The organism is Roseomonas sp. SRI_022 (assembly GCF_057586215.1).
Map to the genome: position 1 here is coordinate 1 of NZ_JBYCZL010000025.1, position 55132 is coordinate 55132.

Annotated in this window: 53 protein-coding genes (1 of these 53 cut by a window edge); 27 read left to right on the plus strand and 26 right to left on the minus strand. The window is 70.6% G+C overall.

Annotated elements, in window-relative coordinates; genetic code table 11:
- From infB to AC2YHJ_RS21280, 3 genes are all read left to right on the plus strand, one after another.
- The coding region (infB, locus tag AC2YHJ_RS21270; protein ID WP_487398178.1) for a translation initiation factor IF-2 at nucleotides 1–2073 on the plus strand (2073 nt) is incomplete at its 5' end.
- Between the two features lie 178 nt (nucleotides 2074–2251).
- Nucleotides 2252–2668, plus strand: a complete 417-nt coding sequence (gene rbfA, locus AC2YHJ_RS21275) for a 30S ribosome-binding factor RbfA (RefSeq protein ID WP_487398179.1) — start codon at nucleotides 2252–2254, stop codon at nucleotides 2666–2668.
- Nucleotides 2665–3045, plus strand: coding sequence for an acyl-CoA thioesterase (locus tag AC2YHJ_RS21280; protein WP_487398180.1), 381 nt, complete (start codon nucleotides 2665–2667; stop codon nucleotides 3043–3045). The genes rbfA and AC2YHJ_RS21280 overlap by 4 nt, the downstream gene beginning before the upstream one ends.
- A 1-nt stretch (nucleotide 3046) precedes the next feature.
- On the opposite strand, the gene AC2YHJ_RS21285 is transcribed toward AC2YHJ_RS21280, so the two are convergent.
- Nucleotides 3047–3280 carry a hypothetical protein gene (locus AC2YHJ_RS21285; protein WP_487398181.1) on the minus strand — a complete coding sequence of 78 codons (234 nt, stop codon included), beginning with the start codon at nucleotides 3278–3280 and terminating at the stop codon, nucleotides 3047–3049.
- Nucleotides 3281–3342: 62 nt separating this feature from the next.
- Here AC2YHJ_RS21285 and truB point away from each other — a divergent pair, with 62 nt between their 5' ends.
- The 8 genes from truB to AC2YHJ_RS21325 all read left to right on the plus strand — a co-directional run bounded on the left by truB (nucleotide 3343) and on the right by AC2YHJ_RS21325 (nucleotide 10546).
- Entirely contained in the window at nucleotides 3343–4299 is a 957-nt protein-coding gene (gene truB, locus AC2YHJ_RS21290) for a tRNA pseudouridine(55) synthase TruB (RefSeq protein WP_487398182.1), read from the plus strand.
- Between the two features lie 96 nt (nucleotides 4300–4395).
- Complete coding sequence (gene rpsO / locus AC2YHJ_RS21295; RefSeq protein ID WP_487398183.1) at nucleotides 4396–4665, plus strand: 30S ribosomal protein S15; 270 nt, start codon at nucleotides 4396–4398, stop codon at nucleotides 4663–4665.
- A gap of 217 nt (nucleotides 4666–4882) precedes the next feature.
- Nucleotides 4883–5935, plus strand: a complete 1053-nt coding sequence (locus tag AC2YHJ_RS21300) for a dihydrodipicolinate synthase family protein (RefSeq protein ID WP_487398184.1) — start codon at nucleotides 4883–4885, stop codon at nucleotides 5933–5935.
- 13 nt (nucleotides 5936–5948) lie between these two features.
- Nucleotides 5949–7103: a Gfo/Idh/MocA family protein gene (locus AC2YHJ_RS21305; RefSeq protein WP_487398185.1), complete on the plus strand. Its 1155-nt coding sequence runs from the start codon at nucleotides 5949–5951 to the stop codon at nucleotides 7101–7103.
- Nucleotides 7104–7108: 5 nt separating this feature from the next.
- Complete coding sequence (locus tag AC2YHJ_RS21310; RefSeq protein WP_487398186.1) at nucleotides 7109–8266, plus strand: dihydrodipicolinate synthase family protein; 1158 nt, start codon at nucleotides 7109–7111, stop codon at nucleotides 8264–8266.
- Nucleotides 8267–8426: 160 nt separating this feature from the next.
- On the plus strand, nucleotides 8427–9239 hold the full coding sequence (locus tag AC2YHJ_RS21315) for a sugar phosphate isomerase/epimerase family protein (RefSeq protein ID WP_487398187.1): 813 nt from the start codon (nucleotides 8427–8429) through the stop codon (nucleotides 9237–9239).
- Nucleotides 9240–9271: 32 nt separating this feature from the next.
- Complete coding sequence (locus tag AC2YHJ_RS21320; RefSeq protein WP_487398188.1) at nucleotides 9272–10243, plus strand: Bug family tripartite tricarboxylate transporter substrate binding protein; 972 nt, start codon at nucleotides 9272–9274, stop codon at nucleotides 10241–10243.
- An 84-nt stretch (nucleotides 10244–10327) separates the two neighbouring features.
- Nucleotides 10328–10546 (plus strand): DUF4170 domain-containing protein, encoded by a 219-nt coding sequence (locus AC2YHJ_RS21325; protein ID WP_487398189.1) that lies wholly within the window; start codon nucleotides 10328–10330, stop codon nucleotides 10544–10546.
- A gap of 7 nt (nucleotides 10547–10553) precedes the next feature.
- Here AC2YHJ_RS21325 and AC2YHJ_RS21330 read toward each other — a convergent pair whose 3' ends face one another.
- The 4 genes from AC2YHJ_RS21330 to hslV form a co-directional block, all read right to left on the minus strand.
- Nucleotides 10554–11402, minus strand: coding sequence for an EcsC family protein (locus tag AC2YHJ_RS21330; protein ID WP_487398190.1), 849 nt, complete (start codon nucleotides 11400–11402; stop codon nucleotides 10554–10556).
- 101 nt (nucleotides 11403–11503) lie between these two features.
- A complete protein-coding gene (locus AC2YHJ_RS21335) occupies nucleotides 11504–12289 on the minus strand; it encodes an FTR1 family protein (RefSeq protein ID WP_487398191.1) in 786 nt (261 codons plus the stop codon).
- An 89-nt stretch (nucleotides 12290–12378) separates the two neighbouring features.
- Entirely contained in the window at nucleotides 12379–13704 is a 1326-nt protein-coding gene (hslU, locus tag AC2YHJ_RS21340; protein WP_487398192.1) for an ATP-dependent protease ATPase subunit HslU, read from the minus strand.
- Nucleotides 13705–13917: 213 nt separating this feature from the next.
- The gene (gene hslV / locus AC2YHJ_RS21345; RefSeq protein WP_487398193.1) at nucleotides 13918–14478 is read right to left on the minus strand and encodes an ATP-dependent protease subunit HslV; all 561 of its coding nucleotides are present in this window, start codon (nucleotides 14476–14478) and stop codon (nucleotides 13918–13920) included.
- Nucleotides 14479–14614: 136 nt separating this feature from the next.
- On the opposite strand from hslV, the gene AC2YHJ_RS21350 reads away from it, so the two are divergent.
- Genes AC2YHJ_RS21350 through AC2YHJ_RS21375 form a run of 6 tightly spaced genes read left to right on the plus strand, consistent with a single transcriptional unit; the run spans nucleotide 14615 to nucleotide 19156 of the window.
- The gene (locus AC2YHJ_RS21350; protein ID WP_487398194.1) at nucleotides 14615–15046 is read left to right on the plus strand and encodes a PilZ domain-containing protein; all 432 of its coding nucleotides are present in this window, start codon (nucleotides 14615–14617) and stop codon (nucleotides 15044–15046) included.
- Nucleotides 15047–15106: 60 nt separating this feature from the next.
- On the plus strand, nucleotides 15107–15721 hold the full coding sequence (gene hisB, locus AC2YHJ_RS21355) for an imidazoleglycerol-phosphate dehydratase HisB (protein ID WP_487398195.1): 615 nt from the start codon (nucleotides 15107–15109) through the stop codon (nucleotides 15719–15721).
- A gap of 2 nt (nucleotides 15722–15723) precedes the next feature.
- Complete coding sequence (locus tag AC2YHJ_RS21360) at nucleotides 15724–16098, plus strand: DUF2628 domain-containing protein (protein WP_487398196.1); 375 nt, start codon at nucleotides 15724–15726, stop codon at nucleotides 16096–16098.
- Between the two features lie 13 nt (nucleotides 16099–16111).
- Nucleotides 16112–16768: an imidazole glycerol phosphate synthase subunit HisH gene (gene hisH / locus AC2YHJ_RS21365; protein WP_487398197.1), complete on the plus strand. Its 657-nt coding sequence runs from the start codon at nucleotides 16112–16114 to the stop codon at nucleotides 16766–16768.
- Between the two features lie 32 nt (nucleotides 16769–16800).
- Nucleotides 16801–17355, plus strand: coding sequence for an N-acetyltransferase family protein (locus AC2YHJ_RS21370; RefSeq protein WP_487398251.1), 555 nt, complete (start codon nucleotides 16801–16803; stop codon nucleotides 17353–17355).
- A gap of 40 nt (nucleotides 17356–17395) precedes the next feature.
- Complete coding sequence (locus AC2YHJ_RS21375; protein ID WP_487398198.1) at nucleotides 17396–19156, plus strand: DUF8201 family protein; 1761 nt, start codon at nucleotides 17396–17398, stop codon at nucleotides 19154–19156.
- 6 nt (nucleotides 19157–19162) lie between these two features.
- Here AC2YHJ_RS21375 and AC2YHJ_RS21380 read toward each other — a convergent pair whose 3' ends face one another.
- Complete coding sequence (locus AC2YHJ_RS21380; RefSeq protein WP_487398199.1) at nucleotides 19163–20146, minus strand: Bug family tripartite tricarboxylate transporter substrate binding protein; 984 nt, start codon at nucleotides 20144–20146, stop codon at nucleotides 19163–19165.
- 171 nt (nucleotides 20147–20317) lie between these two features.
- Between AC2YHJ_RS21380 and secB the strand changes: the two genes are divergently transcribed.
- Genes secB through AC2YHJ_RS21395 form a run of 3 tightly spaced genes read left to right on the plus strand, consistent with a single transcriptional unit; the run spans nucleotide 20318 to nucleotide 22608 of the window.
- Complete coding sequence (secB, locus tag AC2YHJ_RS21385; RefSeq protein WP_487398200.1) at nucleotides 20318–20833, plus strand: protein-export chaperone SecB; 516 nt, start codon at nucleotides 20318–20320, stop codon at nucleotides 20831–20833.
- Nucleotides 20834–20884: 51 nt separating this feature from the next.
- The gene (gene hemH, locus AC2YHJ_RS21390) at nucleotides 20885–21967 is read left to right on the plus strand and encodes a ferrochelatase (protein ID WP_487398201.1); all 1083 of its coding nucleotides are present in this window, start codon (nucleotides 20885–20887) and stop codon (nucleotides 21965–21967) included.
- Complete coding sequence (locus AC2YHJ_RS21395; protein WP_487398202.1) at nucleotides 21964–22608, plus strand: HAD family hydrolase; 645 nt, start codon at nucleotides 21964–21966, stop codon at nucleotides 22606–22608. Before hemH ends, AC2YHJ_RS21395 begins: the two co-directional genes overlap by 4 nt.
- 62 nt (nucleotides 22609–22670) lie before the next feature.
- Here AC2YHJ_RS21395 and addB read toward each other — a convergent pair whose 3' ends face one another.
- The 4 genes from addB to tsaE all read right to left on the minus strand — a co-directional run bounded on the left by addB (nucleotide 22671) and on the right by tsaE (nucleotide 28024).
- A complete protein-coding gene (gene addB, locus AC2YHJ_RS21400) occupies nucleotides 22671–25718 on the minus strand; it encodes a double-strand break repair protein AddB (RefSeq protein WP_487398203.1) in 3048 nt (1015 codons plus the stop codon).
- Nucleotides 25719–25854: 136 nt separating this feature from the next.
- Nucleotides 25855–26583 (minus strand): nucleotidyltransferase family protein, encoded by a 729-nt coding sequence (locus AC2YHJ_RS21405; RefSeq protein WP_487398204.1) that lies wholly within the window; start codon nucleotides 26581–26583, stop codon nucleotides 25855–25857.
- Nucleotides 26580–27569 carry an aminoglycoside phosphotransferase family protein gene (locus AC2YHJ_RS21410; protein WP_487398205.1) on the minus strand — a complete coding sequence of 330 codons (990 nt, stop codon included), beginning with the start codon at nucleotides 27567–27569 and terminating at the stop codon, nucleotides 26580–26582. Before AC2YHJ_RS21410 ends, AC2YHJ_RS21405 begins: the two co-directional genes overlap by 4 nt.
- A complete protein-coding gene (gene tsaE, locus AC2YHJ_RS21415; RefSeq protein WP_487398206.1) occupies nucleotides 27566–28024 on the minus strand; it encodes a tRNA (adenosine(37)-N6)-threonylcarbamoyltransferase complex ATPase subunit type 1 TsaE in 459 nt (152 codons plus the stop codon). The genes AC2YHJ_RS21410 and tsaE overlap by 4 nt, the downstream gene beginning before the upstream one ends.
- A gap of 81 nt (nucleotides 28025–28105) precedes the next feature.
- Here tsaE and AC2YHJ_RS21420 point away from each other — a divergent pair, with 81 nt between their 5' ends.
- Nucleotides 28106–29122 (plus strand): NAD(P)/FAD-dependent oxidoreductase, encoded by a 1017-nt coding sequence (locus AC2YHJ_RS21420; protein WP_487398207.1) that lies wholly within the window; start codon nucleotides 28106–28108, stop codon nucleotides 29120–29122.
- 76 nt (nucleotides 29123–29198) lie between these two features.
- A complete protein-coding gene (locus tag AC2YHJ_RS21425; RefSeq protein WP_487398208.1) occupies nucleotides 29199–29672 on the plus strand; it encodes a VOC family protein in 474 nt (157 codons plus the stop codon).
- Between the two features lie 153 nt (nucleotides 29673–29825).
- On the opposite strand, the gene AC2YHJ_RS21430 is transcribed toward AC2YHJ_RS21425, so the two are convergent.
- From AC2YHJ_RS21430 to mutS, 4 genes are all read right to left on the minus strand, one after another.
- Nucleotides 29826–30302 carry an SRPBCC family protein gene (locus AC2YHJ_RS21430; RefSeq protein ID WP_487398209.1) on the minus strand — a complete coding sequence of 159 codons (477 nt, stop codon included), beginning with the start codon at nucleotides 30300–30302 and terminating at the stop codon, nucleotides 29826–29828.
- Nucleotides 30299–30625 (minus strand): ArsR/SmtB family transcription factor, encoded by a 327-nt coding sequence (locus AC2YHJ_RS21435; RefSeq protein WP_487398210.1) that lies wholly within the window; start codon nucleotides 30623–30625, stop codon nucleotides 30299–30301. Before AC2YHJ_RS21435 ends, AC2YHJ_RS21430 begins: the two co-directional genes overlap by 4 nt.
- Before the next feature lie 310 nt (nucleotides 30626–30935).
- Nucleotides 30936–33755 (minus strand): [protein-PII] uridylyltransferase, encoded by a 2820-nt coding sequence (locus tag AC2YHJ_RS21440; RefSeq protein WP_487398252.1) that lies wholly within the window; start codon nucleotides 33753–33755, stop codon nucleotides 30936–30938.
- 15 nt (nucleotides 33756–33770) lie between these two features.
- Nucleotides 33771–36449, minus strand: coding sequence for a DNA mismatch repair protein MutS (gene mutS / locus AC2YHJ_RS21445; protein WP_487398211.1), 2679 nt, complete (start codon nucleotides 36447–36449; stop codon nucleotides 33771–33773).
- 43 nt (nucleotides 36450–36492) lie between these two features.
- Between mutS and AC2YHJ_RS21450 the strand changes: the two genes are divergently transcribed.
- Together AC2YHJ_RS21450 and AC2YHJ_RS21455 are read left to right on the plus strand one after the other, a co-directional pair.
- A complete protein-coding gene (locus tag AC2YHJ_RS21450) occupies nucleotides 36493–36897 on the plus strand; it encodes a VOC family protein (RefSeq protein ID WP_487398212.1) in 405 nt (134 codons plus the stop codon).
- Nucleotides 36898–37044: 147 nt separating this feature from the next.
- On the plus strand, nucleotides 37045–38622 hold the full coding sequence (locus tag AC2YHJ_RS21455) for an ABC transporter substrate-binding protein (protein WP_487398213.1): 1578 nt from the start codon (nucleotides 37045–37047) through the stop codon (nucleotides 38620–38622).
- Between the two features lie 143 nt (nucleotides 38623–38765).
- Here the strand turns inward: AC2YHJ_RS21455 and AC2YHJ_RS21460 are convergent, their stop codons facing one another.
- The 6 genes from AC2YHJ_RS21460 to AC2YHJ_RS21485 form a co-directional block, all read right to left on the minus strand.
- Entirely contained in the window at nucleotides 38766–41327 is a 2562-nt protein-coding gene (locus tag AC2YHJ_RS21460) for a TIGR02302 family protein (RefSeq protein ID WP_487398214.1), read from the minus strand.
- A gap of 106 nt (nucleotides 41328–41433) precedes the next feature.
- Entirely contained in the window at nucleotides 41434–42774 is a 1341-nt protein-coding gene (gene lysA / locus AC2YHJ_RS21465) for a diaminopimelate decarboxylase (protein ID WP_487398215.1), read from the minus strand.
- 247 nt (nucleotides 42775–43021) lie between these two features.
- Complete coding sequence (locus AC2YHJ_RS21470) at nucleotides 43022–43354, minus strand: FKBP-type peptidyl-prolyl cis-trans isomerase (RefSeq protein WP_487398216.1); 333 nt, start codon at nucleotides 43352–43354, stop codon at nucleotides 43022–43024.
- A gap of 77 nt (nucleotides 43355–43431) precedes the next feature.
- A complete protein-coding gene (locus AC2YHJ_RS21475; RefSeq protein WP_487398217.1) occupies nucleotides 43432–43827 on the minus strand; it encodes a DUF1801 domain-containing protein in 396 nt (131 codons plus the stop codon).
- Between the two features lie 11 nt (nucleotides 43828–43838).
- Nucleotides 43839–44255: a DUF1801 domain-containing protein gene (locus tag AC2YHJ_RS21480; protein ID WP_487398218.1), complete on the minus strand. Its 417-nt coding sequence runs from the start codon at nucleotides 44253–44255 to the stop codon at nucleotides 43839–43841.
- A gap of 42 nt (nucleotides 44256–44297) precedes the next feature.
- Entirely contained in the window at nucleotides 44298–44945 is a 648-nt protein-coding gene (locus AC2YHJ_RS21485; protein ID WP_487398219.1) for a GntR family transcriptional regulator, read from the minus strand.
- A 43-nt stretch (nucleotides 44946–44988) separates the two neighbouring features.
- On the opposite strand from AC2YHJ_RS21485, the gene AC2YHJ_RS21490 reads away from it, so the two are divergent.
- Both AC2YHJ_RS21490 and AC2YHJ_RS21495 read left to right on the plus strand, forming a co-directional pair.
- On the plus strand, nucleotides 44989–46023 hold the full coding sequence (locus AC2YHJ_RS21490) for a mannonate dehydratase (RefSeq protein ID WP_487398220.1): 1035 nt from the start codon (nucleotides 44989–44991) through the stop codon (nucleotides 46021–46023).
- Nucleotides 46020–46997 (plus strand): Bug family tripartite tricarboxylate transporter substrate binding protein, encoded by a 978-nt coding sequence (locus tag AC2YHJ_RS21495; RefSeq protein WP_487398221.1) that lies wholly within the window; start codon nucleotides 46020–46022, stop codon nucleotides 46995–46997. Before AC2YHJ_RS21490 ends, AC2YHJ_RS21495 begins: the two co-directional genes overlap by 4 nt.
- 13 nt (nucleotides 46998–47010) lie before the next feature.
- Here AC2YHJ_RS21495 and AC2YHJ_RS21500 read toward each other — a convergent pair whose 3' ends face one another.
- Both AC2YHJ_RS21500 and AC2YHJ_RS21505 read right to left on the minus strand, forming a co-directional pair.
- Entirely contained in the window at nucleotides 47011–47799 is a 789-nt protein-coding gene (locus AC2YHJ_RS21500) for a hypothetical protein (RefSeq protein ID WP_487398222.1), read from the minus strand.
- Between the two features lie 115 nt (nucleotides 47800–47914).
- On the minus strand, nucleotides 47915–49741 hold the full coding sequence (locus AC2YHJ_RS21505; RefSeq protein WP_487398223.1) for a hypothetical protein: 1827 nt from the start codon (nucleotides 49739–49741) through the stop codon (nucleotides 47915–47917).
- Nucleotides 49742–49863: 122 nt separating this feature from the next.
- Here AC2YHJ_RS21505 and AC2YHJ_RS21510 point away from each other — a divergent pair, with 122 nt between their 5' ends.
- Nucleotides 49864–50718, plus strand: coding sequence for an NHL repeat-containing protein (locus tag AC2YHJ_RS21510; RefSeq protein WP_487398224.1), 855 nt, complete (start codon nucleotides 49864–49866; stop codon nucleotides 50716–50718).
- Between the two features lie 37 nt (nucleotides 50719–50755).
- Here the strand turns inward: AC2YHJ_RS21510 and AC2YHJ_RS21515 are convergent, their stop codons facing one another.
- The 4 genes from AC2YHJ_RS21515 to addA all read right to left on the minus strand — a co-directional run.
- A complete protein-coding gene (locus AC2YHJ_RS21515; RefSeq protein WP_487398225.1) occupies nucleotides 50756–51142 on the minus strand; it encodes a DUF6841 family protein in 387 nt (128 codons plus the stop codon).
- Nucleotides 51139–51738, minus strand: a complete 600-nt coding sequence (locus AC2YHJ_RS21520; RefSeq protein ID WP_487398226.1) for a hypothetical protein — start codon at nucleotides 51736–51738, stop codon at nucleotides 51139–51141. Before AC2YHJ_RS21520 ends, AC2YHJ_RS21515 begins: the two co-directional genes overlap by 4 nt.
- Before the next feature lie 5 nt (nucleotides 51739–51743).
- Complete coding sequence (locus AC2YHJ_RS21525; RefSeq protein ID WP_487398227.1) at nucleotides 51744–52703, minus strand: Bug family tripartite tricarboxylate transporter substrate binding protein; 960 nt, start codon at nucleotides 52701–52703, stop codon at nucleotides 51744–51746.
- Between the two features lie 61 nt (nucleotides 52704–52764).
- On the minus strand, nucleotides 52765–55132 hold the 3' portion of the coding sequence (gene addA, locus AC2YHJ_RS21530) for a double-strand break repair helicase AddA (protein WP_487398253.1). The gene runs 1130 nt beyond the window's last position; 2368 of the gene's 3498 nt are visible here — the last part of the coding sequence; its start codon lies beyond the right edge, outside the window; the stop codon is at nucleotides 52765–52767.

Sequence of the window (55132 nt, forward strand, 5' to 3'; positions counted from 1 at the left end):
AAGCCGGACGGCGACAGCCCGGCCGCGCGCCTGACGCTGAAGGCCCGCTCGTCCTCCGAGGAAGATGACGAGCGTCGTCCCGTGGTGCGCCGCCCGGGCGGCCCGCCGGGCGCGCCGGGTCGTCGCCCGATGCCGGTGCCGGTCAAGAAGGCCGCGCCGACCACGGATCGCCGCCGCGAAGGCCGCATCGACGTGCAGGCCGCGATCGAGGGTGAGGATGAGCGCAGCCGCTCCATCGCCTCGCTGCGTCGTGCCCGCGACCGCGAGCGGCGGCAGCAGGAACTTGCCCGTCTGCGGTCCGGCGCCGAGCGCGTCGTGCGTGACGTGGTGGTGCCGGAAGCCATCACCGTGCAGGAACTGGCGAACCGCATGGCCGCGCGTGGCGGCGAGGTGGTGAAGGCCCTGTTCCGCATGGGCGTCATGGCGACGCTGACGCAGTCCATCGACGCCGACACCGCGGAACTCGTGGTCCAGGAATTCGGCCACCGCGTGAAGCGCGTGAGCGAATCCGACGTCGAGATCGGCCTGGAAGGCGCGGAGGACACCGATACCGAGCTGGCGCCGCGCCCGCCGGTGGTGACCATCATGGGCCATGTCGACCACGGCAAGACCTCGCTGCTCGATGCGCTGCGCAAGACCGACGTGGTTGCGCACGAGGCCGGCGGTATCACCCAGCACATCGGCGCCTATCAGATCACGGTGCCGGACGGGTCGAAGGTCACCTTCATCGACACGCCGGGCCATGAGGCGTTTACCGCCATGCGCGCGCGCGGCGCATCCGTGACCGACATGGTCGTGCTGGTGGTTGCGGCCGATGACGGCGTGATGCCCCAGACGGTCGAGGCGATCCGCCATGCCCGTGCCGCGGGCGTGCCGATCATCGTGGCCGTCAACAAGATCGACAAGCCCGGCGTGAAGCCCGAGCGCGTGAAGCAGGAACTCCTGCAGCACGAGATCGTGGTGGAATCCCTCGGCGGCGAGACGCAGGAGATCGAGGTCTCGGCGACGCAGAAGATCAACCTCGACAAGCTGCTCGAGGCGATCTCCCTGCAGGCCGAGGTGTTGGACCTCAAGGCGAACCCGAACCGCGCGGCGGAAGGCACGGTGATCGAATCCAAGCTCGATCGCGGCCGTGGCCCCGTGGCGACCGTGCTGGTCCAGAAAGGCACGCTGAAGCAGGGCGACATCGTCGTCGCTGGCGCCGAATGGGGCCGGGTGCGCGCGATGCTCGACGACAAGGGGCGCCAGCTGAAGGAAGCCGGCCCGTCCCTGCCGGTCGAGATCCTGGGCCTGTCGGGCGTGCCTTCCGCCGGCGAGAACTTCATCGCCGTCGAGAATGAGGCGCGCGCCCGCGAGGTTTCCGAGTTCCGCCAGCGCAAGCTGCGCGACAAGGCGGCGGCTGCTGCCGGCGCCGGCCGCGGCAACCTGACCGACATGCTGGCGCGCATCCAGGCGGGCGAGCAGAAGGAAGTCGCCGTCGTCGTGAAGGCGGACGTGCAGGGTTCCGCCGAGGCGATCGGCGTAACGCTGGGCAAGCTCGGCAACGACGAAGTGAAGGTCCGCGTGCTGCATTCGGCGGTGGGCCAGATCACCGAATCCGACATCCAGCTCGCCAAGGCCTCCGACGCCGTGATCGTCGCCTTCAACGTCCGCGCGACGTCGCAGGCGCGCGACCTGGCGGCGAAGGAAGGCGTGGATATCCGCTACTACTCGATCATCTACGAAGTCGCCGACGACATCGAGAAGCTCTACAAGGGCAAGCTCGCGCCGGTGCAGCGCGAGAAGTTCCTGGGCTACGCGCAGATCCTGCAGGTCTTCGAGGTCAAGAAGATCGGCAAGGTGGCGGGCTGCCGCATCACCGAAGGCGTGGTCAAGCGCGGCGCCGGCGTGCGCCTGCTGCGCGACGGCGTGGTGATCCACCAGGGCGAATTGTCCACGCTGAAGCGCTTCAAGGACGATGTCCGCGAGGTGGGCAATGGCCTGGAGTGCGGCATGTCCTTCGCGAACTACGACGACATCCGCGTCAGCGACCAGATCGAGTGCTATGAGGTGGAGACGGTTGCTGCCGCCTGACGGGCAGCAGCAACCTTAGGTTTTTTGCCCTCAAACGCCGAGCGCGCGCATCCGCGCGCTTGGCTTTCGCGCCGTGCACTGTCGCATTGGCGACGAATGGCGGTCTGGCGCGGTCGCGCTGTGCGCTCCGGGCGCACCTTCGGTGCGCCGAAAGTGCAGGGAGGCAAGGTAGGTTCCCATGAGCAAGCCAAATCACCGCGGCCGCGATGACGGCCCGTCCCAGCGGCAGCTTCGCGTCGCTGAGGAAATTCGCCACTCGCTGTCTGCCGTCTTCGCACGGGAGGAATTCCGCGACCCCGACCTGCATGGCCTGCACGTCACGGTCACCGAGGTCCGCGCCTCCCCCGACCTGAAGCACGTCACGGCCTTCGTTTCCGCGCTGGGCAAGGACCTGACGAAGGAACAACTGGCCGGGCTGAAGCGCGTCTCCCCCTTCCTGCGGCGGGAGGTCGCGCATGCTGTGCGGCTCAAATACGCTCCCGACCTACATTTCCAGCCCGACACCGCGCTCGGCTATGCGATGCACATCAATGAGGTGATGCACCGCCCCGAAGTGCAGCGCGACCTGGAGCCGAACGAGGACGGCGAGGCATGAGCGCTGCCCCGCCGGCTGAGGCGCCGCAAGTCCGTGTCATCGCCATGCCGGCCGATGCCAACCCCGCTGGGGATATCTTCGGCGGCTGGCTGATGGCGCATATGGACCAGGCCGGCGCGTCCGTCGCGCTGCGACGCGCGCGCGGCCGCGTCGCGACCGTGGCGGTGGAGGCGATGACCTTTCACCTGCCGGTGCGCGTGGGCGATGAGGTCAGCCTCTATGGTCGGCTGCTCGGCGTCGGGCGCAGTTCCATCCGCGTGCATGTCGAGGCCTGGCGTCGCGACCGCACCGCAGAGGACGATGCCCGCGTGACGGAGGCGACCTTCACCTTCGTCGCACTCGACGAGGCCGGCCGCCCGCGCCCGGTGCCCGCCTGAGTCAGGAGGCGCAGCTGAACACCTCGAGCACCAGCAGGATGCCCAGCAGCACATTCGGCACCATGAAGCCGAATGCCGCGACAGGGCTTGCCACCAGCGCGCCGGCCAGCGCCGAGCCCCAGCTTTCCCCCGCGACCCCGCCGATCGCCGCACCCGATGCCAGCACGATGGCGGCGATCAGGATGCGGGCCCAGAGCGGCACCTCGCGGTCTTCTTCCTCGCCGTCCTCGGACATTGGCGGCCTGGCTTTCTGAAACGGCGCCGCAACGCGCCCCTCATCATTCCCCGGATCATCGCATGGCCCATCACCGCCACCGCAAGCCGAAAGGCCGCCCGATCGACGGCTGGCTGATCATCGACAAGCCGACAGCGATCGGCAGCACGGATGTCGTCGCGATCTGCAAGCGCGGCTTCCAGGCGCAGAAATGCGGGCATGGTGGCACGCTCGACCCGCTGGCGACCGGCGTGCTGCCCATCGCCTTCGGCGCGGCGACCAAGACCGTGCCCTACGTCATGGACGGGACGAAGCAGTACCGCTTCACGCTGCGGATCGGCGAGGGCCGGGATTCCGACGATGCCGACGGCAAGGTGACGGAGACCTCCGACGCGCGGCCGACCGACGACCAGATCCGCGCGGCGCTGCCGGCCTTCATCGGCGACATCATGCAGGTCCCGCCGATCTATTCCGCGATCAAGGTCTCGGGCGAACGCGCCTATGATCTGGCTCGCGCTGGGGAGGCGGTGGAGCTCGCCCCGCGGCCCGCGCGCGTCGATCGCTTCGAACTGATCGAGCGGCCGGATGCCGACACCGCCATCTTCTTCGTGGAATCCGGCAAGGGCGTGTACATGCGCTCCCTCGCGCGAGACATCGCGAAGGCCTGCGGCACGGTGGGGCATATCGCAGCCCTGCGCCGCATGCGGGTCGGACCCTTTCTTGAAAAGGATGCTGTTCCGCTGGACAGGATCGCCGTTTCCGGCGATACCCCGCCCCCTTCCCCGGAGCTTCTGCTTCCGGTGACGACCGCGCTGGCCGACATCCCGGCGCTGGCCCTCACCGAGGCCGAGGTCGCCCGCCTGTCCTTTGGCCAGCCCATACCGCTGGTCGAATTGATGGGCCGGGTACCGCGCGAGGCCAACCCCGATGGGGGCTTGGCCAGGGCGATGGCGGGGGAGCGCCTGATGGGTCTCGCCCGCTTCGAGGAAGGCTTGCTGAAGCCGGAGCGGTGGCTGGGCCAGGGCGAGGCTGCCCGATAGCCGAAGCGCCGAAGGGCGCGGAGGTCCTGATCGGCCGGCCGACGTCAACAAGCCAGCCGACGGCGTTCGCGCCCGGCCAACACGAAGGATAACCCGATGTCGATCACTGCCGAACGCCGCCAGGCGGTCATCAAGGATTATGCGACCGGCCCCAATGACACGGGCAGCCCGGAAGTTCAGGTCGCCATCCTGTCCGAGCGCATTTCGAACCTGACCGAGCACCTCAAGACCCATGCGAAGGATTTCCATTCGCGTCGTGGCCTGCTCGTGCTGGTCGGCCAGCGCCGCGGCCTACTCGACTACCTGAAGCGCAAGAGCCAGAAGCGCTACGAGACGCTGATCGGCCGGTTGAACCTGCGGCGTTAGTTTTGAGCGCCGGGTGCGGCCCATTTGGGCCGCCCGTCGGCGCGCCGTGCCTCGGCGTTGCGCTGAAGATCCCGGCGCGACGCCTTGTCGGGCTAAGAATTTGGAACGCCCCGCGCAGCGATGCGCGGGGCGTTCTGCGTTTCAGGAGCTTGCTTGACCCATGTCCTGGCCTCGCTTAAGTAACCATTCGGTTACTGTTGCGCCGGGGGGAACAGAATTGGGTCTGAAGCGAGAGGACTGGCCCGCGGGCGTGGCCGAACGGCTTGCTGCGGGCTGCGCGATCCCGGCGCATCCGTTGGCGCTGACGGCCGGGCGCGCCCTGGATCCGCGCCGACAGAAGGCGCTGTCGCGCTACTACCTCGATGCCGGGTCCGGCGGCCTCGCCGTCGGTGTGCACACCACGCAATTCGCGATCCGCGAGCGCGGCATGTACGAAACCGTGCTGCGCATCGCCGCCGAGGCCGCCGCCGAGCGGAGCGACACCCCGATCCTGGTGGGTGGCGCGATCGGCCGTACCGCGCAGGCCGTGAAGGAAGCGCAGGTCGCGCGCGGGCTGGGCTATCACGCGGTGTTGTTGTCGCTGGCCGCCTGGAAGGGCGCCTCGGAAGACGAGATCATCGCCCATTGCAAGGCGGTCGCGGCCGAGATGCCGCTGTTCGGCTTCTACCTTCAACCCGCCGTGGGTGGCGTCCCCCTGCCGGCCTCCTTCTGGAAGCGCTTCGCAGCGATCGAGAATGTCGTCGCCATCAAGATGGCCCCCTTCAACCGCTACGCGACGCTCGATGTGCTGCGTGGCGTGCTGGAAGCTGGCGCGCAGGACCGCATCGCACTCTACACGGGCAATGACGACCACATCGTCGCCGATCTGCTGACGCCCTTCACCCTGGTGCATCAGGGGCGCCCGACGACGCTGCGGATCGTCGGCGGCCTGCTGGGCCATTGGTCGGTGTGGAACCGCGCGGCGGTCGAGTTCCAGGCGCGCTGCGCCGCGGTGACGGGCCCAATCCCGGCCGATCTGCTGGCGCTCGATGCCGCCGTCACCGAGATGAACGCTGCCGTCTTCGACGTGGCGCACGACTTCCACGGCGTCATCGCCGGCTGCCATGAGGTGCTGCGCCGCCAGGGGTTGCTCGAAGGCATCTGGTGCCTCGACGACCATGAATCGCTCTCGCCCGGACAGGCGGAGCTGCTGACCGCGGTCGCCGAACGCTATCCGCACCTGACGGATGACGCCTTCGTCGCGGCCAATCTCCATCGCTGGCTTTCGTAAGGGATCACGACACATGGCGGAACGCCGCATCGGCCTCATCATGAACGGCGTCACCGGCCGGATGGGGATGAACCAGCACCTGATCCGGTCCATCGCGGCGATCCGCGCCGATGGCGGCGTGAAGCTCGCGAATGGCGACACGATCATGCCGGATCCGGTGATCGTCGGGCGCAACAGGGCGAAGCTGGAAGCGCTGGCCAAGGCGCACGGCATCAGCCGCGTCAGCACCGACCTCGATGCCTGCCTGGCCGACCCGAAGGATGAGATCTTCTTCGACGCCGCGACGACGCAGATGCGTGCGGGCCTGCTGCGCAAGGCGATTGCGGCCGGCAAGCACATCTATTGCGAGAAGCCGACCGCCGACAACCTGGCCGATGCGCTGGATGTGGCGAAGCTGGCGAAGGCCGCCGGCATCAAGAACGGTGTGGTGCAGGACAAGCTATTCCTGCCCGGCCTGCGCAAGCTGAAGATGGTGATCGACAGTGGCTTCCTCGGGCGTATCTGCTCGGTGAAGGGCGAATTCGGCTACTGGGTGTTCGAGGGCGACCTGCAGCCCGCGCAGCGCCCGTCCTGGAACTACAAGAAGGCCGAGGGCGGTGGCATCATCCTCGATATGCTCTGCCACTGGCGCTATGTGCTGGACAATCTGTTCGGCAATGTGGAGGCGGTGTCGTGCCTCGGCGCCGTGCACATCCCCGAGCGCATCGGCGAGGACGGCAAGCCGTATAAGGCGGATGCCGACGATGCCGCCTATGCGACCTTCCAGCTGGAAGGCGGCGTGGTTGCGCACATCAATTCGTCCTGGGTCACGCGCGTGCGGCGCGATGACCTCGTGACCTTCCAGGTGGATGGCACGCATGGGTCCGCCATCTGCGGCCTGCACAAGTGCTGGACGCAGTCGCGCGTCGCAACGCCGAAGCCGGTGTGGAACCCCGACCAGCCACAGACGATCGACTTCTTCGCTGGTTGGCAGGAAGTGCCGACGACGCAGGATTTCCCCAACGGTTTCCGCGTGCAGTGGGAGGAATTCCTCAAGCACGTCGCGGGCGAGCGGCCCGACTATCCGTGGAACCTGCTGGCTGGCGCCAAGGGCGTGCAGCTCGCGGAAGCGGGGCTGAAGTCCTGGGCCGAACGCCGCTGGATCGACATGCCGAAGCTGGAGGTGTGACGAACATGCCGACCATCAACCTGCCCAACGGCGCAGCCATCGAACCCTTCACGACCTCCGCGCCGCGCGCCTTTCCCAAGGCGACACCGCCCTTCCCGCGCATCGCGCTCGCCGCTGCGCATGTCGTCGCCGACACGCGCACCGAGCAGGACCCCTGGCTCGACGTGAAGATCGACTGGGACCGCACCATCGCCTTCCGCAAGCATCTCTGGTCGCTCGGCCTCGGCGTGGCCGAAGCGATGGACACGGCGCAGCGCGGCATGGGTTTGGACTGGGCCGGTGCGCAGGAACTGATCCGCCGCTCGCTCGATGCGATGAAGGACCACCCGGGTGCGGTGATGGCCTCCGGCGCAGGCACCGATCACCTCATACCCGGCCCGGACGTCACGGTGGACGATGTCATCCGCGCCTATGAGGAACAGTGCGAGGCCGTCGAGGCGATGGGCGGGCGCATCATCCTCATGGCCTCCCGCGCCCTCGCCAAGGCCGCGAAGTCCCCCGCCGACTACGAACGCGTCTATGGCCGCATCCTGTCGCAGGTGAAGCAGCCGGTGATCATCCACTGGCTCGGCGAGATGTTCGACCCGGCCCTGGAAGGCTACTGGGGCAACCACGACCACATGGCGGCGATGGAGACGGCGCTGGCCGTCATCATCGCCCATGCCGACAAGGTCGATGGCGTGAAGATCTCGCTTCTCGACGACAAGAAGGAGATCGCGATGCGCCGCCGCCTGCCGCGCGGCGTGCGCATGTACACCGGCGACGACTTCAACTACGCCGAATTGATCGCGGGTGACGAGCAGGGGCATTCCGACGCGCTGCTCGGTATCTTCGACCCGATCGCGCCGGCGGTGGGCGGCGCACTGGCGGCGCTGTCGCACAACGACCTGTCCACCTTCCACGACATCCTCGCACCCACCGTCCCGCTGTCGCGCCACATCTTCAAGGCGCCGACGCGGTTCTACAAAACCGGCGTGGTGTTCATGGCCTGGCTGAACGGCCACCAGGACCACTTCGTCATGGTGGGTGGGCAGCAATCCACGCGATCCATCCAGCATTTCTCGGAACTCTTCCGCCTCGCCGACAAGGCCGGGCTGCTGCGCGACCCGGAGATGGCGGTGGCGCGCATGCGCACGCTGCTTGCCTTGCATGGGGTCGCGTGATGGGCGGCGCGCCATCGAGGGGGCGTTGCCCCCTCGAGCACCCCCACCAGGGGGCAACGGCCCCCTGGACCGCGGAAAACGCCCAGATCCAAGGGGCGGTTGCCCCTTGGTGGGGTGAGGTGCGGAGAGGGGCAAAGCCCCTCTCTGCGGAGCCCACGCCATGACCCAAGCCGGCCCGATCAGCCTCAACACCATCACAGTGAAGCCCTGGTCCCTGCCGCAGATCATCGAGGCCTGCGCCCGCCACGGCATCTCCGCCATCTCCCCCTGGCGTGACGTGGTCCAGGCCATGGGCCTGCCCGCCGCCGCGAAGCACATCCGCGATGCCGGCCTGAAAGTCACCGGCCTGTGCCGCGGCGGCATGTTTCCCGCCGCCGATGCCGCCGGCCGCGCCGCGGCCATCGAGGACAACCGCCGCGCCATCGCCGAGGCCAACGCCATCGGCGCCGACTGCCTGGTTGTGCTCGGCGGCGGCCTGCCGAAAGGGTCGAAGGACCTTCCCGGCGCGCGCGAGATGATGCGCGAGGGCCTGCACGCCATCCTGCCCGATGCGCGCGCCGCCGGCGTGACACTGGCGCTTGAACCGCTGCATCCGATGACCTGCGCCGATCGCTCGGTGCTCTCCACCCTCGGCCAGGCGCTCGACCTCTGCGAGGAGCTCGGCGCAGGCACCGGCATCGCGCTCGATGTCTATCATGTGTGGTGGGATCCCGACCTGGCGCGGCAGATGCTGCGCGCGAAGGGCCGCATCGCCGGCTTTCATGTCTGCGATTGGAAGGTGCCAACCGTCGACCTCGTCTTCGACCGTGGCATGCCTGGCGAAGGCGTCATCGACATCCCCGCCATTCGCGCCATGGCCGAGACCGCAGGCTGGACGGGCGGCGTCGAGGTCGAGATCCTGTCCAACCGCTGGTGGGCGGAAGACCCCGAAGCGGTGATGCAGGCAGTGAAAGCCAGCCACGCCTTCTGCTGACCACCAACAAGACAATGTCCGGGACAAGAAAAATGAACGCCACACGCCGAGCCCTGCTCGCGACCGCCCTTGCCGCGCCCGCCACGGCGCGCGCGCAAGGCGCCTGGTCGCCGACGCGCCCGATCCGCTTCGTCGTGCCCTTCCCGGCTGGCGGCGCGACCGATGTCGTCGCCCGTGTCCTGGCCGAACGGCTGCAGGAGGCGCTCGGCCAACCTGTGGTGGTCGAGAACCGCACCGGTGCGGGTGGAAACATCGGCGTCGAGAACGTCGTCCGCAGCCCCGCCGACGGCACCACGCTGCTGATGGGCACCACCGGCACGCTCACGGTGAACCCGCATCTCTATTCCAACCTCGGCTTCGATCCACTGCGCGACCTCGCGCCGGTCTCGATGGCTTTCACCACCGACCACGTCCTGATCGTCAATCCGCAGGTTGCCGCACAGACGGCGCAGGAATTGCTCGCCCTGGTGCGGGCGCGGCCGGGTGCGCTGTCCTACGGCTCGGCCGGGTCGGGGTCATCGACCCATACCGTGCCGGAACTGTTCAAGCTCGCTGCGCGGGTGGACATCGCGCACGTGCCCTATCGCGGCAGCGCCCCGGCGCTGAACGATCTGGTCGCCGGCACCGTGCAGGTGATGCTGGACCAGATCCCGTCGGCGATTGGGCAGATCCAGGGCGGGCGGGTGCGCGCGCTGGCGGTGACGGGTGCGCGGCGTTCGCCGCTGCTGCCGGATGTGCCCACCCTGGCGGAGATCGGCCTGCCGGAGGCGCAGGCGACATCCTGGGGCGCGATGATGGCGCCCGGCGGCACGCCCGCGCCGATCGTGCAGCGCGTCAACGCCGCCATCCGCGAAGCGCTGGCCCAGGCCACGGTGCGTGAACGCCTGGCCGCGGCCGGGGCGGATGGCGTCTCCTCCACGCCGGAGGAACTCGCCACCTTCCTGCGCGAGGAATCCGCGAAATGGGCCCGGGTGGTGCGGGAGGCGCGGATCACCGTGAACTGACACACCATGCCATCTTGAGATGGCGCAAGGCTGCGGGCAGGTTGCGATGCAACATGCCGCCCCCTTGGGGCAACGGAGCGAGTGATGGCCGATCGGAAACTATGGTTCGTCTGGGGTGGTATCTTCACGGATTCCACTTGGCAGGAGCTGGAAGCGGGCACCGAGGAGTGCCACGGCCCCTTCCACGACCAGGCGACGGCCGAGCGGATCTGGCGCGATGAGATGCGCCGGCGCGTCGATACCGCACAGCACCGGCTTTTCGTGATCGAGGCGCCGCGCCCGGGTGGCGACGCGGCGGGCTGAACGCGCCTTATCGCGGCAGGAAGGGCTCGTCGCGCGTCGCCGCGACCGCGTCCCAGGCGGCGCGGACCGTCACCGCGCCATAGGTCCGTTCCAGCCGCCGCAGCGTGAAATGCCCGCGCGCGATGGCGCGGAAATGCGCGAGGAAGGCGAGGTTCACCGCCGCCCCCGCCGCCGCCCCCAGGATCGGTGCGGCCTGGGCCGTGAGCTTCAGCCCGACCGTGCCGCTGAAGCGCGCTGCCACTGCCGCCACGAAGCGCGGCATCACCGCGCCCTTCAGCGCTTCGGCCAGGGCGACGCGGACGGCGAAATAGCCGCTTTCGACCGCGTCATCGGATAGGCTGGTGCCGCCCAGGGCGAAGACCTTCAGGCATTCCGCGGCGGCGCCCGGGGCGGTGAGGTCCTCGCCTTCCTCGGCGGCGACGGCCGCGACCTGACGCAGCAGGATGGCGGTCGAGACCGGCAGTTCCACCAGCGTGCCCGGCAGGCCGAAGGCCCCGCCCATGGCGCCGGACGCTGCGGCCAGCCCGCGGTGAAACCAGCTCGAAGGCACCGGAAGCGGGGTGACGGAGGGGCCGGACCGCAGCGCCGCCGTCATGGCTGCGGACAGGGCGGTCCGCACGGCGCCGTCGAGCCCGCCCTGCACCGCGGCCGGAAGGCGGGCGCGCAGGGCTTCGACCGGCATGCCGGCGGCATTGGCCAGCCGTGCTGCGAGCGAGGGATTCTCGAGCGCCGCCCGCGCGGCGCGCAATTCGCGGTCGGCGTCGGGCGGCAGAAGGCCCGGCCCGGTGGTGGCGAGACTCATGCCTGTCAGGTGGACCGCGCCGCGTGCCAGGACAAGGTGCAGCGCGGACGTCATGCCTGGGAACGACTGCCGCCGCGCCCCGCGCCAAGTTCCGGCATTCCAAAGGGCACTGCCCTTTGGCGGGGTGGTCTGGAGGGGCAGCGCCCGTCCAGACCTCAGGCCGCCGTGGCCTTCCCGCCCCCGCGCATTCCCGCGACCAGCGCCGGCAATGCGAGCGCCGCCACCAGCGCCATCGCCGCCACCTGCTCCAGATTGTCGGGAAGCCCGAGGCTCTCGGCCCATCGCGGCAGGTCGATCGGGTCGAAGGGCAGCAGGGTCTGTTCCTGGAATTCCTGCACGGCCGCCGCCGCGAGCCGCGCGGCCATGGCCAGCAGGAAGACGGAGGTGCCGAGGAACAGCGGCCGCAGCGGCAGCCGCACTGCCAGCCGGGTCAGGGCGAACCACAGCGCGCCGAGCAGCGCGGCGGCGGCCAGGAGGCCCGGCAGCAGCGCGGCCGGCGACGGTGCATCGCCCAGCAGCGCGGCGAGGAACAGCACCGTCTCCGCGCCCTCGCGGAACACGGCGAGGAAGCCGATCAGCGCCACGGCCAGGCTGACGCGCGGGGCGGCCATCGCCGCCTCGGTCCGGCGCCGCAGTTCCGCCGTCCAGGCGCGCGGGTCGGAACGGCGGGCCAGCCAGCCGCCGGTCCACAGCATCAGCCCAGCGGCGAGGAGGCAGACCACGCCTTCGATCCGGTCGTCATGGGCGCCATCGCGCCAAGCCATGAAGGCGGCGGCGGCCAGCAGGCTCGCCGCCACGCCGCCCGCGGCGCCGAATCCGAGCGCGCGCATCCGGTCCGGCGCCGCCCGGCCCAGGAAGGCCGCGAGGGCAGCCAGGACGAGGATGGCTTCCATCCCCTCGCGGAACAGGATCAGGCCGGCGTCGAAGGCGTGGGAGGTCACGGCAAGCATCTTTCGCGATTGCGAGGCATTCGCAAATAATGGCGGAAGGCTTCACGCATGTCGCGTGAAACCTCCTCCATCCGGGGCGATCAGAGAATGAAGCGCGACAGGTCGGCGCTGCCCGCGAGCGGCGCCACCTTCCCGCGGACCATCGCGCCATCCACATGCACCGTCTCCCCGCCGCGGTCGGAGGCGGTGAAGGACACGTCCTCCAACAGCCGCTCCAGCACGGTGGCGAGGCGCCGCGCGCCGATGTTCTCGACGCTGGCGTTGATCTCGGCGGCGAGGTCGGCGAGCGCATCGACCGCATCGGCATCGAAGTCGAGCGTCACCCCCTCGGTGCCGAGCAGCGCGGTGTACTGCTTCAGCAGGGAATGCTCGGGCTCGGTCAGGATGCGGCGGAAATCGTCGCGCGTGAGTGCGGAGAGTTCCACGCGGATCGGCAGGCGCCCCTGCAGTTCCGGCAGCAGGTCGGACGGCTTGGCCAGGTGGAAGGCGCCGGAGGCGATGAAGAGGATGTGGTCCGTCTTCACCGGCCCGTGCTTGGTCGTGATGGTGGTGCCCTCGATCAGCGGCAGCAGGTCGCGCTGCACGCCCTCGCGCGACACGTCGCCGCCGCGGAAGCCGCCTTCGCCCGTGCGGGCGGCGACCTTGTCGATCTCGTCGAGGAAGACGATGCCATTGTTCTCGGCATTGGCGACCGCGTCGCGCACCAGCGCATCCTGGTCGAGCAGCTTGTCGGCTTCTTCCTTGGCGAGAGCGATGCGCGCCTCGGCCACCGTCATCTTCCGCGGCTTCTGGCGGCCGCCGAACATCTTGCCGAGCATCTCCTGCATGTTCTGGAACTGCACGCCTTGCTGTCCTGGCAGGTCCATCATGCCGATCGGCATGCCGCCGCCGCCATCGGCGATCTGCGCCTCGATCTCGCGCGCTTCCAACTCCCCGGCGCGCAGCATGCGGCGGAACTTCATGCGTGTCTCGCCGGACGCGCCTTCACCGACCAGCGCGGAGAGCAGGCGTTCCTCGGCGTTCAGTTCCGCCTTGGCCTGCACGGTGCGGCGGGCCTGTTCGCGCGCCATGGTGATCGCGGATTCCACCAGGTCGCGCACGATCGATTCCACGTCGCGGCCGACATAGCCAACCTCGGTGAATTTCGTCGCCTCGACCTTCAGGAAGGGCGCGTTGGCGAGCTTGGCGAGGCGACGCGCGATCTCGGTCTTGCCGACGCCGGTCGGGCCGATCATCAGGATGTTCTTCGGCACCACTTCCTCGCGCAGCCCTTCGGGGAGCTGCTGGCGCCGCCAGCGGTTGCGCAACGCGATGGCGACGGCACGCTTGGCGTCCTGCTGGCCGACGATGTGACGGTCGAGCTCGGAGACGATCTCGCGCGGGCTGAGATTGATGGCTTCAGACATTGTTTTGACCCTCAGACGGCGGGCGGCCGGCATCCGGGTGCCCATGCGCGTTGCGAAGCAACGCGACATGGGGCCCGTCCGCCAGCCTTGCCTTCGCGCCGTGCGCTGTTGCGCCTGCGACTACGGATGGTTTGGGCGCGGTCGCGCTGTGCGCTCCCGGATCGCGTCGAGCCGCGATCCGCGGGGCAGATTTCAATGGGCTGAGCGTCACGCTTAGGGTTCCAGGCTTTCGAGAATGATATTGCCGTTGGTGTAGACGCAGATGTCCGCGGCGATCTTCATCGAGCGCCGGCAGATCTCCTCCGCATTGATGCCATCCACCGGCAGCAGGGCGCGCGCGGCGGACAGCGCGTAGTTGCCGCCCGAACCGATGCCGATGATGGCATCCTCCGGCTCCAGCACGTCGCCCTGGCCGGTCAGCAGCAGGCTGCGCTTGGAATCGGCGACCGCCAGCAGGGCTTCGAGGCGGCGGAGATAGCGGTCGGTGCGCCAATCCTTGGCGAGATCGACGCAGGCGCGTTCCAGCTGGTCAGGGAAGCGTTCGAGCTTCGCCTCCAGCCGTTCGAGAAGGGTGAAGGCATCGGCGGTCGCGCCGGCGAAGCCGCACAGGACGCGGCCATTGGCGATGCGGCGCACCTTGCGCGCATTGCCCTTCACCACCGTCTGGCCGAGCGAGACCTGGCCGTCGCCGGCCATGGCCACGCGGCCGTCCTTGCGCACGCAAAGAATGGTGGTCCCGTGCCACCCGAGGGGATCATGTTGTGTGGAGGTCATGGTGCCCCGAAGATGGGCGCGCGAATGCCGCGACTCAACGGGGGGTGCGCGACCGCACGGTCATCGCTGTACAAGCGCTTTCCGTGATATGCTGGTTGTGGTTCTGAATCGCCATGCAACCGGATGGTGTGTCCCCATGCGCCGCCTTACCGCCCTGCTGACCAGCCTTCTGGCCCCCATGCGCCCCGCCGGACCGGCCAGTCCCGCCGCCGAGGCCGGCCATGCCGTGGCCGACCCGCTGCCCGAGACGGCCGGGACCGCGGAGCGCCGTGCCAGCGAAAGGGTGCCGCTGCGTCGCGGCGCCATGCTGGAACTGCCCGGCCGGCGCCGGGTCGCGGTGAACCTGCTCGACCTGTCCGAAGGCGGTGCGGCGCTGCAGGCCCACGGCCTGGACGTCGCACCGGGGGTGGCCGGCGCATTGATGGTCGATACCGTATTGCTGCCGGTCAGCGTGGTGGCCGTGTCCGGTGAGCGGGTGCACCTCGCCTTCCAGTCGCTGACGCCTGAGGCCGAAGCGGTGATCCGGCGCCTGCTGCGCAGCGTGCTGAAACGCCCGCTGGCGGCCTGATCCGGCGCGCTCTGGGCCGGACGATTGCGGGACCGGGTCGGAGCGGCGTAGGAAGCCCCCATGGATGGCCCCCTGACCCCGCCGCGCCGCGCCGAGATCACCCGCGAGACCGCCGAAACCGCGATCCGCGTCGCGCTGGACCTCGACGGGTCGGGCCGGGCTGAGATCGCCACCGGTGTCGGCTTCCTCGACCACATGCTGACCGCGCTGGCGCGCCATTCGCTGATCGACATGACGATCGCCGCCAAGGGCGACCTGCATATCGACTTTCACCACACCGCCGAGGATGTCGGCATCGTCATCGGCCAGGCGCTGCGCAAGGCGCTCGGCGACAAGCGCGGCATCCGCCGCTACGGCGCCGCCCTGCTGCCGATGGACGAGGCGCTGGCCGAATGCGCCATCGACATCTCCGGCCGCCCCTTCCTCGCCTGGTCCGTGCCCTTCGCGCGGGACAAGGTGGGCGAGATGGACACCGAGCTGTTCGAGGAATTCTTCCGCGCGCTCGCCTTCAACGCAGGCATCACGCTTCACATGACCTTGAAGGCGGGCACCAATGCGCACCATGTCGCAGAGGCCTGCTTCAAGGCCGCTGCCCGCGCGCTGCGACAGGCCACCGAGCCCGACCCGCGGGCCGGCGGTGCCATCCCCTCCACCAAAGGGGTGCTGGAGGCCTGAGGATGCGCGTCTGGACGGTGCAGGTCAGGCCGCCGGCCCGGGGAAAGCCGCCGCGGTTGGCGCTGCTGCGGGACGGTTTCGCGCCCTTCGCGGTGCCGGCCCCGGCGCTTTGGTTCCTCTGGCACAGGCTGTTCGCGCTCGCCGCGCTGTATGTGGCCGTGGCGGTCGCACTTGGCGCCACCCTGCCGCCGGCGGCGTCGGGTCCGCTGCTGCTCGGTCTGAATCTCTTCATCGGGTTCGAGGCGCGGAACCTGCAATCCTGGTGGCTCAGCCTGCGCGGCTGGCGGACCGAAGCGGTGGTGATGGGGCGCGATGCCGACGCGGCCTTTCTGCAACTCGCCGCCTGGCGGCCCGACCTTGCCCGCGTGGCGGTCTGAAAAGGGGCTGGGCATGGCGCAGCGCGTCGCGGTGGTCGATCCGGGCTCGGGCAATCTGGCCTCGGTGCTCCGCGCCTTCGAGAAGGCGGCGGAGGACCATGACATCGATGTGGAGGTGAAGGTCGTCACCGCCGCATCCGACCTGCGCGTCGCCGATCGCATCGTGCTGCCGGGCCAGGGCGCCTTCGCGGCCTGCCGTCGCGGCCTCGACGCCCTGCCTGGCGTGGTGGACACGCTCGAGGAGCGGGTGCGCGGCCATGGCGTGCCATTCCTTGGCATCTGCGTCGGCATGCAATTGATGGGCTCGCGCGGGCTGGAACATGGGCAGACCCCGGGCCTCGGCTGGATCCCAGGCACGGTGGCGCCGATGGACCCGCGGATGGACGGCATGGCGTTGCCGCTGCCGCAGATGGGCTGGAACGGCCTGTCCTTCGAAGAAGGCTTCCACCCGATGCTCGACGGGGTGAAGCCCGGCGACCAAGTCTACTTCGTGCATTCCTACGCCTTCGAGGCGGAGGACCCCGAGGATGTCATCGCCACCACCGACTACGCCGGCCCGGTGACCGCGGTCATTGCGCGCGGCAACCTCGCCGGAGTGCAATTCCACGTCGAGAAGAGCGGCCCGGTGGGGCTCGCGATGCTCGCCAACTTCCTGCGGTGGGAACCGTGAACGCTTCCGTCGCCGTGCAGACACCGCGCGAGATCGCCGTCGAGCGCGCCGAACGCCTCTCCGAGGCCGACCTCGCCGATCTGGCCGAGGCGACCGACGCCGCCATCATCGAGGGTGGCGGCTTCGGCTGGGTCGAACCCCAGGGCCGCGCCGCGCTGGCGCGGCATTTCCGTGGCGTGCTGCTGGTGCCTGAGCGCGAGCTGTTCGTCGCCCGGCTGGACGGCCATGTCGTCGGGTCCGCCCTGCTGGTCCGCCCGCCCCGCAACAACGAGGCGCAGGCCTTCTCCGCCACGCTGACCCACGCCTACATCGCCCCCTATGCGCGCGGCTTCGGCCTGGCGCGGATGATGGTGACGAAGGTGGAGGAACGCGCCGCTTCCCTCGGCCACCGCGTCATCAACCTCGATGTGCGGGAGACGCAGGCGACCGCCATCGCGCTGTTCGAGAGCCTCGGCTACCAGCGTTGGGGCACGCATCCCTTCTACGCGCGCGTACGCGGGCAGACGGTCGCGGGGCACTACTACATGAAGACGCTGGAACCGGGACGCGGGCGCAGCACCGGCGCGCTGATCGACGGGGCTGTCTGATCGCTCCGCCGCATCAGGCCCGGCCTGAAGGCGGCGATCCATGCTGATGTCCGGCGGGCTCGTGTTGCTCGCCGCCCTGGTGTGCTTGGGCTACGGGCTGCTCGTGCTGCGGCTGGCCGATCGGCTGGACCCGGGCTTGGCACGCGGGATCACGGTGGGCGATCTCGGCATCCTGGGCTACGCGGCGCTCGGGCTGCTGGCGAACACGATCCATGTCTTGGTGCCGCTCGGCGGTGCCGCGGCCGCTGTCGCCTGCCTTGGCGGCCTGGCGCTGCTGCTCGCGCAGTGGCGAGGTCTCGCCCGCCAGGCCGAGGCCTTCGGCTGGGGCTTGCCGGCCACGCTGCTGTTGATGGTCGCCGCCTGCCTGCATCTCGGCGCCTTGATCCCGGCTTCGACACGGGGGCATTTCGACACCGGGCTCTACCACATCCAGGCCGTGCGGCAGGCGATGGAGTTTCCGCTGATCATCGGCAGCGCGAACATCCATATGCGCTTCGGCTACAATTCGACCGTCTTTCCCACCGCGGCGCTGCTGTCCGGCGGCTTCCCGGGCCTGGCCGGGGCGTTGACGACGAACGCCCTGCTGCTGGCCTTCGTTGCTCTCGGCGTGGTGCAGCGCGCCCTCGCACGGGGCGATGGGTGCGGCTTGCGTTCGACGCTGTTCGGGCTGCTGGCGATCGTGCTGGCGCTGTTCACGCCGCTGCTGATCCTGCGCATCTGGGCCGGAACGCCGAACACCGATCTGCCGAGCGCGCTGATGGTGCTCTATGCGTTCCATCTCGCGCTGCGCCTGTCCGATCTTGGTGGTGGCGCGGCGGATGCCCCGGAGCGGGCCGGCATCGTGGCCATGTTGTGGGTGGCGGTGGCGCTGGCGGTGATGCTGAAGCTCTCGGCCCTGCCAGTGGTGCTGCTGCTGGCTCTGCCGGTGCTCGCCTGGCGGCGCGGCTGGATCACCCTGCGGAGCATCGGCATCGGCGCCGGGGCGGCGCTGGCGATCGGCCTGCCTTGGCTGGGCCGTGGCATCGCCACCTCGGGCTGCCTCGCCTATCCCCAGCCATCGAGCTGCCTGCTGGTTCCCTGGCGGATCGATGCGGCCGTCGCGCGGACGGATCTCGACTGGATGCGGTCTTGGGCGCGCCGGCCCGATGCGCCGCCCGAACTGGTGCTGGCCGATTGGTCCTGGCTTCCTGACTGGGCGGCGAGGCTGCGAATCGAGCCCGCGTTCACGACCGTCCTGGTGCTCTGCGGGGTTGCCGTCGTGCTGCTGGCGGCCCGGTTGCTGCTGCTGCGGCTGGTGACTGTGGGGGACCTGCTGCCGCCGGCTGCGCGGACGGACATGTTGCTTCTGACCGGTGTCGCGCTGGCGGGCATCGCCTTCTGGTTCCTCACCGCGCCGCTGGTGCGATACGGCCAGAGCTGGCTGGTGCTGCCGCTACTACTGGCCATCGCACAGGTCGCGCCGGTCGGCTGGCGGCACGCCGAAGGGGCCGTGGCGTATCCGGGCGGTATCCTTGCCAGATTGGCGCAGGCGCGGTTCCGGACCGGCGTCGCACTCGGCATCGCCATGGCGGTGGTGTTGGCTCTCGCCGGCTCGCCCCTCCGGCGGCTGCTCGACACCGGGCCGGTCCGCTTGCCGACGGTCGCTGTCGAGTCAGGTGGCAACCTGGCCGGCCTGCCGATCCATGTCCCAGTACAGGGTGGCCAATGCTGGGACGCACCGCGCCTGTGCACGCCACATCTGCGGGATGGCCTTGTGGTGACGCGCTTCCTGGGGACCTGGATCGTCCGGGACCCGTCGTGAGCGGACCTACTCCACCCGCGCCCCCGACGCCCGGATGATCGGCGCGAGCCGCCGTTCCTCCGCCGCGCGGAAATCGGCGATCTGTTCCGGCGTGGTCCACCAGGCGGTGGAACCCTGCTCCAGGTATTGCCGCTTCAAATCCTCCGATTCCAGGGCGCGGCGGGACAGCTCGGACATGCGCTGCACGACCGCGCGCGGCAGCCCGGCCGGGCCGCAGATGCAGGTCCAGGACGACATGTCGTAGCCGGGCAGCGTCTCGGCGATCGACGGCACGTCCGGCACCACCGGGCTGCGATCCGCCGAGGTGACGCCGAGCGCGCGCACCCGGTTCTCCCGCGCCTGGGCCAGCGCACCGGGGATGTTGTCGAGGATCATGTGCACCCGCCCGGCGATGATGTCCGGATAGGCGGCAGCGCTGCCGCGATAGGGCACATGCGTCATCTCGACGCCCGCCATGGTGGCGAGCATGGCTCCGGCGATATGCAGCGTCGTCCCCGCCCCGGCTGAGGCATAGGAGTACTTGCCTGGATTGGCCTTCAGGAATGCGATCAGTTCCGGCACCGATCGCGCCGGGAGGTCGTTGTTCACCACCAGCAGGTTGGGCAGCCGCCAGATGCCGGTGACGAGGGTGAAGTCCTTCTGCGCGTCGAAGGGCATCCGCGCATAGAGCGTGGGCGATATGGCGTGGGAGGCGATGCCCCCGAGCCCGATCGTGTAGCCATCCGGCGTGGCTTGCGCGATCGCCTGGTTGCCGACCAGCCCGCCCGATCCGGTGCGGTTCTCGACCACGAACTGCTGGCCCGAGAGTTCGGACAGCTTCTGGCAGAGCTGGCGCGACAGCGTGTCGGTCGGCCCGCCGGCGGTATAGGGGTTGATGTAGCGGACCGGCCGGCTGGGCCAGACGTCCTGCGCGGCGGCGAGGCGCGGCGCGGCGAGCGCGGCGGCGGCCGCTCCGATCAGGGCGCGGCGGCCCGGCGTATAAGGCGGCATGTCGAATTCCTCCCCTTCGGCCGCCGTCGCGGCCGCTTTGCGCCAAGCCTAGAACGCCCGCCATGCCGCGCGCGAGACGAAACGCGCCCGTTTGCCGCCCCCGGCCGCGCGTGCTAACCGCGCCGCCATCCTTCCGGCGCGCCCGGCGCGCCCGATCCGAGAGGCCCCGCCATGTCCGACCAGCCGATCCTTCCCCCAGGCGCCAACGGGGGCGCCAATGGGGCCGCCAATCCCGCCACCGGCCCGGTGGTGCTGAACCTGCAATTCACCAAGGACCTGTCCTTCGAGGTTCCGGGCGCACCCGAGATCTACCTGAACCTGCGCGAGGCGCCACGGATCGACATCGCGCTCGACGTCCAGGCGCGCCGACTGCAAGAAGGGCAGGAGACCTACGAGATCTCCCTGCAGATCCGCGCCGACGCCAAAACGAACGACGCGAAGACCGCCTTCATCGCCGAGTTGGTCTATTGCGGCATCTTCACCCTGAACGGCGTGCCGGCCGAGATGCTGGAGCCGGTGCTGCTGGTCGAATGCCCGCGCCTGCTGTTCCCCTTCGCCCGCAACATCCTCGCCGATGTGACGCGCGACGGCGGCTTCCCGCCGGTGCTGCTGGCGCCGATCGACTTCGTGCAGCTGTGGCAGTCGCGCCGCGGCCAGCCCTCCAGCGTTCCCATGGCGAACGCCTGAGGCACGCCCGGCCTTGACGCGGGGCCCACCCGCGTCATCTGGGCCAGCACCATGACCAAGCGCCGCGTCGCCATCGTGCTGTTCAACCTGGGCGGTCCCGACCGCCCGGAGGCCGTGCAGCCCTTCCTGACCAACCTGTTCACCGACCCGGCCATCCTGCGTGTGCCGGGCTTCGTGCGGCCCTGGCTCGGGCGCTTCATCGCCTGGCGACGGACCAAGCCGGCGATGGAGAACTACGCGATCCTCGGCGGGCGGTCCCCGCTGCTGGAACTGACGGAGGAGCAGGCCCGTGCATTGGAAGGCGCACTCGCCGGCGATCCCGCGATCGAGGCGCGCTGCTTCGTCGCCATGCGCTACTGGCATCCGCTGAGCGACGCCGCTGCGCGCGCGGTCCAGGCCTGGGCACCGGACGAGGTGCTGCTGCTGCCGCTCTACCCGCAATATTCCACCACGACGACCGGCAGCTCCGTCACGGCCTGGGACGATGCCTGCCACGCCATCGGGCTGTCGGTGCCGACCACCACGCTGTGCTGCTGGCATTCCCACGGCGGCTTCGCCGCAGCGACGGCCGCGCTGGTGCGGGACGCCCATGCCAAGGCCCGTGCCGCGCTGCCGGCGGATGTGCCGCTGCGCGTGCTGTTCTCCGCCCACGGACTGCCCGAGAGCATCGTGAAGGCCGGCGATCCGTACCAGTGGCAGGTCGAGCAGACGGTCGCATCCGTGGTCGGGGCGCTGGCGATGGACGGGCTGGACCACACCATCTGCTACCAATCGCGCGTCACGCCGCAGGTCTGGATCGGCCCATCCACCGAGGCCGAGATCGAACGCGCCGCGCATGACAAAGTCGCCCTTCTGATCTGCCCGATCGCCTTCGTCTCGGAGCATTCGGAAACCCTCGTCGAGCTCGACGTCGAATACGCGGAGGTCGCGCACAAGCTCGGCGTGCCCGGCTATTTCCGCGTCCCCGCGCAGAACAGCGACCCGGCCTTCATCGCTGCCCTGGCCGATCTCGCGCGCGGTGCACTGGGATCCGGCCGGCCACTCTGTTCCTTCGCCGGCGCGCGGCAATGCCCGAAGCAGCACGGCGACTGCCCGCATGCCCGGGCCCGCGCGACGACGCAGGCCGCGGCATGACCCCGCGCGCCGTCCTGTTCGACTGCGACGGTGTGCTCGCTGACAGCGAGATGCTGGTGAACGCGCTGGTCGCGGACCAGATCACTGCACTCGGCTGGCCGATGACCGCCGTGCAGTCGCGCGAGACATTCCTCGGCCTTTCCCTGCCCGACATGGTGCCGCGCATCGAAGCCCGCATCGGCCCATTGCCGCCAGGCTGGGTGGAGGAGATCTCGGGCCTCATCGCCCTTGAGATGACCGAGCGCACGCCCCCCATGCCCGGTGCGGTCGAGGCCGTGCACCGCGTCGTCGGCGCCGGGATCGCAGTGGCCGTCGCGTCGAACTCCGGGCGCCTGGAACTGGTGGCGAAGATGCGCTCGCTCGGCCTCGCGACCGTCTTCGCCGGGCGCATCTTTTCCTTCGAGGATGTGGACCGGCCCAAGCCCTATCCCGACATATACCTCGCCGCGGCGGCGGCCTGCGGTGCCGCGCCGCAGGATTGCGTGGTGATCGAGGACAGCGTGCCCGGCGTGCGCGCGGGCGTCGCGGCCGGCTGCCGCGTGCTCGGCTTCGCGCACGAAACGCCGCGCGGCGTGCTGGCCGCGCATGGGGCGGAACCCTTCGCGGCTTGGACGGAACTGGACGCGTTGCTGGGGTTGTAGAGCCGGAGGGGCGCCGCCCCTCCGGGCCACCCCGCCAGGGGCAGCGGCCCCCTGGACCGCGGTTATCCGGCGTCCGGCGTGCCGGCTGACCATTCTTCGATGCGGGCCAGGTGGTCGTAATCGCCACCGGCGGCGCTGCGGGAAGGATGCGGCCGGGAGGTGAATGGTGCTGCGCCCAGCAGCCATTTCTCGGCGAGGTCCACCAGCCGGTCGCGCGCCATCTCGGCGAAGGGCGTGCCATCCTCGGCGGCGGCGCCGAGCGGCTTGACCTCCCCGGCCTGCTCCCCGCCCGTCAGCCGCCAGTACAGCAGGTCGGAGACAACGCCGCCCTCCGTCCCGGCGAAGGCACCCTGTTCCAGCAGCCAAGCCTCGATCGGCAGCTGCGGGGCACCGCCGCCGGCGAGGTCCTTTGGCCGAGGCACCGTGCCGGTCTTGTAGTCCACCACGCGCCAGCCACCGGCCGGCAACTGGTCCAGCCGGTCGGCGCGCGCCTCGACCTCGATCTCGCCGCCGGGCAGGCGCAGCATCGCCTGGCCCTTCACCTCCACCAAGCAGGCGCGCAGGGCGCCCTGCGCACGCAGTTCGGCCTCCTGCTCCAGCACGAAGGCGCCGATATTGGCCAAGCGCGGCGTCCAGAAGGCCAGGATGCCCGGCCGGTCGCGATAGGCATCGAGGGCGGCCTCGCTGGCCTTCGCCCAGGCCGCCAGCGCGGCGTCCGTCCCCGGCCAGCCGGTGCCGACGGCCCGCAGGAAGCCCGCCATCGCCGCATGCACCAGCATGCCGTAGTCGATCGCGCCAACCTCCTCCTCCAGATCCTTGAGCGGGTTCAGCCGCAGCACGCGCTTCGCGTAGAAGGCATAAGGGTCGGCGATCAGCAGCGCGGCGTCGGACACCGTCAGCCGCCGTGGCCGCAGCGCCGGTGGCGGCGCGGGCGCGGGGCGAGGGATGGGCGTGACGGATTCCGGCGCATCCAGCGCGGCCGCCCAGGACGCGGCGGGCGAGGCAGCCAGTGCCAGCCCGTCCTGCCCCGCCAGGAAGGTGTCGAGCCGCACCAGCCAGCGCGCCGGCACGGTGGGCGACCCGCCGCGGCGCGCCGCCGTGGACAGCACCGCCTGCGGCGCGGCGGCGGCGGCGAACAGGAAATCCGCGGCGACACGGCCGATCCGCGCCTCGGGTTCCGGCAGGCCGAAGGCGGCGCGCATCGGGCGCGACATCCAGGGGCCGGGGTCGGTCGCCTGCGGCCAGGCATTCTCCTCCAGCGCGCCGAGCACGACGCGGTCGAAGGATTGCAGCCGCGCTTCCAGCAATCCCAGGATCGCGATGCGCGGATGTGCCGCATCGCCCCGCCCGCGCGTGGCGCGCAGCGATGGCGCGACCGGGCCGGCGAGCGCGGCCTCGAACAGATCGGGCCAGTCGGCCGGCGCGATGGGCGGCAGGTGCGGCAGCGCCTCGGTCAGGTCGTGCAGGTGGCGCGCCAGGGGCTCACCCTCCTCCCCGGCATAGAGGCGCAGCCCGCCCGGCAGGTCCGGCGTGGCGGCCAGCGCCTCGGCGGCGTCCATATGCGCGCGCAACAGGTCGGCCGGTGGGCACGCCGGGCTGTCGGGCAGGTCGGTGAAGCCGGCCAGCGTGGCGTCCAGCGCATCGAGCAGCGCCGCGACACCGGTCAGCGCATCCCCCTTCACTGCCCGTACAGAAGCGCGCAGCCCCGCGAGCCCCGGCGCGGGCCGGGGCCCACGCAGCGCCGCCCGTTCCAACTGTCGCGCCGCGACCACCCAATCGGTGCGGTCCATCCCGCCGGCACAGAGCGGGTGCTTCAGCACCGCGAGCAGCGGCACGGGCGCGAAGCCTTCGGCGACCACGCGGCCGATCAGGCGCAGGAACGCGGCGGCGGGCGTTTCGGCCAGCGGCTCGCCGGCGGAATCGTCGGCCGTGATGCCGTGGCGCGAGAGTTCCGCCGAGACACGGCGCGCGAGGTCGCGATCCGGCGTGATCAGCGCGGCGCACTCGCCCGGCGTCTCGATGCTCTCCCGCAGCAGCAACGCGATGGCGGCGGCTTCCTGCTGCGCATCGGCGGCGACCAGTCGCGACAGCCCGGCCATGGCGGCCGACCAGCGCGGCCGGTCGCGTTCGGTCCAGGCCGGCAGGCCCTCGGCCGGGGTCAGCGCGCGGCCGAGCAGCACGGAGCGGTCCGGTGCGGCACCCGCCGGGGCCGGGTCGTGCCAGGTGCGAAGATCGGCGGGACCCGCCCCCATGGCCTTGAGCAGCCGCGCCTGGCCCGCGAGTGGATGCGTCGGGGCTTCGCGCACCGCGTCCCACAGCGCGGCATCCATCGGTTCCGGCAGGCCCTGCAGGACAACGGCCCCCTGTGGCGCAGCCGCCAGCACGCGCAGCAGTTCCGCCGCCGCCGGGATGGTGCCGCCGGCGCCGATACCTGCCGCGATGGTCGGGTGCTCCGGCGGCGCATCGCGCCAGGCCGCCGCCTGCGCAGCCAGCGCCTTCACGCGGCGCACCCCGATGTCCAGCAGGCTGCGATTGGTCAGCCAGCCATTCCAGTCCTGCGCCGCCGCGCGAAGCACCGCCGTGGTGATCTGCCAATGCGCTGCGTGCCGATCCGGCACCAGCCCATCCAGCCGCGCCAGCCAGGCGTCGGCGAAATCCTCGGGTGCCGCGTGTTCCAGCATGTCGAGGTCGCGTTCCTCGAGCGCGATCTCATCGAACAGCCGCGCCAGTTCACCGGCAAGCAGCCAAGCCTGTTCCGGCGTGGACGGCCCGCCATGCCGGCGCGGGATGCGCTGCGCCATCGCCGCCAGCACCGATTGCCGCGTCAGCGGCGCGACCGCCGGTGGCAGGTCGAGCAGGTCCGGCAGGGCCAGTTCGTCCGCTTCCTCGGTGGACAGGCCGGCGAGCGCCCGCATCCGCGGGAGCAGCAGGGCACGGCCGTCGGCGGCGCGCAGGAAGGCCTCCCGCAGCCCACGCGCGGCACGACGCGTCGGCAGCAGTAGTGTCGCGCGGGCGAGGGCCGCCGGCTCATCGGAGGGGAGGCGGGCCAGCAGGCCAGCGGCGAGCGTATCGAGGAACGGCGCCGAAGGCGGGATGGCGTAGAGGTTCATCGGCCGGTCTTGGAGAGGGGCTCTGTCCCTCTCCAACATCCCGGATTGAAGTCAGGGGATCCAAGGGCCTTAAGCCCTTGGCGGGAGGGGGTTCGGGGGAGGGCGGAGCCCTCCTCCGAGGCACACCCGCCGCCCATCAGAACAGCGCCCGCGCCAGCCCCGCCCGCAGCGTTGCCTCGGCCTGTTCCAGGTCCTCGGGCGTCGAGAGGTGGAACCACACCCCGTCATGGACCAGCCCGTACAGGCGGCCATTCTCGATGGCGCGGTCATAAAGCCGGTTCAGGCTGAAAGCCCCGGCAGGCGCATCGGCGAACAGCGCGGGGGAGAGGATCTGCACCCCGGCGTAGAGGTAGGGTGCGATCTCCCGTTCCTTCGGCCGGCGCATGCGCCCGATCGGGTCGATCAGGAAATCGCCTTTGCCGACGACACCTTCGACCTGGGTGGTGCGGACCATCAGCAGCAGCGCGTCCATCTCGGCGGGGTCGAAGGCGGCGGACAGGCGCCTGAGAGCCGGCGTCGGCCCATCCAGCCAGAAGGCGTCGCCATTCACCACGGCGAAGGGCGCGCTGCCGAGGTTCGGCAGCGCCATCGTCACGCCGCCGCCGGTCTCGAGCAGCGTGTCTTCCTTCTGCAGGATGATGCGCGGGTCGGCGCGGCGGGCCATGGCGGCTTCGATCTGGTCACCGAACCAATGGGCGTTCACCACCGCCTGGCCGACGCCTTCCGCCTGCAGCCGGTCGAGCGCGTGGTCGAGCAGCGAACGGTCATCGAGTTCCAGCAGCGGCTTCGGCCGGTTGTCGGTCAGCGGGCGCATGCGAGTGCCCAATCCGGCGGCGAGCACCATGGCGTGGGTCAGGGCGATCATGCGGGCTCCGTCACGGCCACGGGGTTGCGGCGCAGGCCGGATGGCACGCGCTCATCAAGGAAGTCACGCAGCGGGCGTGTCGCGGGGTGTAGCAGGGCGTGGTCCAGCAATCGCCAGCAGCGTGGCCCGTGCACCAGGTAATGCGGCTTGCGGTCGCGTCGGTCGAGCCGCACCCAAAGTGCTGCGACGCGCAGATGCCGCTGCGCTGCGCAGACCGCCGTGGCCGCGACGAAGGCGTCACGGTCGATGGCGCCGCGCGCGTCGAGGTAGCGCGCGATAGTGGCCGCACGGACGTCCGGCGCGACATCCCGCCGTGCATCCTCGACCAGCGAAACGAGGTCATAGGCCGGATGGCCGATGGCAGCGTCCTGGAAATCCAGCAACCCGGTGCGGCGCGGCCCGGTGCGGGCGTCGAGCCGCATCAGGTTCGCCGGGAAATAGTCGCGATGCACGAAGCCGCCGGCATCGGCGAAGGGCGCCAGCATCGCGCGGATCGCGGCATCGAGTTGCGCGCGCGCCTCGGCATCGGGGGACGTCCCCATCGCCGCCGGCCACCACCAATCCATGAAAGTCGCGGCGGTGGCCCGCGCCATGGTCGCGGGGTCCCAGGCCGGCAGGAAGCCGGGCGGCGGGGCGGCGTGCAGGGCGGCCAGCGCCTCGGCGGCTTCGAGGTAAAGCGGCAGCGGATCGGCGCCGGCGTCGAGCAGCGCGGCATGGGTCGCGTCGCCGAAATCCTCGATCAGCAGGAAGCCCTGTTCCTCATCCGCGGCCAGGATCGCGGGCGCGGACAAGCCGAGGCCCGCGATGTGCCGTGCGACGGCGAGGAAGGGACGGACATCCTCCGGTGGCGGGGCGTCCATCAGCATGGCCGGGCGCGGGCCGCCGCGCAGGCGGGTGTAGCTGCGGTGGGAGGCGTCGGCCGGCAGGTGGTCCAACGCCGCCGCGCCGTAACCGGACCGATGCAGGAAGGCCGCCGCATCCCTCATGCCGCGAGGTCCTTCAGGCGGTCGTCCCAGCCGGTCAGCCGGGCAGTCCGGGCGTCTTCGTCATTCCCGGGCTCCAGGGCGATGCGCAGCGCATCGGCGGGTGCCAGCGCGCCGAGCCGGTCCGGCCATTCCACCAGGACGATGCCCTCCAGCGCCTCGTCCCAGCCGAGCTCGTCGAGCCCGGCCGGCCCGTCCAGCCGGTAGAGGTCGAAATGATGCGCCGCGCCGGCCGGCAGGTCGTAGGACTGTACCAAGGTGAAAGTGGGGCTCGGCACTTCCAATGCTGGATCGCCCGCGGCGGCGCGGAGCACGGCGCGCGCCAGCTCGCTTTTCCCCGCGCCCAGAGGGCCTTCGAGCAACACGGCATCGCCCGCCCGCAGCAGCCCGGCGAGCCGCGCGGCAAGGGCGTGGGTGGCGGAAAGATCCTTGAGGTCCAGTGTCACGGTCCGGGGCATACAGGGGGCGCCAATGACGGCGCGGCTATGATCCTTGGCCCAGCCCGTCTATCACGCGGGCCGGGATTCGGGGGAGTGGCCATGGCGGCCGTCATCGAAACGGATGTGGCGATCATCGGCGCGGGGCCTGTCGGCCTGTTCGCGGTGTTCGAATGCGGCATGCTGCGCATGAAGAGCGTGGTCATCGACGCTCTGGAGGCGGTCGGCGGGCAATGCACCGCGCTGTATCCGGAAAAGCCGATCTACGACATCCCGGCGCATCCGGCGATCGGCGCGGCGGATCTGATCGAGAAGCTGGAAAAGCAGATCGAACCCTTCGCGCCGACCATGCTGCTCGGCCGGCGGGTCGAGACGTTGGGGCGGGATGGGCAGACAATCATCCTCGGCACCTCTGCCGGGGACGCAGTCCGCTGCAAGGCCGTGATCATCGCCGCCGGGGCCGGCGCCTTCGGGCCGAACCGTCCGCCGCTGGACGGGCTGCCTGGCTATGAGGCGTCCGGCGCGATCCGGTACATGGTGTCGCGGCGGGAAGAGATGCGCGGCAAGCGCGTGGTCATCGCCGGCGGCGGCGATTCTGCGGTGGACTGGGCGCTGTCGCTGAAGGATGTAGCCGCGAAGGTGACGGTGGTGCATCGCCGCCCGAAATTCCGCGCCGCCCCCGAGACCGCCGCGCAGCTGGACGCGGCGGCCGCGAAGGGGGAGGTCGAGATGGCGATCCCCTATCAGCTGCATGGGCTGAAGGGCGACGGCTCGCGGCTGGACGCGGTGACGATCGCGACGCTGAAGGGCGAGGAACGCGACATCCCAGCCGACCATCTGCTGGCCTTCTTTGGCCTGTCGATGGAGCTCGGCCCGATCGCCGATTGGGGGCTCGGGCTTGAGAAGCACCACATTGCCGTGACGCCGGCGACCTGTGCGACGAATGTCGATGGCGTCTTCGCGATCGGCGACATCGCGACCTATCCGGGCAAGCTGAAGCTGATCCTGCAGGGATTCAGCGAGGCGGCGATGGCCGCGCATGCGATCCATCCGAGGGTATTCCCCGGCGAGGCGCTGCATTTCGAGTATTCGACGACGAAGGGCGTGCCGGTGGGGTAAAGGGAAATTGTTCCGGGCGGCGCTCGATCCAGATCGGGAGAGTGCTTAGGTTCTCTCCAAAGGGAGAACAAGCACGATGGCAAAGAATACGATCTGCCTCTGGTACGACAAGGACGCCGAGGCCGCCGCCCGTTTCTACGCCGAGACTTTTCCCGATAGCGCGGTCAGTGCCGTTCACCACGCACCCAGCGACTACCCGTCCGGCAAGAAGGGCGACGTGCTGACGGTCGAATTCACCGTCGCGGGCGTTGCCTGCCTCGGCCTGAATGGCGGGCCAGCCTTCAAGCAGACCGAAGCCTTCTCCTTCCAGATCGCCACCGACGACCAGGAGGAGACGGACCGTTATTGGAATGCCATCGTGGGCAATGGCGGCCAGGAGAGTGCTTGCGGCTGGTGCAAGGATCGCTGGGGAATTTCCTGGCAGATCACGCCGCGGGTGCTGACGGAAGCGATGGCGAAAGGCGGCGAGGAAGCAAGACGCGCTTTCGAAGTGATGATGACGATGAAAAAGATCGACGTCGCGGCGATCGAGGCGGCACGGCGCGGCTGACGTTCCATCGCGTCACGCGCCTGGATTGTTGGGAGGCGCCCGCTTGGTGTGACCGTATCGGGCGCGAGGCGGTTGCCCATTCCAAATCGACGAGGCGCAGGTCCGAACCGGCCTGCCCATCGTCACCGTCCGGCGGTTGGTTTGGCCCCGCTTTCAGGCTGCGGCCGCCTGTTGCTCCAGTTCCCTGCTGAGCGCATCGAGCAATTCACGCGTGCCATGCTCGCGCCCGGCGACATCGTCGAACCCCGCCAGATAGGCGCCCTGTTCCGTGAAGACGAGGCGCGTGCCTTCGCCCTCCGGCACGAACAGTGCCGTCACGAGCGAGGTGGACATAGGCTTGTCCTCGAGCGTCATCGAATAGGTGAAGATGATGCGGCGGTCCTGCAGGACGTCCATGTAGACCGTGCTGTTGCGGATGAGCGGGCCGCCCTGGAAGCGGAAGCTGCTTCGCTCGGCCGCGCCGACCCCGAAGGCCGGCTCGTAGGATTCGACGGTGAAGCCGTCCCCCTCGATCAGCCAGCGACGCTTGGCGGCCGGATCGCCGAAGGCGGCGAAGACCATTGCCGGCGGCGCGGCGTACATGCGCTCGATCGTGAAGGAGGCGTGGGTGACAGCGTGCTGTGCGGTCATGATCGATCTCCTGTGTCAGGGTTCGAGGGGGAAAGCTCGGCGAGAAAATCGCCGAGGCGATCGAGCCGGCCTTCCCAGATGGCGCGACGCGCGCCGATCCAGCGTTCCGCCTCGCTCAGGGCCTTGGGCTCAAGTTCGCAGGTCCGCACGCGACCGATCTTTTCCGAGCGCACGAGGCCGCTCGCCTCAAGGACCTGCAGATGCTGCATCACCGAGGGCAGCGTCATGGCCAGCGGCCCGGCGAGGTCGCTGACAGTTGCCGGGCCACGGCTCAACCGTTCGATCATGCTGCGACGACTGGCGTCGGCGAGCGCGTGGAACATTCGGTCGAGCACGGGGCTTTGGTTAAGCATATGCCTAAGTGATGCGCACTGACGGCGCGAGTCAACGATTAGTTTGGCAGTTGCCTATGTATTCTTCGCAAAGCCGACGACCTGGATGGGAACAAAGTCCCGCCCTCCCTGGCCTGCCGGACTGCACCAACTGACGTCGATTTTCAGGGAGCGCCGTCGCATGGGCCGCAAGTGACGCCGGCTTACCGTGCCCACCACGTCCAGCGCCGGAAACCGCATTCCAAAGGCCCGCCGACCTTTGGCGGGCTGGTCTGGAGGGGCGACGCCCCTCCAGCAGCGCCTAAGCCTGCCCCGCGATCGCCCGCGTCGCCATGCCGCCCACGCCTGGCTTCTCCGCGCTCTCCAGCGACACCTCCAGCGCGCGGCGCAGCGTCGCGAGCTTGCGGTCGTTCTCGACCTTCAGCCCGAACACGTCCTTCACGTAGAAGACGTCCACCGCCCGCACGCCATAGGTGGTGATGTGCGCCGAGGCGATCTGCAGCCCCTGGTCGCTGATGGCCGCGGTGACGTCGTGCAGCAGGCCGGGCCGGTCGCGCCCGTTCACCTCGATGACGGTGTGGGTGTTGGACGCGTGGTTGTCGATCACCACGCGCGGCGGCACGGTCACCGCGCGCAGCCGAGCGGGTTCGCGCTTCAGCTTGCGGATTTCCTCGCGCAGCTTCAACCGGCCGGACAGGGATTGTTCCACCAGCACGGACAGCCGCGCGAGGCGGTGCGGCGCCTCGAAAGCGCCACCCTGCGCGTCCTGCACCCAGAAGGTGTCGAGCGCCATGCCATCGGTCATGGTGTGGATGCGCGCATCGACGATGGTCGCGCCGGCGACGGCCAGCGCGCCGGCGATCTTGCTGAACAGGCCGGGATGGTCGGTGCAGTAGACCGTCACCTCGGTGACGGCTCGGCTTTCCAGCACGCGGGTGCGCACGGTCAGCGGCGCCTTGGCTTCCTTCGCCTCCTGGATCATCGCCGCGTGGCGCGCATGCGTCTCGGGGTCGAAGGACAGCCAGTAGCCGGGGTAGCCGAGTTCCAGGAAGGCCGTGACCTCGGCTTTCGGCCGGTCGGACAGCAGCATCGCCGCGGCTTCCTTCGCGCGGGCGACACGCACGTCGCGCTCGGGCACCGACAGCCCGCCGGCGAGCACTTCCGCGACGCGCCAATACAGTTCGCGCAGCAGCGTCGCCTTCCAGCCGTTCCACACCTTTGGCCCGACGGCGCGCATGTCGGCGACCGTCAGCACCAGCAGCAGGCGGAGGCGTTCGGGGGACTGCACCACCTCGGCGATGTCGAGGATGGTCTTGGGGTCCTCGATGTCGCGCTTGAAGGCGGTCTGGCTGATCATCAGGTGATGCAGCACGAGCCAGGAAACGGTCTCCGTCTCCTCCGGCGTCATGCCCAGCATCGGGCAGATGGTCTGGGCCAGCTCGGCGCCGAGTTCCGAATGGTCGCCGCCGCGCCCCTTGGCGATGTCATGCAGCAGTACCGCGACGTAGAGTGCGCGACGGGACTGCAACTGGCCGATCAGTTCCGAGGCGACCGGCGCGACCTCATTCAGCTCGCCGCGTTCCAGCGCGGCGAGCACGCCCACCGCCTCGATCGTGTGCTCATCGACGGTGAACACATGGTAGGTGTCGAACTGCATCAGCCCGACGATGCGCGACCAGTCCGGCAGCAGGCGGGAAATCAGCCCCGCCTCATTGATCATGCGCAGCCAGGTTGCCGGATCGCGCCCGGAGAGCAGGTCGAGGAACTCGTCGCTCGCCTCCTTCTCCCCGCGCAGCCGGGCGACGTGCCGTGCGTGGCGGACAATGGCGCGGAAGGCGAGGGGGTGGATGTCGAGCCCGCGGTCGCGCGCCATGCGGAAGATGCGCAGCATCAGCACGGGGTCGATGGTGAAGTCGTGGCCGGGTGCGGCGATCACCTTGCCGTCCGCCAGCGCGAAGCCCGCTTCCGTCAGCGCCTTGTCGGAGGCGGGCACCACCGCGGGCGGGCCGAGCGAAGCACGTTCGATCGCCGGTTCCAGGATGCGGGTGAAGCGCGCCACGTCCCGCACCATCAGGAAGAAGTGCTTCATGAAGCGCTCGACGCCGTCCTGCAGGCCGTGGCGCGTGTAGCCCATGCGGGCGCCGACGACGGGCTGGAGGTCGAAGGTCAGGCGTTCCTCGGCGCGGCCGGTGACGATGTGCAGATGGAAGCGGACGGTCCAGAAGAAATCCCAGGCGCGGCGGATGGCGCGCGCTTCCTCGGCGGTCAGCAGCCCCCCGCCGGGGCTGTGCGGGCCGACCAGTTCGGGCATGCGCTGCACGTTGAAGGCGTATCGCGCGAGCCAGTAGAGCGTCTGCAGGTCGCGCAGCCCGCCACGGCCTTCCTTCACATGCGGTTCGACCAGGAACGGGCTTTCGCCGTAGCGCGCGTGGCGCTGCTGGCGTTCGGCGCGCTTGGCGATCAGGAAGGGTGTCAGGCCCCATTCCGCGCGCGCGCTGCGGAAGGCCGCCGCGAAGCGCTGGAACACGGCCTCGTCCCCGGCGATGTGCCGCGCATCGAGCAGCGCGGTCAGCACCGTCGCATCACCCTTGGCATCCACCAGGCAATCGGCGCGGGACCGCGTCGCATGGCCAACCTTCAGCCCGAGGTCCCACAGCAGGTAGAGCATGAACTCCACCGACTGCTTGCCGCGCGCGCCCATGCCGGCATCGGTCAGGAACAGCAGGTCGATGTCCGAGAACGGCGCGAGCACGCCGCGCCCGTATCCGCCCGTCGCGACCAGGGCCCAGGGCTTCTCCCCGGGTGCGGGCGGCAGGGTCGCGTCGGTATAGGCGCGAATGCCGACCATCACCGTGTCGGTCAGGGAGGCAAGCCAGCGTGCCGCCGGCAGGCCGGTGATCTCATGCGCCTCGAAGACCTGCTGGACACGGTTCTGGATGCGGCCAAGGTGCCGGCGCAGCAGCGTCACCGCTTCCTCGCGCAGCACCGGCCGCCCGTCGGGGATCAGCTCCGCGAGCAGGTTGGCGATAACGACAGGGGGTTCGCCCGCCACCGGAGCCGGGCGCCGGGCCGGGCCCTCGGCGGGTCCGGTGTCGGGGCCGGCGTCGTCCAGGGATGTCATCGGGCGGAACACTACCTATTCCGTCGCTTTCGCGACAGGCCCCAGCAGCGATTTCAATGAGTAGAGCGCATCGAGCGCTTCTCGCGGGCTGAGTGCATCGGCGTCGAGATCCGCGAGCGCGGCCAAAGCGGGGTGCTCGGGGGGTGGTGGGGCCTCGGCCGGGGCAGCCCGGGCGAAGAGTGGCAACTCGTCCGACAGCGGATCGAGACCGCGCGCGCGGGCCTCAAGTGCCTTCAGCACCTCCTGCGCGCGGGTCAGCACGGGCCGCGGCACGCCGGCCAGGCGGGCGACGTGCACGCCCCAGGATTTCTCGGCAGCACCGGGGCCGACGCGGTGCTCGAACACCACCTCCCCGCGCCATTCGCGCACCTGCATGGTGGCGGGGGCGAGTTCCGGCAGCTTCCCGGCCAGCGCCGTCAATTCATGGAAATGGGTGGCGAAGATGGTGCGGCAGCGGATGCGGTCGTGCAGCGCCTCCAGCACGGACCATGCGATGGCGAGGCCATCCCAGGTCGCGGTGCCGCGCCCGACCTCGTCCAGCACGACCAATGATCGGGCGGTCGCCTGGTTCAGGATCGCCGCGGTCTCGGCCATCTCGACCATGAAGGTCGATCGCCCGCCGGCGATGTCGTCCGCCGCGCCGACACGGGAGAACAGACGGTCCACGAGGCCGAGCCGCGCCGCCTCGGCTGGCACGAACAGCCCGGCCTGGGCGAGGATCACCAGCAGCGCGTTCTGCCGCAGGAAGGTCGATTTACCGGCCATGTTCGGGCCGGTGAGCAGGCAGAGCCTCCGCCCCGCCGACAGGTCGCAGTCATTCGGCACGAAGGCCGGCCCACGCGCGCGGGCGAGCGCCGCCTGCACCACCGGATGCCGCGCGGCGGCAACGGTGAAGTCGGCGCGGTCGGTCATTTCCGGCCGGCACCAGCTTCCGTCGGCGGCGAGTTCTGCCGCCGCAGCATGAACATCGAGCTCCGCCATGGCCGTCGCCGCCGCCGCGATGCCCGGCGCGGCGGCCAGGCACAGGCGGCGCAGATGCTGGGCGATTACGCGTTCGCGCTTTCCTGCCTGCTCCCCGGCCTCGGCCACCTTGCGGTCCAGTTCGGCGAGCGCCGCGCAGGTGAAGCGCATGGCATTCGCCATGGTCTGGCGATGCACTGGGGCCTGCGGACCCTCCTTCGCACCTTCGCGCAGCAGCTTCTCGCCGGCGGCGGCGGGAACCTCCGCCAGGAAACCGAATTGCTGGTGGTGGCGGATCTTGAGGCTCGCCACGCCCCAGGCCTGGGCGAGGTCCATCTGCAGGGCAGCGATCGCCTCCCGTGCACCGTCGCGCAGGCGCCGCAGCGCATCGAGTTCACCGTCGTAGCCAGGGGCGACGAGGCCGCCATCGTCCAGCCGCGCGGGCAGCGGATCGGCCAGCGCGCGCAACAATTCGGCGCGCGGGCTTTCGGCTGGGCGCAACGCGGTGCGGGCGGCGGCGACCAAGGCGGGGATCGGCGGCACGCCGGCGGCGTCAGCGAGGGCGGCCTCCATCGCCTCAGCCCGTGCCAGGCCCTCGCGGATGGCGCCGAGGTCGCGCGGGGCGAAGCGGTCGATCGATAGGCGGGCGAGGGCGCGCGCCATGTCAGGCGCGCCCTTCAACGCCGCCCGCAGCGCCCCGCGTAGCGCATCGGCGGCGAGCAGGAAGGCGACCGCATCATGTCGCGCGGCGATCGGTCCGGCGTCCGCGAGCGGTGAGGCCAAGCGCGCGGCGAGTTCCCGCGCCCCGGCCGGCGTCACGGTGCGATCCACCGCACCGAGCAGCGCATGGCGCGGATCGCCACGCTCGCTGCGCAGGATCTCGAGGCTGCGCCGCGTCGCGCCATCCATTTGCAGCACGCCGCGCCCGCCGGCCGGCACGGGCGGGGACAGGCGCGGCAGGCCGCCGGCCTGGGTCAGGCGGACATAGTCCACCGCCATGGCGGCGGCGGCGATTTCCTCGGCGCTGAAACTGCCGAAGCCGTCCAGCGTGGCGACGGCGAAGGCCTCGGCGAGGCGCCTTGCGCCGTCGCGCGGGACAGCGATATGCGCGACACGTTCGGCCAGCGGCAGCAAGGCAGGGTCGCGGGCGAACTCCTCCGGAGCGAGGATCTCGGCCGGTTCCAGCCGTGCCAGCAGCGCCGACAGTTCCACCGCGGCCAAGTGCTCGGTGGCGAAGGCGCCGGTCGTCACGTCGAGCCAGGCCGCGCCCAACGCATCGCCTTGCGGGGCGAGCGCCAGCAGCCAGGCCGGGCGGCTTGCTTCCAGCAAGGCTTCCTCGGTCACCGTGCCGGGGGTGACGAGGCGCGTGACCTCGCGGCGGATGGTCGGCGCCTTGCGGCGCTTCTGCTCCTCGGGCGTCTCGGTCTGGTCGCAGATGGCGACGCGATGGCCCTGGCGGATCAGCCGGGCGAGGTAGAGATCCACCGCATGGGCCGGAACGCCGCAGAGCGCGACCTTCTCCCCCTGGTGCTCGCCGCGGGAGGACAGCGCGATGTCGAGCGCGGCGGAGGCGATCTCGGCGTCCTCGAATAGCATTTCGAAGAAGTCGCCCATGCGGAAGAAGATCAGCGCTTCGGGATGGGCGGCCTTGGCGGCGAACCACTGGGCGATAGCGGGAGTCGCACCCTCCGCGGAACGAAGGGGCTTGCGGTTCTGGCTCGGCGCGCCTGTCATGCCTGCGGCTCTAGACCGGAAACCGGCGCAAGGGGAGGGAGTGATGCGACCCGAAGGACTCGACCACGCCAATGTTCGCCTACGGCCGCAGGACCTGCCGGCCGCGCTGGCCTTCTACCGTGACCTGCTGGGCCTTGAGGAAGGGCCGCGGCCCAACTTCGATTTCCCCGGCGCCTGGCTCTATGCTGGCGGCCGCCCGATCGTGCACCTGGCCTGCCGCGACACGGTCACGGCGCCGACCGGTCCCTCCCCCAGCGTGTCCTTCGAACACATTGCCTTCCGCGTTCGTGGCCTGCCGGACGTGCGGGCGAAGCTCGCGGCGGAGGGCGTGCCCTATGCCGAGGCGCCGCTGCCCGGCTTCCCGCTGCACCAGCTGTTCCTGACCGATCCGTTCGGGCTGCGGGTGGAACTGACCTTCGACATGAACGACGCGGCCAACCGGGGCTGACCTTCCGGCCCGATGCTGGGAATCGGGCCATGCGATGGCCACTCGCGCCGCCGGGAAACTGCGGTGGGTGCTGCGCCGCATTGAGTTGCGCGCAATCTGGTCTAGCCTTTCCGGCCGGCGCGCCAAGACGCCGCTGGAGGAACATCCATGATCCCACGTCGTCACCTGATGGCCGCCGGCGCCGCCGGGCTGATTGCGGCACCCGCGGTCGCGCAGAACACCCGCGCCGCCACGCTGCGCTTCGTGCCGCAGGCCAATCTCTCGGTGCTCGACCCGATCTTCACGACCGCGACGGTCACCGGCAACCACGGCTACTACGTGTTCGACACGCTCTACGGCGTCGATGCGCAGTTGAAGCCGAAGCCCCAGATGGTCGAGGGGCATGAGACCTCCGCCGACGGCCTGACCTGGTCCTTCCGCCTGCGCGAGGGGCTGCGCTTCCACGAAGGCAGCCCGGTGCGCTCGGCCGACTGCATCGCGTCCATCAAGCGCTGGTGCGCGCGCGAACCCTTCGGCCAGTTGCTCGCGCGCGTGGTCGATGAATGGTCCGTGACCGACGACCGCAATTTCCGCGTCCGGCTGAAGCGCGCCTTCCCGCTGATGCTGGACGCGTTGGCGAAACCCGATTCCTCGACGCTGTTCATCATGCCCGAACGCATCGCCTCGACCGATCCAGCGCGGGCGGTGACCGAGATGGTCGGCTCCGGTCCCTTCCGCTTCCTCGCCGGCGAATACAATTCCGGCAGCCGCGTGGTGTATGAAAAGTTCGACGGCTACGTGCCACGATCGGAAGCGCCGTCCTGGACCTCGGGCGGCAAGGTCGCGCATTTCAACCGCATCGAATGGCACATCCTGCCCGACGCCGCGACCGCCGCCGCCGCGCTGCAGAATGGCGAGATGGATTGGTGGGAACGCCCGCATCCCGACCTGCAGCCGTTGCTCGCCCGCGCGCGCGACGTGCGGCGGGAGGTGACGGACCCGCTCGGGCGGCTGGCGGTGATGCGCATGAACTGCCTGCACCCGCCCTTCGACAATGTCGCGATCCGCCGTGCCATCCGCCTGTCGGTGGCGCAGGAGGAATACATGCGCGCCTCCCGCGGCGACGACCGTTCGGACTGGGCGATCAACCGCAGCCTCTGGCCGCGCGGCACGCCGTACAACCGCGACGAGGGCGAGGCGCTGATGCCCGGCGACCTCGACCGCGCGCGTGCCGCGCTGCGCGAGGCCGGCTACGCCAATCAGAAAGTCGTCGTCATCAACCCGACCGACTTCCCGGATATCGGGCCGCTGGGGCAGGTCTCGGCCGACCGGATGAAGCGGATGGGGATGAATGTCGATCTCGCTGAGAGCGACTGGGGCACGGTGGTGCAGCGGCGCAATTCCCGCGAGCCGGTCGATCGCGGCGGCTGGTCGATGCTGCACACCACGGGCGGGGCGACCGCCTGGGCCAATCCGGCGCTGTCCTTCCTGGTGCGCGGCCAGGGGTTGAACGGCTGGTTCGGCTGGTGGTCCAGCCCGCGCGCCGAGGAACTCGCCGAGGCCTGGCTGTTCGCGACCGACCCGGAACGCCAGGCGGCGCTGGCGACGGAACTCGGGACGCACGCACTGGAGGATGTGTCCTTCGTGCCTCTCGGTCAGTTCGTGATCCGCACGGCGTTCCGGCGTGACATCACGGGGATGCTGCAGGGATCGTCGCCGTATCCATGGAACGTGCGACGGGGCTGAGGGCAAGCGCCGGACGTCCCGGGCCAAACTTCGGCTCGATGCGGGGCATCGGGCCGCGAGCGCAAAGCGCGAACGCGCCCAAACCATCCGCCGTCTGAGGGCACAATCAACAACCCAGGCCGTCGCCAAAGGCGACGGCCGACTCAGAACTGGCGCAGCAGCCGGTCGATGTAGTCCAGCTCCGCCGGTGGCCGTTCGCGCTCCGCGCCGCGGCGACGCAGTTCTTCCTGGATGCGGCGGGTCTTCAGCAACTCCGCCTCATCCGGCACGCGGGTGTCGGAGGCATTGTCCTGCCCGCCCGTTTGCTCCCGCGTGCGGCGGCCGAGCGGATCGCGGCCCGGCCCCTGTTCCTGCGCCTGGTCCTGGCCTTCACCGCCTTGCTCGCCGCCGGCCATGCCCTCGCCCTCGCCATCCTCCTCGCCCTCGCCGGGCTGGGACTGACCAAACTGGCGCTGCATCTGCTGGGCCATCTGGCGGCCGCCTTCGGTCAGCGCGCGGATGGCGCGCTGCTGGGCGTCGCGCGCATCGCGACCCTCGCGCAGGGCCTCGGCGGAATCGCGCATGGCGCGGTCGGCTTCGCCCAGTTGCTGGGGCACGTCACCGGTCAGGTCGCCGAATTGCTGCATCAGCTCGCCGAGCGCCCGGCGGAGCGCGCGCTGCACGCGGGCGTCCTGCTGGGTCTCGGCCCGCTGCTGCGGGCTGGGCTGGGCCTGCTCCGGCGCCTGGGGCGGGCGTTGCGGCCAGCTGAAGGATTGCGGCTGCTGGCGCCGCTGCTGGGCACGCTCGCGATCGCCCTGCTCGGCGCGCTGATGGCCGCGGTCGAGCATCTGCGCCTGACGCTGCACCATGTCCTGCACCGCGCCCATCTGCTGCTGGCCGCGCTGACGCTGCTGCTGCCGCTGCCGGTCCTCGGCGCGCATGTTGCGCCCCTCCTCGAGCGCGCGGAGCATTTCCTCGAGCTCCGCCAATTCGCGCTGCGCATCCTCATTGCGGCCCTGCCGCGCGGCTTCCTCCATGCGGCGGGTGCGACGGTCAAGCTCGCGCTGGTCCATCAGCCGCTGCTGCGGGTCATAGGGCAGCGCCTCGGCATTCTCGCGCTGCAGCCGCTCGGCGAGGGCTTCGAGGTGACGACGGATCGCCTCCCGCAATTCCTCGATGCGGCGTTGCAGTTCGGCGCGCTGTTCCTGGGTGCGGTTCTCGGGATTGCGGCGTGCTTCCTCCAGCGCCTCGCGCAGCGCTTCCCGCGCGGCGGCGAGCGCGCGGGCGGTGCGGTCGGTGCGGCCTTCCTCCAGCGCCACGGCGATGTCCCACAGCGTCTCCTGCACCTCGGCGATCGCGCCGGGGCGGCGGTCGCGCAGCAGCCGGTGTCGCGCGCTGCGCAGGGCGAGGTAGGTGCCGGTGTCGTGCTCGAAGGCCTCGGGCGCGTTCGCGATGCGGTCCAGTTCCTGGCGTGCCGGCTCGCGGCCGGACGGATCGACCGACAGCGCCTTGCGCAGCGCGATCAGCAATTGGGAGACGGGATGGGTGAAGGATCGTTCCGGCAGTTCCAGGAAGGCACCGTCGCTGCGGCCTTCCTGGCCGGCATGGTCGCGCGCCACCAGCCGGGCCTCGACCTCCAGCCCGGCCCAGGGATGGGCGGACAGGTCGGGCTGGCCGGCGCCGCGCGCGCTGCGCGGGCTGCCGCCGGGCAGCGGCAGTTCCAGAATCACGGGCTCAGCATCCGGGCGCAGCTTCAGGCGCAATTCGACGCGCAGCGCGGCAAGGCCCCAGTCATCCTCCGCCCGCCAGGGCAGCCGGATGGCCAGGCCGCGCTGGGCGCGGGCAGGCGGCTGATCCCAGGCCGCGGTCGGCGGCGCATCGGCGCGCACGGTCAGCGTCCATTGCACGATGTCCGACCCGTCGCGCCGCACCGCGAGCCGCGCGCCGGCGTCGAGCACCGTCTCCGCAGCAAAGGAAGCCCGGTCGAGCGTGCGGAACGGGCTCGCGGTGCCATCCAGCACGAGGTCAGGCACGCCACCCGTGCCGCCCGAGACCGCAATCTGCAGCCGGCTGCCGGCCGGCACCGACACCGTCCCACCAGCGGGGTCGAGGAAGACCGGCGCTGCGCCGGTATAGGCCGGTGGTGTGATCCAGGCTTCCAGCCGCACCGCGGGCGTGGTGGGCAGGGCGGAAGCCGTCAGCTGCGGCACCAGGGCGCGGCGGATGCGTTCCGGCGCCTCCGGCCCGGCGACGACCACGGCGGCGACCATGGCGACGACCAGCCCGCCCCGCAGCGCCCGGCGGTCGCGCCTGGCGAGACCGGGTTTCGGCGCGGAAACGCGCAGCGCCGCCAGCCGTTCGGCGGCGCGGCGGCGATGCGCTTCCCACAGCGCCAGCGCCACCGGGTCATTGCCGGTCGGCCGGTCGCCAAGGGTGGCGATGGGCCGGTGGGTCAGGCCGGAATCGCGTTCCAGCCGCCGTTCGGCCGCGGCGATGCCGGGCAGCGCCAGCATCCGCACCGCGCGCCATCCCGCCCAGCCCAGCGCCACGGCGAAGCCCAGCAGCAGCAATGCATGCAGCCCCGCTGGCAGATGCAGCGGCAGCCCGGACAGTGCGACGAGCAGGAAGGCGCCGATGACGCCAAGGGGTGGCCACAGTGCTGGCCAAGCCGCTTCCCACCACAGCACGAGCCGGGCAAGACGCGTGCTGCGCGCAAGCCGGCTCATCGCGCGACCCTCCGCCAATCAGCGCCAAGTTCCGGCATTCCAAAGGGCACTGCCCTTTGGCGGGATGGTTTGGAGGGGCGGCGCCCCTCCAATCCCACCGTGCCCGTCACGTCGCCAACCACTCCGGCAGCCGCTGCCCATGCAGCAGCGCGTCGTGGGTCTGCCGTTCCCGCACCACCGCGAAACGCGACCCGTCCACCAGCACTTCGGCCGCCAGCGGCCTGGCGTTGTAGGTGGACGACATCACCGCGCCGTAAGCCCCGGCATCGAGGAAGGCGACCGCATCGCCGGTTTCCAGCGAGGGCAGCATCCGTCCGCGCGCGAAGGTGTCCCCGGTCTCGCAGACCGGCCCGACCACTTCGGCGGCCGACAGCGGCGCGACCGCGCGCGCGCCGGACAGCGGCACGATGCCGTGCCAGGCCTCGTACATCGCGGGGCGCACCAGGTCATTCATCGCCGCATCCACCACAACGAAGCGATGCGAAGCGCCCTGCTTCTGCAGCACGACGGAAGCGAGCAACACGCCGGCCGGCCCGGCGATCCAGCGCCCCGGTTCCAGCATGACCGGCAGGCCGAGCTCACCAAGCGTCGCGCGGATTGCGCCGGCCAGGGCTTCCGGGCCCGGCGCGGGCTCGTCGCGATAGGAAATGCCGAGGCCGCCGCCGCAATCGACGCGCTGCACCGGCAGCCCTTCGGCGCGCAGCGCCTTCACCAGTTCCGCAAGGCGCGCATAGGCGGCGCGATAGGCCGACATCCCGGCGGTGATCTGGCTGCCGATGTGCGTCGCAATGCCGATCGGCTCGATACCCGGCAGGGCGGCCATGCGCGCGTAAAGCGCGGCAGCGTCCGAGATGGCGACGCCGAACTTGTTCTCGCTTTTGCCGGTGGTGATCTTGGCGTGGGTCTTGGCATCCACGTCCGGGTTCACGCGGATAGCGACACGGGCGGTGCGGCCCATCTGCGCGGCGATGGCGGAGATCATCGCGATCTCCTCCGCGCTTTCGGCATTGATCTGGAAGATGTCCTCGGCGAGCGCGTGGCGGATCTCGTCGGCCGTCTTGCCGACGCCCGAGAAGACGATGGAAGACGCCGGGATCCCGGCGGCGCGGGAAATGCGCAGCTCACCCTCGCTGACCACGTCGGCCCCGAGGCCCTCGGCAGCGAGCACCTTCAGCACCGAGAGGTTGTCGTTGCACTTCATCGCGAAATGCACGGTCGCGGTCAGGCCAGCGGCGGTCAGCGCGGATTTCAGCGCGCGGGCGCGGCCGCGCAGCGCACCGGCGGAATAGACCCAGGCGGGAGTGCCGACCTCCTTCGCGATGCGGGCGAGGGGCACGTCCTCCATCACCAGCCCGTCCATGGCGTGCAGGGACAGGTGCGGGCGGAGTGCGAGCAGTTCCGCGAAGGTGGGATCGGCGGCGTCGGTCAGGGCAAGCGGGGAAGCCATCCCGCCATTGTCGGGATGGCGGCCCGCCTTCGCAAGGCTGGTTACGAAGCGGGGGCAGGGATTCGGGGCCGCGGGCGGGGTGGAGAGGGGCGTCGCCCCTCTCCGGACCTCACCCCACCAAAGGCCCGAGGCCTTTGGAAACCATCACCTGGCACCGAACCGGGCCAGCGGGGTCCAAAAAGATTGTCATTCCAAAGGCCCGCTGGCCTTTGGTGGGAGAGGCTCGGAGAGGGCAAAGCCCCTTCGATCACTCCACGCCGAGCAGTTCGACTTCGAAGATCAGCGTTGCATTCGGCGGGATCACACCACCGGCGCCGCGCGCGCCATAGCCCAGTTCAGGCGGGATGATCAGCGTGCGTTCCCCGCCGACCTTCATCCCGGCGAAGCCTTGGTCCCAGCCGCCAATGACCTGGCCGACGCCAAGCTGGAATTCGAAGGGTTGGCCGCGGTCGCGGCTGCTGTCGAACTTCGTGCCCTTCTTGTCCGGCGCGTTCTCATCGAACAGCCAGCCCGTGTAATGGACCTGGATGTACTGGCCCGGCACGGCTTCCGCGCCGGTGCCGATCTTCGTGTCGCTCATGGGCTGGTGATGTCCCCGTTCATGGTTGGTGACGCTAGCCTACACCGGGCGCGGCCGATGCGCAGCGGCGGGCAGGCTCAGCGCCGCTTCTTCGCGGTGTTCAGCGCGACCGCCGCCCGAATCAGCGCCTTCAGCGCTGCCTCGTCGATGCTGTCGCCTTCATGGACATCGATGGCGCGCCGGGTGTTGCCCTCCAGGCTCGCATTGAACAGCCCCGACGGATCCTCGAGCGAGGCGCCCTGCGCGAAGGTCATCTTCACGGCGGTCTTGTAGGTCTCGCCGGTGCAGATGATCCCGGCATGCTCCCATACCGGCACGCCGCGCCATTTCCAGGTCTCGACGACATCGGGATCGGCCTCGTGGATCAGGGCACGGATCCGGGCGAGCGTCGCGCCGCGCCAATCGCCCAGCGCCGCGATCCGCTCGTCGATCAGGCGGGACGGGGGTTGGCCGGTCTCTGCGTCCTTCGCCACGCTGCGCTCCTTCAAAGCCGTTCGCCCGGCAGCCGGCTCGCCTGTCCGATCCACGCGGCGAGCCGGGCGTCGTCCAAGGGCGCGTCCTCGCGGATGTCGAAATAGCGCACCTCCGGGTATTTGGACGCGCCGGGGGGGACCGGATCGAGCGCGCTGCCGCGGAAGGAGGTGACCTTCACATAGTGGGTGAAGCAGTGAAAGCTCAGGAACCAGCCAGCATCGGCCGCGGCGCCGTAGAAGGGCGTGTTCCACTTCACCGCCTTGCGCGCATCCGGGACGATGTGGCCGACCAGCGCATCGAGGTGCCGTCCGACCCCCTGCTTCCAGCCAGGCATGGCGGCGATGTAGGCCTGCACCGGTCCGTCTCCCTCGCCTTTGGGAATCTGCGGGTTGCCGCCGGAAAGCAGCTTCGGGGCCTGCTTCGACATATCAGCCGTCCTGCCGTGCCAATGCCGCCGGACGCGCGACGGTCACCCCGCCCGAGCCAGCAGATCCGCCATTGCGGCATCCGAGGATGAAACGGCAAGTCCCGTTGCGGTAACGGCATCGCGCGCGCGCAGCGCGGCTAGCAGCGCGCGGTGGCTCTCGACCGACCGTTGCAGGCGTCCGGGGCCGAAGCCAAGGCGCAGGCGCAGCGCCTCGACCAGCGCCCAGGATCGTTCCATCACCGCCGCCGCATCTGGATTGCGGGCGGTGGCGAACAGGGTGCGGTGGAAGGCCTGGTTCACGGCCATGGCACCAGGGCCGTCGCCGGCGGCGGCGGCGGCCTCGAACCGCGCCTCCAGCGCGTCCAGTGCGTCCAGTTCCGCGTTGGAGACGTGGCGCACCACATCAGGGATCAACAGGCCGAGTACCGCGCCGCGCAACCGGTAAAGATTGCGGATGTCCTCGGTGGCCAGTGCGCGGACCCGCGCCCCCCGATAGGGCAGCGCCTCCACCAGCCCTTCGCCTTCCAGCAGCTTCAGCGCGGCGCGCACCGGCGTCGCGCCGGCGGCCAGCCGCGCCGAGAGCGTCGCCACGGTCAGCTTTGCGCCGGGTGGCAGGGCGCCCTCCACGATCAGCCGGCGGAGCTGTGCGGTGACGGCGTCCTCATTGGTGATGGGGCTTGATTCTATCATATCGACCAGATTAGATAAAATTCTGTGGGAGAAAACCAGTCCAATGCGCGTCCTTGCCGGGCAGTTCCGGGAATTGACCCAGGCCGACCTCGCCTTTGCGCGCCAGATCGGCTGTGCCGGCGTCACTGTCAACAAGCCGGATCTCGACAGCCCGGGCTGGATCACCTTCCTCAACAAGGAATTCACCGCCGCCGCGGGGCCGCGCGCGCCGACGCGGCGCTGGTCGGCGCTCGACCTCGCGCAGATGCGCGCCGCCGTCGAAGCGCATGGCCTCACGCTCGACTGCATCGAGGGCGTGCCGCGCAACCTGATCGACAAGGCGATGCTTGGCCTGCCGGGCGCGGACGAACAGATCGAGGACTTCAAGGCCACCATCCGCGCCATGGGCCAGGCGGGGATACCGGTGCTCGGCTACAACTGGATCCCTGATGGCGTCTGGCGCACCGCCAAGGCCGCGCATGGCCGCGGCGGCGCGCTGGTCACAGCCTATGACGATGCGATCGGCCGCCGCGTCGCGACCGGCACCTTGCCGCGGCGCGACGAGGCGCAGATGTGGGCGAACTGGGAGCGCTTCATCACCGCAGTCCTGCCGGTTGCCGAGGCGGCAGGCGTGAAGCTGTCGCTACACCCCGACGACCCGCCCGTGCCGGTGCTGGACGGCGTGGCGCGCATCTTCCGCGACGAAGCCGCCTTCGCCCGCGCCATGTCCTTCGCCGACAGCCCCAACCACGGCATCTGCTTCTGCACCGGCACCTTCGCCGAGGCCGGCGCGGACGCCATGATGCAGGCGCTGCGCCGCTTCGCGCGCGAAGGGCGCATCCACTACGTCCATCTGCGTTCCGTCGCCGGCCAACTGCCGCGCTTCGCTGAGGCCTTCATCGACGAAGGTAGCGTCGATTCCGTCGCCGTGCTGCGCGTGCTGATGGATACCGGCTTCGACGGCTTCGTCATCGACGACCATGTCCCGCATGTCGAAGGCGACACCGTCTGGGGCCATCGCAGCCGTGCCTACGCAACCGGCACCATCGCCGGAATCCTCCGCGCACTGGGCGCGGAGAAGGGAAGGACAACGCCATGAAGAAGATGCTGGAAACACCGCGCCGCGCGGTCCTCGCCCTGCCCGCGCTGCTCGGCGCGCGCGGCGCGGCCGCGCAGGGCAGTGAGCGCCCCCTGCGCATCGTCGTTCCCTTCCCGCCCGGCGGCTCGTCGGACATTCTCGCCCGGCTGCTGCAGCTGGAATTGCAACGTGTGCTCAACCAGGTCGTGGTGATCGACAACCGCGGCGGCGCGGCGGGCAACCTCGGCGCCGACAATGTCGCGAAGTCGCCGCCCGACGGCACCTCCATCCTGCTGACCGACACCGGCATCCTGACCACGGGGCCGAGCCTTTTCGCGCGCCTGCCCTATGATCCGGCCGCCGACCTCGCCCCGATCACCCTGCTGACCTTCGCGCCCTACATCATGGCCGTGCATCCTTCCGTGCCGGCGCAGAACGGTGCGGAACTCGCGGCGCTGGTGAAGGCGGAACCCAGTCGCATCAACTTCGCCCATTCGGGCGTCGGCGCGCTGAACCACCTGACGGCGCTGATCGTGGTGCAGCACTGGGGCGGGTCCGTCACCGAGGTCTTCTACCGGGGCGGCATGATCGGCATCCAGGCAGCGGTGACCAATGAAAGCCAGCTCATCGTCAACGGTGCGACGGCGGTGCTGCCCTTCGTGAAGGACGGCAGGCTGCGCGCCATCGCCGTGACCGGCCCGAACCGCCTGCCCGACCTGCCGGATGTGCCAACCTTCCGCGAGCTCGGCTGGCCGGCCTGGGATGCCGGTATCGGGCAGGGCACGCTCGCCCCGGCGCGCACGCCGGATGCGGCGGTCCAGCGCCTATACGGCGCCTTCCGCCAAGTGCTCGCCGAACCGGCCATGGCGGCGCGCATGGCGACACTGGGTGCCACGATCCGCACCGAGGGACCGGACGCCTTCCGCCGGCAATTGGCGGCTGAAACCGAAACCTGGGGCACGATCGTCCGGGCGCGAGGGATCAGGCTGGACTGACCCTCCGCGACCGTCAGCCTTCCGGGCAGCCCACCACGACCCGCTGCAACGTCCGCACGCCCTCGGCGGTCTGCGTCCAGCGCGTGTCGGATTGCGGCGGGTTCAGCAGCCGCGCCGCTTGGCCGAGCTCGGTGCAGCGCTGGTCCTCCGCCCCGCAGGAAACGGAGACACCCATCATCCGCGCGCTGGCGCCGTGGAAGCGGGCGCTGGCATTGCCCGGCGCATCGCGCAGCAGCGTGTCGGCCTCGCTGCGCATCAGGTCGTTGTCAGGGCAGATGCTCGCCCGTGGCGTGCCGGAGCGGCGGTCGTACAGCGCGGCGAGCAGTTCCTCCCGCCAGGTGTTGCGTTCCGCCTGGGTATTGGCGCCACCGGCGACGAGCGCGGCCTGGCCGGCCGTGACGGCGCAGTTGAGGTAGCCGGCGCGCTGGTCGGCCGTCGCGGCGGCGGCCTGTCGGCGGCAGGCGCGGGCGCGCAGGGCCTGGGCCTCGGCGCAGGGCTTGTCGGCGGCACCGGTGCAGGCTGCCACGGGTTCCTGCGCGACGGCATCCCAGGCACCCTGCGCGGCGGCGGTGGACATGCGCGTCACCTGCGCGACGGCGATGCTTGCCCCCGCACCAGCGGCGGCCCCGGCAACCTGCCCGGCCGGTCCCCCGACCGACCCCGCGACGGCGCCGGCCGCCGCTGACCCTGCGGCGCTGCCGGCCACGGCCCCGGCAGTACTGCCTGCCTGCTCGCAGCCGGCCAGCAGGCCGAGGCCGAGCACCAACGGGGCGAGGCGGAAGGGCGAGCGGCGGACCGGCATGATGCTTCTCCTGCTGGTGGGTCAGGCTAGAGGGTTTTGCGCGCAGGCGGAAATTGCCGGGTGGGGGCGGGCCTCGGCATGCGCCAAACGGCACCGTAGCGTACGTGCCCGGTGGTCATTGCGGGACGAAGAGGCGAAAGCCAGACAGCGCCGCAGGCAGCGGCACGGGGCGCAGCCAGGCTGGGGGATTGTCGTCGCGGAGGCGTGTGGTGAGGCTGCCCGGCGGAATGTTGATGCCGGGCGCGGCCGCGCAGAACAGCAGCAGCGACACCTGCCGCCGGTGCAGCACCCCGCGCGCCGCATCCGGGTCGGTGGCGGTGAAGACTGTCAGCGTGTCGGCGAAGGCCTCGCCGCCGCGATGATAGGGTCCGGCGACCGTGCGGTAGGGGGCGCGCCACGCGATCTCCGGCCCCAGGAAGATGTCGGAGGCCATCAGGATCGGCCTTGGCTGGCCGGGCGTGACCTCAGGCCGCGTCGCGTCCAGCCAGCGCGCCACGGCGGTCGCGTCGCAGCCAGCCTCGCGTGCCTGTGTCTCGGGCAGCCTGGCCTGCGCGGCGGGGGATGGCCCGGCCAGCGACAGCAGCGGCAGGCCGAGCAGGCCAAACAGCAGCCCAGCGGTCAGCAGCGCCCGCGATGCGGCCGCCCGTGGCCAGGAGGCATCGAGCAGCAGTCCGACCATGCCCGCCCCGGCCAGCGCCGCCGGCACCGCGAGGTCGAGCGCGAAGCGGCGCGCCGCGAAGGCCGCGACCAGGGTGGCGGCCAGAGCCAGGGTCACGGCGAGCCCCGCCGGCCAGCGCCCGTCCCGGCGCCAGGCCGGCGCGGCAAGCAGGATCGCGATGATGGCGATGAAGGGCGGCCCGCCGATCGTCGCCAACGTCGTGCCGATATCGCCCTCACCGAATGGCGGCAGGGGCTGCATCTCCTGCACCGCGGGCAGCATCACCGTGCGCGAGGTCTCATCCGCCTGGGCCAGCGAGGCGAGCAGCGCGCGCGGGAAGGCCAGCAGCAATCCCCCAAGGGCGAGGGTAGCCGCGGCGCCGCAGGCGGCGATGCGGCGCCCCTGCGTCCAGGCACCCACCCGCGCCGCCACGAGGAAGACGGCGCTCACCAGCAGCGTCAGGACCAGGTGATGCAGCGACACGCGGTCATAGGCGATGTCGAACCAACCGACCGGCGGGCGTTCCGTCACGATCGCAACGATGATCGTCACCGTCGCGCCGATGCCCATGCGCAGCCCCTGCAAGGCGAGCGTCCGGCCATCGAATGCGAGCATCGCCGCCAGGCCGGTGCCAAGCAGCAGCGGGGCGGCGGCAATCAGCACCTCCGGGCTGACCCAGATGCCGGCGCCGACGGCAACCCCCGTCCAGGCCGCCGCACGCGCCGACCCGCCCGGAGACAGGGCACGGACCGCCGCGCCAAAGGCCAACGCCAGCATCAGCAGCATCAGCGCGTGATGGTCGGCCCGCCCGGCAGTGCAGTACATCGTCGCGGTCGGTGTCGCGACCATCAGCAGCACGGCATGCCAGGGTGCCTTGCCGGGCCACAGGCCCCGCGCCGCCCAGGCCGCGGCGATCGCCGCGCCGGCATGCAGCACGGGGGACACGAAGATGCCGGCGGTGAAGATGGCCCGTCGCGGATCCATCCCCGCCAGCCATTCGAGGGCGAGCGCCGGCAGCAGGATCAGCAGGTCGAGCGGACGCGTCCAGTGCAGCGCCAGACCCTCCGGCGCCATGACCGCGACAGTGACGTCGTCGAACCAGCCGCCGCCCATGCGCAGCGCGAGCACGCGGTCGAGCCGCAGATAGGCATCCGGATCCGCGAGCCGGCCGAAGGGCAGCGTGGCATGGGGTGCGGCGAGCGCGCCGAGGTTCACAGCCACCACGGCGATGACGGCGAACAGGATGAGCGGGACCCCGATGCGGGCGGGCGGTTCGGGTGGCATCGGCGGCGGACGATCCCTGCTCAACGGTGCGACCGGTGTGCGCGGCGGCTTCGCGTCGCGTCAAGCGTTGCCGACCCGCCGCCCCCGCGCCACCCTGCGCGCGATCGAGGAAGGACAGGACCATGGCGCGCCATCAGCTTTTCGTCCGCCTGGGGCAGACCCGCTATCGCATCGAACGCCCGTGGGGCGAGGTGCCGCGCGGCTGCGGCGTGCCGAGCGACGTGGCCTGCGACGCGGAGGGCCGCGTCTATGTGCAGCTTCGCCAGGACCCGATGGCGGACCCCGAAAACCCCGCCGTCGTCGTGCTGTCACCGGATGGGCGGCGCATCGACGCGTGGGGCGGGGCCGAGGTCGCGGACGGGCACATGCTTTCCGTCCATCCGGACGGGCGCGTCTTCGTCGTCGATCGCGATGCGCAGGAGATCATCGTCTTCTCGCGCGACGGCAAGCGGCTCGGCGGCATCGGTCGGCGCGACCATCCCGGCGAGCCCTTCAACGCGCCCTGCGACGTCGCCTTCGGTCCCGATGGGTCGATCTACGTTGCGGACGGCTATGCGGCATCGGTGGTGCATCGCTTCAGTGCCGAAGGCACGCCGATGGGCCGCTGGGGCCGTGAGGGCACTGGGCCCGGCGAATTCTCCACGCCGCATTCGGTGTGGGTGCTGCCCGATGGGCGCGTGACAGTCGCGGACCGCGAGAACAACCGCGTGCAGGTCTTCACGTCGGATGGGATGTGGCTGGCGGACTGGCGTGGCAACCACAAGCCGATGAGCGTGCATGGCGCGCCCGGCGGTGGGCTCTATGTGACGGACCAGGTGCCGCAACTGTCGCTGCTAGCGCCGGACGGGACGATCATCGGGCGCTGCCGGCCGGTGCTGAACGGTGCGCACGGGATGTGGCGCGGGCCAGACGGGCGGATCTTCCTCAGCGAGCAGAACCCGTCGCGGCTGACCTGCCTGGTGCCGGAGGAAGGCTGAAGGTCGGGGGAGAGAACTCCCCCGCCTTTCTTCCTTCTCACTCCGCCCAGGACGACCTTCCCTGGATCGCCCAGCGCCCGTCCTTCAGCGTCACGATGTAGAAGGATTTGTACGACCCGATGCGCGAGCCGTCGGCGCGGAACCGGCTGAACTGCACGCGGAAATGCACCTTGCCCGGTCCGGCATCGACAAGTTCCACATAGTCCCAGGCGCTCTTTGCCCATTCGCGGGCCTGGCCCTGGCGGTCGAAGACGATGGAGCGGAAATCCTCGGGCCGCTCGAACACCGTGACCTTGCCGCTGTGAAACCGGACATGCGGGAAGTGATACCACCGCGTGCGGATGGCCTCCGCATCCTCGGCGCTGAAGGCTTCCATGAAGCCGTCCATGGCGGCGCGGGCGGCGGCGATGTCGGACTCGCTCATGTCGATTCGGCTCCATGCACCGTGACCCAGGTGTCGAACAGCATCTGGCGGCGCCGCGCGAACAGCGCGCCCCATTTCGCGCGCTGCACCTGGTCCGGACCGGCCGCGGCGCTGTTCCAGAAGCGGCTCTGCTCCCAATGCGCGAGTGACGGATACCAGGTCATCAGCAGCACATGCGCCGGCTCGCCCGCCGAACGGTCCTGCCACAGCCCGAGCGGCTCGCTGCCGGTGTCGCCCTCGAAGCCGACCCAGGCCTCGGTGGTGATGGCGACCATCTCGGCGACGTCGGTGGAAGGCAGGACGAACCAGCGATGCGTGACGATGCCCCCGCGCGCCGGATCGGGCGGCGTCTCCCCGCGCGTCAGGATGGTCAGCACCCGGCTGCGTAACGACGCCACATCGGGATCCGAGGCCTCGGGCGTGGCGGGCGGTTCGCCGGGCCACAGCGAGGCGCGGGTGACGATGTTCATCGACGGCCCGATCTGCGCGCGCCACAGGCCGAACATCCGCCCACCCGGCACGTCGCGCAGCTTCGCCTGCAAGGCGGCGGCGCGTTGCGGTCTGGCGGTGAATTCCTCGAAGCGAAGCAGGGTCATGCGCGTCAGCTCTCCAGCGTCAGCCCGGTGCGGGCGATGATCTCGCGCCAGCGGATACGCTCGGCGGCGAGGAAGGCGCGGAAGGCCTCCGGCCCCAGGAAGGCGGGGTCGAAGGCAAGCGCGCGCAGACGTTCGGCCGTGTCCGCTTCGGCCATGATGCGCCCGAGCAGCGCGCCGGTCTGATCCACGAAGGCAGGCGGCACGCGGGCAGGACCGGACAGCGAGTAGAAGGCCGAGTGGTCGTACTCCGCGAAGCCGGCTTCGATCACGGTCGGAACGCCGGGCAATTCCGGCTGGCGGGACGGCCCGGTCACCGCCAGCACGCGCACGCTGCCTTCCCGTAGCAGCGGCAGCAGCCCGCCGGCCGAGACCGCGTAGAACTGCAACCGCCCCGCCACCAGGTCCTGCAGCGCGGGGTTCGCGCCGCGATAGGGGATGTGCTGCATCTCGAGCCGCTGACCTTGGCTCATCATCTCCCCGATGACATGCGCCAGCGTGCCGGGCCCGGCCGAGCCGTAGTTGACGCGGCCGGGATTGGCGCGCGCCCAGGCGAAGAATTCCGCGACCGTGCGCGCGGGTACCGAGGCGTGCACCGCAATCGCGTACCAGGAGGTGACGAGCCGCGCGATCGGCGCGAAGTCGCGTTCGGGATCGTACGGGATGGTCCGACGCAGCATCGGGTTGCGCACCAGCGATGAATCGCTGCCGAGGATCAGCGTATGCCCGTCCGGTTCCGCCGCGGCACCCGCCTGCATGGCGAGGTCGCCGCCCGCGCCGGGCTTCGCTTCCACGACCACGGCCTGGCCGGTCAGCGCGGTGATGCGTGCCCCGATGATGCGGGCGAGAGAGTCGGTCGCACCGCCCGTGGCGAAGGGCGTGATGATGCGCAAGGGCCGCTGCTGGGCGCGCGCCGGGCGCGCGAGCAACAGGGCCGGCGCGGCGAGCAGGGCCCGGCGTCGGAACATGGTTGTTTCCTCCGGGGACAATGCTGCGCCGGCGCGCGCCGCGTGGAAAGGGTGCCCCGGATCACCTCGGCGCGTGGCGATCCAACAATTCGTCGGGCAGCGCCATCACTCGCGCGCCATAGGTCCAGACCAGCGCGCAATCCACGCGACGCCCCGGGAAGGCTGCCCGCAGCAAGGCCCGATAGGCCGCCATCTGCCGAAGGTAGAGCGGCGCCACCGCCTCCGGCGATGCGGGTGGCGGGCGGTTGGTCTTGTAGTCCAGCACCAGCACGCGTTCGGGCGTCACCAGCAGCCGGTCCACCTGGCCGGCGATCAGCCGGTCGCCGACGCGCCCGGCCAGCGGCGCCTCAGCCAGGCTGTCCGTGCCGAGCGCGGCATCCAGCAACGGGTTGGCCAGCAGCGCCACGACCTCGGCCAGCACCGCCTCGCGCTCCGCCTCCTCCAACCCATGACCGGGGCGGGAGAGGAAGCGGCGGGCCATCGCCGCGCGCTGGCCGGGTGCGTGGTCGGGCAGGTGTTGCAGCAGGGCATGGACCAGCCGGCCGCGACGGAAGCGCAGCCCGCGCGGATCGTCGGCGGGGCGCGGCGGCGCGGCCGGGGTTTCCTCCTCGCCTGGCAAGGCGGAGGGTGCGACCGCACCCTCGGGTGCTTCCCGCGGCGCGGGGCGGCGCGCCCAATCTGGGAGCGCGGCGGCGGTGACACGGGCGCGTGGCGGGTCTTCCGCTCTCGGCGGGGCGGACTGTGCGGCGACGAATCGGCGCAGTATCGCCTCGGGTGGGAACAGCCCGGCGGGGGCACCGAAGATCGTGGGGTCGAAGGGTGCCTCGGTCGCGCCGTCCAAGCGCGCGAAGCCGCGTTCGATCAGCCGGTACCAGGATTCATCCGGCACCGATCTGCCGCCCTGCCAGCCGCAGACAAGCACGCGATCCTCGGCCCGCGTCAGCGCGACATAGAGCAGGCGATGGCGTTCCCGCGCATCGGCGTCCTGGTCCTGCTGACGGCGCTGCGCCAGCGCGGCGGCGTCGAAGCCATCCTGGCGCGGCGCCCAGGCGGGCAGGTCGTCGTGCAGCCAGCGCAAGGTGGTGCGGTCGCGCGGTTCGGCGGTGGTGTCGGGCAGGATGACGATCGGTGCCTGCAATCCCTTCGCGCCATGCACTGTCATGATGCGCACGGCATCGCCCGCGCCTTCGGCCTCGCGCTTCACCTCGGCACCACCTTGGCGAAGCTGCTGCACGAAGCCCTGCAGCGATGGCGGATGCGCGCCTTCGTGCTGGAGTGCGGCATTGAGGAACTCATCGAGCGGATCGGCCGCATCGGGGCCAAGCCGCGCGAGCATCCGCGCCCGTCCCGCCCGCACATCGAGCGGTCCCGGCGCGCCCAGCACGCCTGCGAACAGCGCATGCGGTGTGGCGAGGTCGGCCCGCGCCATCAACCCCGCCAGCCAATCCGCCACCTGGCCAAGGCGCGACGCCGCGCCGCGATGCGCGACCAGCGCCGACCACAGTGCGCCCTGGCGCGGCTGGGCCAACGCCAACAGGTCCTCCTCCTCCAGCCCGACCAGCGGCGATTTCAGCAAGGCGGCGAGGGACAGATCATCCTCCGGCAGCAGCAGCACATCCGCGAGCGCCAGCATGTCCTGCACGGCGATCTGTTCGGCCAGCACCATGCGATCGACGCCGCCGACCGGGATGCGCAGGTCCTTCAGCGCGCGCACCAGCGACGGCACGAAGCCGCCGCGCGCGCGGGCACGCACCAGCACCAGGATGTCGCCCGGGCGCACGCGGCGGCCCTCGGGCTGCTCCGCTGCGCGACCGGTATCGACGCGGGCGGGCAGCGTCTCGGTCGCGATCATGTGGTGGATGCGGCTTGCGAGCAGCGCGGCCAGGCGCTGTGGCGCGCCCTCGGCATCCACCGGCGCGTCGGGCGGCGCCCAGGGCGGCGGTTCGGCCGCGTCGGCGGCGGCGAGCAACGGCCATAATTCGACCTGCCCCGCCTGGCCGGCGCGGTCGGCGAAATGCCGCAGCGTGTCGCCCTCGGCCACCACGCCATTGCGCGCCGTGCCCTCGGCGAAGACGGCATCGACCAAGGCGAGGACGGGCGTGGTGGAGCGGAAGGACACGTCGAGCGCGACGGGACGGAACTCCTGCCCGGCATCGGGCACCGCCGCCGCGTAATGTGTGCGTTCCCGCGCGAAGCCTTCCGCATCCGCACCCTGGAAGCGGTAGATCGACTGCTTCTCATCACCTACGGCGAAGATGGTGCGCCCGTCCTCCCGCGCGCCGAGCCCGGCGAAGAATTCCGAGGTCAGCGCCCGCACGATGCCCCATTGGTCGGGGTTGGAATCCTGCGCCTCATCCAGCAGGACGTGATCGAGCCCGCCATCGAGCTTGAACAGCACCCAGGCGCTGCCGGGATCCTCCAGCAGGCGT

Excerpts from the sequence above, each read along its gene's own strand:
- AC2YHJ_RS21380 (WP_487398199.1), bottom strand. The coding sequence starts at position 20,146 with ATGCCGCCTTATACGCCGGGCCGCCGCGCCCTGATCGGAGCGGCCGCC.
- AC2YHJ_RS21305 (WP_487398185.1), top strand. The coding sequence starts at position 5,949 with ATGGCGGAACGCCGCATCGGCCTCATCATGAACGGCGTCACCGGCCGG.
- AC2YHJ_RS21310 (WP_487398186.1), top strand. The coding sequence starts at position 7,109 with ATGCCGACCATCAACCTGCCCAACGGCGCAGCCATCGAACCCTTCACG.
- AC2YHJ_RS21410 (WP_487398205.1), bottom strand. The coding sequence starts at position 27,569 with ATGAGGGATGCGGCGGCCTTCCTGCATCGGTCCGGTTACGGCGCGGCG.
- AC2YHJ_RS21325 (WP_487398189.1), top strand. The coding sequence starts at position 10,328 with ATGGCCGATCGGAAACTATGGTTCGTCTGGGGTGGTATCTTCACGGAT.
- AC2YHJ_RS21495 (WP_487398221.1), top strand. The coding sequence starts at position 46,020 with ATGAAGAAGATGCTGGAAACACCGCGCCGCGCGGTCCTCGCCCTGCCC.
- AC2YHJ_RS21360 (WP_487398196.1), top strand. The coding sequence starts at position 15,724 with ATGCGCGTCTGGACGGTGCAGGTCAGGCCGCCGGCCCGGGGAAAGCCG.
- AC2YHJ_RS21375 (WP_487398198.1), top strand. The coding sequence starts at position 17,396 with ATGCTGATGTCCGGCGGGCTCGTGTTGCTCGCCGCCCTGGTGTGCTTG.
- AC2YHJ_RS21450 (WP_487398212.1), top strand. The coding sequence starts at position 36,493 with ATGCGACCCGAAGGACTCGACCACGCCAATGTTCGCCTACGGCCGCAG.
- hslU (WP_487398192.1), bottom strand. The coding sequence starts at position 13,704 with ATGTCTGAAGCCATCAATCTCAGCCCGCGCGAGATCGTCTCCGAGCTC.
- AC2YHJ_RS21315 (WP_487398187.1), top strand. The coding sequence starts at position 8,427 with ATGACCCAAGCCGGCCCGATCAGCCTCAACACCATCACAGTGAAGCCC.
- AC2YHJ_RS21350 (WP_487398194.1), top strand. The coding sequence starts at position 14,615 with ATGCGCCGCCTTACCGCCCTGCTGACCAGCCTTCTGGCCCCCATGCGC.
- AC2YHJ_RS21515 (WP_487398225.1), bottom strand. The coding sequence starts at position 51,142 with ATGAGCGAGTCCGACATCGCCGCCGCCCGCGCCGCCATGGACGGCTTC.
- addB (WP_487398203.1), bottom strand. The coding sequence starts at position 25,718 with ATGAACCTCTACGCCATCCCGCCTTCGGCGCCGTTCCTCGATACGCTC.
- rpsO (WP_487398183.1), top strand. The coding sequence starts at position 4,396 with ATGTCGATCACTGCCGAACGCCGCCAGGCGGTCATCAAGGATTATGCG.
- AC2YHJ_RS21525 (WP_487398227.1), bottom strand. The coding sequence starts at position 52,703 with ATGTTCCGACGCCGGGCCCTGCTCGCCGCGCCGGCCCTGTTGCTCGCG.
- AC2YHJ_RS21425 (WP_487398208.1), top strand. The coding sequence starts at position 29,199 with ATGGCAAAGAATACGATCTGCCTCTGGTACGACAAGGACGCCGAGGCC.
- AC2YHJ_RS21405 (WP_487398204.1), bottom strand. The coding sequence starts at position 26,583 with ATGATCGCCCTGACCCACGCCATGGTGCTCGCCGCCGGATTGGGCACT.
- hslV (WP_487398193.1), bottom strand. The coding sequence starts at position 14,478 with ATGACCTCCACACAACATGATCCCCTCGGGTGGCACGGGACCACCATT.
- AC2YHJ_RS21395 (WP_487398202.1), top strand. The coding sequence starts at position 21,964 with ATGACCCCGCGCGCCGTCCTGTTCGACTGCGACGGTGTGCTCGCTGAC.
- AC2YHJ_RS21435 (WP_487398210.1), bottom strand. The coding sequence starts at position 30,625 with ATGTTCCACGCGCTCGCCGACGCCAGTCGTCGCAGCATGATCGAACGG.
- truB (WP_487398182.1), top strand. The coding sequence starts at position 3,343 with ATGGCCCATCACCGCCACCGCAAGCCGAAAGGCCGCCCGATCGACGGC.
- rbfA (WP_487398179.1), top strand. The coding sequence starts at position 2,252 with ATGAGCAAGCCAAATCACCGCGGCCGCGATGACGGCCCGTCCCAGCGG.
- AC2YHJ_RS21455 (WP_487398213.1), top strand. The coding sequence starts at position 37,045 with ATGATCCCACGTCGTCACCTGATGGCCGCCGGCGCCGCCGGGCTGATT.
- AC2YHJ_RS21280 (WP_487398180.1), top strand. The coding sequence starts at position 2,665 with ATGAGCGCTGCCCCGCCGGCTGAGGCGCCGCAAGTCCGTGTCATCGCC.
- AC2YHJ_RS21460 (WP_487398214.1), bottom strand. The coding sequence starts at position 41,327 with ATGAGCCGGCTTGCGCGCAGCACGCGTCTTGCCCGGCTCGTGCTGTGG.
- AC2YHJ_RS21320 (WP_487398188.1), top strand. The coding sequence starts at position 9,272 with ATGAACGCCACACGCCGAGCCCTGCTCGCGACCGCCCTTGCCGCGCCC.
- secB (WP_487398200.1), top strand. The coding sequence starts at position 20,318 with ATGTCCGACCAGCCGATCCTTCCCCCAGGCGCCAACGGGGGCGCCAAT.
- AC2YHJ_RS21505 (WP_487398223.1), bottom strand. The coding sequence starts at position 49,741 with ATGCCACCCGAACCGCCCGCCCGCATCGGGGTCCCGCTCATCCTGTTC.
- AC2YHJ_RS21430 (WP_487398209.1), bottom strand. The coding sequence starts at position 30,302 with ATGACCGCACAGCACGCTGTCACCCACGCCTCCTTCACGATCGAGCGC.
- AC2YHJ_RS21440 (WP_487398252.1), bottom strand. The coding sequence starts at position 33,755 with ATGACATCCCTGGACGACGCCGGCCCCGACACCGGACCCGCCGAGGGC.
- AC2YHJ_RS21510 (WP_487398224.1), top strand. The coding sequence starts at position 49,864 with ATGGCGCGCCATCAGCTTTTCGTCCGCCTGGGGCAGACCCGCTATCGC.
- AC2YHJ_RS21500 (WP_487398222.1), bottom strand. The coding sequence starts at position 47,799 with ATGCCGGTCCGCCGCTCGCCCTTCCGCCTCGCCCCGTTGGTGCTCGGC.
- AC2YHJ_RS21520 (WP_487398226.1), bottom strand. The coding sequence starts at position 51,738 with ATGACCCTGCTTCGCTTCGAGGAATTCACCGCCAGACCGCAACGCGCC.
- AC2YHJ_RS21490 (WP_487398220.1), top strand. The coding sequence starts at position 44,989 with ATGCGCGTCCTTGCCGGGCAGTTCCGGGAATTGACCCAGGCCGACCTC.
- AC2YHJ_RS21330 (WP_487398190.1), bottom strand. The coding sequence starts at position 11,402 with ATGACGTCCGCGCTGCACCTTGTCCTGGCACGCGGCGCGGTCCACCTG.
- AC2YHJ_RS21470 (WP_487398216.1), bottom strand. The coding sequence starts at position 43,354 with ATGAGCGACACGAAGATCGGCACCGGCGCGGAAGCCGTGCCGGGCCAG.
- AC2YHJ_RS21485 (WP_487398219.1), bottom strand. The coding sequence starts at position 44,945 with ATGATAGAATCAAGCCCCATCACCAATGAGGACGCCGTCACCGCACAG.
- tsaE (WP_487398206.1), bottom strand. The coding sequence starts at position 28,024 with ATGCCCCGGACCGTGACACTGGACCTCAAGGATCTTTCCGCCACCCAC.
- AC2YHJ_RS21285 (WP_487398181.1), bottom strand. The coding sequence starts at position 3,280 with ATGTCCGAGGACGGCGAGGAAGAAGACCGCGAGGTGCCGCTCTGGGCC.
- AC2YHJ_RS21480 (WP_487398218.1), bottom strand. The coding sequence starts at position 44,255 with ATGTCGAAGCAGGCCCCGAAGCTGCTTTCCGGCGGCAACCCGCAGATT.
- hisH (WP_487398197.1), top strand. The coding sequence starts at position 16,112 with ATGGCGCAGCGCGTCGCGGTGGTCGATCCGGGCTCGGGCAATCTGGCC.
- lysA (WP_487398215.1), bottom strand. The coding sequence starts at position 42,774 with ATGGCTTCCCCGCTTGCCCTGACCGACGCCGCCGATCCCACCTTCGCG.
- AC2YHJ_RS21420 (WP_487398207.1), top strand. The coding sequence starts at position 28,106 with ATGGCGGCCGTCATCGAAACGGATGTGGCGATCATCGGCGCGGGGCCT.
- mutS (WP_487398211.1), bottom strand. The coding sequence starts at position 36,449 with ATGACAGGCGCGCCGAGCCAGAACCGCAAGCCCCTTCGTTCCGCGGAG.
- hisB (WP_487398195.1), top strand. The coding sequence starts at position 15,107 with ATGGATGGCCCCCTGACCCCGCCGCGCCGCGCCGAGATCACCCGCGAG.
- hemH (WP_487398201.1), top strand. The coding sequence starts at position 20,885 with ATGACCAAGCGCCGCGTCGCCATCGTGCTGTTCAACCTGGGCGGTCCC.